Here is a 56515-nt window from a genome sequence, read left to right on the forward strand (position 1 = left end):
TTCTGACGGCGAGCCGCGAGTTCAGCTGGATCGACGTGTCTGTCTCGACGGGGGCGATGTTGCCGGTCGCGGTCGGCATGTATGCCGGACAGCACATGCGCGACAAGATCGCACCTGAGACATTCAGGAAGCTGGTGTTGATCGCCGTGATTGCCGCAGGCGCCGAGTTGCTGCGGCATGGCTTCTTCAGTTGACGGATCGGCCGCGGCGCGGCGGCTGGCTCGTCGCCAGCCGTCGCAGCGTCGTTGCTGGTACTAGCCGCGGGTTCGCGAGCGGATCATGAAGCTGTCGAACGTGTACTCGGCGACCTGCCACCACAGGTATTCGTCGGAGCGATAGGCCTGCATCGCGTCGATCGATTTCTTGAAGTCGGCATTCTTGGCGGAAATTTCCGCCCACAATTCGTTGGTCGCCTTCAGGCACGCTTCCAGCACTTCGTTGGTGAAGGGCCGAAGCTGCGTGCCGCCGGCAACCAGCCGCTTCAAGGCCGACGGGTTCTGCATGTCGTAACGCGCGGCCATCCATGTATTGGCGTTGGCGGCCGCGTTGGCGAGAATCGCCTGATAATTCTTCGGCAGCGAATTCCACTTCTCGAGATTGCAGAAGGCATGGACCATCGGACCGCCTTCCCAGAAGCCGGGATAGTAGTAATACTTGGCGACCTTCTGGAAGCCGAGCTTCTCGTCGTCATAGGGGCCAACCCATTCGGCGGCATCGATCGTGCCTTTTTCGAGCGCGGGATAAATATCGCCGCCCGCCAGTTGCTGCGGCACGACGCCGACTTTTTGCAGCACCTGTCCCGCGATGCCGCCGATGCGGAATTTCAACCCCGAAAGATCGGCAACCGTCTTGATCTCCTTGCGGAACCAGCCGCCCATCTGGGTGCCGGTGTTGCCGGCCGCGAATCCGATCACGTTAAACTTCTTGAAGAACTCGTTGCCGAGTTGCTCGCCGCCGCCCTGATACCACCATGAATTCTGCATGCGCGCATTCAGGCCGAACGGCACCGAAGCGTAGATCGCAAACGTCGGGTCCTTGCCGACATAATAATACGAGACCGTGTGGCTCAGCTCGACCGTCCCGTTCGAGGTCGCATCGAGTGCTTGCAGGCCGGGGACGACTTCACCGGCCGCAAAAACCTGGATCTGGAATTTGTTGTCGGTCATCTCGGCGACGTACTTGGCCATCTCCGTCGCGCCGTTGTAGATCGTGTCCAGCGACTTCGGGAAACTCGACGTCATGCGCCATTTGATTTCCGGGGAGGACTGCGCAATCGCCGGCGCGGCCACGGCGCTGGCGGCTGCTCCCACTGCTGAAACCTTCAAAAAATCACGGCGCTTCATTTAAGGCATCTCCTTGGGTAAGGCAGGCAGGTCCCGATTCTTCGCTCGGCTCTCACGCGGCTTTAACATGGAAGCCAGACGAGCCGAAACCGGGCAACCCCTGCAAATCACTGATTAAACGAAAGTCTGATAGGCTCATCCCGTCTGCGTCAGGCCGCCGCGATCGCCCCCTGGAGTTGCTCGCGGACCTTGGCCCCGATCGCACGGTAGATCGCCGCATGCGCGCCCGCAGGCTCGCTCTCGACGACGGGGGTCCCGGCATCCGAGGTGGTGCGGATCGAGATGTGCAGCGGAATTTCGCCGAGGAACGGTACCCCGAGACGCTCCGCCTCGTGACGCGCGCCGCCGTGACCGAAGATGTCGGATTGGGTGCCGCAATGCGGACACTGGAAGTAACTCATGTTCTCGATGATGCCGAGCACGGGCACGTTGACCTTCTTGAACATCGCAAGTCCCCGCCGCGCATCGATCAGCGACAGGTCCTGCGGCGTCGAGATGATGATGGCGCCCTTGAGCGGCACAGTCTGCGCGAGCGTGAGCTGCGCATCGCCGGTGCCCGGCGGCATGTCGACCACCAGCACGTCAAGCTGCCCCCAGGCGACGTCGCGCAGCATCTGCGTCACGGCCGACATCACCATCGGCCCGCGCCAGATCATCGCGGTCTCCTCTTCGACGAGGAAGCCGATCGACATGATCGCAAGGCCGAACTTTTGATGCGGGATCATCTTGCGCTCGTCGTTGAGCTGCGGCTTTTCGCGAATGCCGGTCAAACGCGGCACCGACGGCCCGTAAATATCGGCGTCAAGCAGGCCGACGCGCAGGCCGGAATCGCGCAGGCCGAGCGCCAGGTTGAGCGCGGTGGTGGATTTGCCGACGCCGCCCTTTCCGGAAGCGACCGCAATGATGGCGGCGACGCCGGGAATTTCCGCCTGCCGCGACATCGGCGAAGGCCCGCCCTGCGGCGGCCGGTGGCTTGCAACGTTCTGCACGCCAGCGGCATGGCGATGCGGTGCCGGAGGAGCCGCCTGGCCCGCCTTGCGTTCGGCGGTCAGCGCCACCATCGCGGTCTCGACGCCGGGAATGGCGCGCACGGCCGCCTCTGCGGCAGCGCGCACGCTTTCCCAGGCGCGCGCTTCGCTGGCTTCAACATTGATCGAGAAAAACACCTTGCCGCCAGTGGCCGAGATCGGCGACAGCACGTTCGCATTGGTCAAGGCCACGCCGCGCGGCGTGGCCACTCTTGCGAGGGCGTCCTGAACCTGTTGTTGCGTCACGCCCACGGGGCATCTCCTGAATTCTTTCGAGTGCCCCATAGAGCCTTTTTACGCGAAAGGCTACCGCTTGCCGGGGTCGTCGGTGCGCATCGTGGGCGCCGATCCGCCCTGCTCCTGGGCCGCCTCGTAGTTCAGCTCAATCATCACGCCGTTGGGGTCGTTGACGAAGATCTGCCAGAGGTCGCCGCCCGGAACCTGCCGCGCATCGAATGGCATGGCCTTCGACGAGAGCCGCGTTTTCATGGCGTCAAAGCCCCGGCTCACGAAGGCGACATGATGAACTACGCCGGAATCCGGCTTTTGTGCCTCGTCGGTCGACGAAATATCGACCAGATGAACCACCGCCTTGCCCTCGCTGTACATCCAGGCGCCGGGAAACGCGAAATTCGGCCGAGCCCCTTTTTCAAGACCCAGGACGTCCTCATAGAACCGAACGGTATCGGCGAGCCTGCGGGTCCGGATATTGAAATGATCAAGCACGCCTACGCTCATGCCCATATGATCTCTCTCCCTTTTTGTTTTGAAACTCGACTATTGCACCATGCTAGCATAAAACCCTGCCCGCCCGCCAAATGGCGCCGTTGCCGATACTTAGGGCAATGCTCTCAGGCCGCGGGTGAAGGCGGAGCCGGTTTTTCCAGCACGAAAAGCCAGTCTACCGTCCCCCTCACGATCATGCCCGGCTCATCAATGCGCCGGCAGAACCCAGGATTGCACAAATGGCTAAAGTCGCTTTTCTCGGTCTCGGCGTCATGGGCTTCCCCATGGCAGGACATCTCGTCGTCAAGGGCGGCCACGAGGTGACCGTCTACAACCGGACGCCGGCCAAGGCCAAAGCCTGGGCCGAGAAATTCAAGGGCAAGACCGCGGCCACGCCAAAGGCCGCCGCCGAAGGTCAGGATTTCGTGATGGCCTGCGTCGGCAACGACAACGACCTGCGCGCCATCACCATCGGTGCTGACGGGGCGTTCGCCGGCATGAAGAAAGGCGCGACCTTCGTCGATCACACTACGGCATCTGCCGAAGTCGCGCGCGAGCTCGACGCGGCAGCCAGCAAAGGCGGCTTCAAATTCGTCGACGCGCCGGTGTCGGGCGGACAGGCGGGCGCGGAAAACGGCGTGCTGACGGTGATGTGCGGCGGCGCGGAAGACGCCTACGCCGTCGCTGAACCGATCATCGCCGCCTATGCCCGCATGTGCAAACGGCTCGGACCTGCCGGCGCCGGACAGCTCACCAAGATGGTCAACCAGATCTGCATCGCAGGCCTCGTGCAGGGCCTCTCAGAGGGCATCCATTTTGCGAAGAAGTCGGGCCTCGACATTGCCTCCGTTATCGAAACCATCTCCAAGGGCGCGGCGCAGTCGTGGCAGATGGAGAACCGCTACAAGACCATGGCCGAGAACAAGTACGATTTCGGTTTTGCGGTGGAATGGATGCGCAAGGATCTGTCGATCTGCATCGCGGAAGCCCGCCGCAACGGCGCGCACCTGCCGGTGACGGCGCTGGTCGATCAGTTCTACTCCGAAGTGGAGAAGTTGGGCGGCAAGCGCTGGGATACGTCGAGCCTGCTCGCGCGGCTGGAGAAGTAGTATCCCGCATACAAGATCGCGTTCCCCGGATGCAATGCAGTGCGCCGCAAAGCGGCGTGATGCGTTGCTGATCCGGGGTTTATCCATCGGTCCCGGCTTGTCGCGGAGCAGCGTTACACGCCGCACCGCGTCCGGGACACGCGAGAGCGCCCTCGCAACGACGACGGCGCCTATGGAATCTGCTCACGTGGCCTCAATAACCGCCGCCACCCCCGCCGGCCCTGCGGTCGGGATCGTCCCCGTACGGGTCATTGCTGTAAGACTTGGCTGCCGGAGCGGCAAAGCCTGGGTTCTGGTGGTGCACCACCCTTACCTTCTTCTTCTTGACGTGCGCGGTGCTGGTCGTCGCCGCGCCGGCCGGCGTGATAACGGGAACCAGCAGCAACGGTGTCGTAAACATCGAAAGCATCAAAAGCCGGACCGCGAGCTTTTTCATTGGCCGCTCCTGTTCAGCGCTACCCCATTTGGCATGCCACACCGCGCCGAACCCGATATTCCGGAAGATCCAAATATGATTGCCGTCATAGCCGGCCACGGGCCGCGCGAACGCGCCGATGACAGGCGTCGCGAACCACCCGACGCCGACGAAAAAGCTGGACTACGTCGCCGCCGACGCTCCCCGCAACAACCATGCGCGACCGCCGCGAGAGGTTAATTTAACCTCTCGTTAACGAGAATTCTTAGCTTCTTAAGGCACCTCTTAAGGATTTGGCGGCACAGATAGATAATGCAAAAGCTCGCCCGCTAGTTGGGTCGCGGCGGGCAGGATTTGTGTTGTTTGATGAGTAATTCCGCTGAAAAGCCAGAAGTCGTACAGCTTCCGGCTGAACCGCCTGCCGTAGCGCCCGCCGCCACCCGGCGCGCCGCGGCGCAGCGGGTGCGTGAGGCGCGCGATCGGTTAACGTCGTCGAGTGGAACCCGCCCCGCTTTCGACAGCGAACTGCTCCGGCAATACGCCCAGACCCGCCTCTCCGCTTCATACGTCATCATGCTGCTGGTCGTGGCGAGCGGCCTGTTGTTCGGATTCTGGATGCCGCCGGTGTCGGCCGCCGCCTGGACCTGCGGCCTGCTCTGCATTCACACCGCGATCATCCGCAGCTGCGGTCAGTTCATCTCGGCACAACCTTCGCCGCCCGAGATTCGCAAGTGGCGCACCCGCTTCATCGTCCTCGACCTGCTCTATGGCTTGGGCTGGACCGCGCTGTTGATCCACCCGTCCGGCTTCGACGCCGTCTCCAACACGCTGATCATGTTTTTGATGCTGCTGGTCGTCGCGGTGTCGAGCATGCTCGCCGCCAGTCTGCCGATCGCAGCGCTTGCGGCCACCGCGCCCGTGACCGCGGCCATCGCCGTCAATTTCGCGCTCAGCGGCACCTTCGACAACTACGTGCTGGCGCTGCTGGCGCTCGCCGCCGAAGCATACTTTGCGCTGCTTGCGCACCGCCTGCATTCGGCGACGCTCGCCACACTGGAAGCGCGCGCTGAAAAGGATGCGCTGATCGGCGAACTCGAGCAAGCCAAGGCAATTTCCGACGAAGCGCGCCATCGCGCCGAGGCCGCCAACGTCGCCAAGTCGCGCTTCCTCGCTCAGATGAGTCACGAACTGCGAACGCCGCTGAATGCGATCCTGGGTTTTTCCGAAGTGATGAAGAGCGAGATTTTCGGCGCGCATGCCGTTCCCGTCTATCGGGAATACTCTTCTGACATTCACAATTCCGGCGTTCACCTGCTCAATCTCATCAACGAAATTCTCGACCTGTCGCGCATCGAGGCCGGCCGCTACGAGCTCAATGAAGAGGCGGTCTCGCTCGTGCATGTCGTCGGCGATTGCCACCATCTCTTGAAACTCCGCGCTACCAACCGCGGCATCACCATTCATGAAGTGTTCGAGCACGGCATGCCGCGCATCTGGGGCGATGAGCGCGCCGTGCGGCAGATCGTGCTGAACCTGTTGTCGAACTCGATCAAGTTCACGCCGCAAGGCGGCGAGATCTGGCTGAAGGTCGGCTGGACTGCGTCCGGCGGCCAATATCTCTCCGTCAAGGACACCGGTTCCGGCATTCCGGAAGACGAAATCCCGATCGTGCTGGCCTCGTTCGGGCAAGGCTCCAACTCGATCAAATCAGCCGAACAGGGCGCGGGCCTTGGGCTGCCGATCGCGAAAAGCCTGATCGACATGCATGGCGGCACCTTCACACTGCGATCGAAGATCCGGATCGGCACCGAAGTGATCGTCACCTTCCCGCCCGAGCGCGTGATGTCGGCGCTCGGACCGATGTCGGAGGCGGAAGATGCGCCGCCGCTGCAGCCGGAAAATGGAAATGGCAGGACGCCGGAGGTGGCGCGCGCCGGCCGCAACAAACCGATCCTGAGCGCGGGAACCGGATTGTGAGGCGCGCTTGGCAAGAAGAAGAATTCGTTTCAAAATCAAAAGATGAGCACAGAGACGCCGTGTATCGCAGTCTGCATGATCGATCCGAAAACCAGCCTTTGCTTCGGTTGCGGGCGTACGCTTGGCGAAATCGCGCGCTGGCATCGCATGGAGAGCGCAGAGCGTCTGTTGCTGATGGCGGAGCTGCCGGCGCGCATGCAAGATGCGGGCTTGCAAGCGATCGCTCCGGCCAGGCGTTCGAAAGCGGGCTGAACGATCTGTGGGGCGCACGATGAGCCGCCTCTTTTTGATCTTTGCCGTCTTGATCGCGACCGCCGGCGCCGTCGTCGCCTATGGCGATCCGAGCCAGATCGCGCGCGCCAAAAGCACGGTCTCAAACACCGTCTCGGACCTGTTGCGGCTGCGTGGGTCCGCAAGCCGCGCCGTGCAGATCGCGCGCGGCCAGGGCGGCGAGTTCGCGCTGCAAGCAAAAATCAACGGCGTAACCGCGCCGATGGTGATCGATACCGGTGCCACGTCCGTTGTGCTCACCTACGAGACCGCGAAGGCGGCCGGGCTTCCGCTCGAACTGCTCGAATACGACGTCGACCTCGAGACCGCCAGCGGTCACACCAAAGCGGCGCGGCTGACGCTCGACCGCCTCGCCATCGGCAAGCTGGTCGAACGTTCGGTGCCGGCGCTGGTGGTGCCGCACGGGCAGATGAAGACCAACCTGCTCGGCATGAGCTTTCTGGACCGGCTGGAGAGTTGGGAAGTGCGCGCCGACAGTTTGATGCTGCGCGGCTACCCTTAAGGTTACTCGACGAGGGTCAATTGCAAGAACACCAGGTCGAGCCATCGATCGAATTTGCGGCCGACTGAGTGTAGATGACCGACCTTCGCGAAACCGAGCTTCGAATGCAGTACCAGCGACGGCTCGTTCGTTGCCTCGATGCCCGCAATCATGACGTGCTTCCTCATGACGCGGGCACGCGTGATCAATTCTTTCATCAAGGCATGGCCAATGCCCCGCCTTCGTGCGGCGCCGTCGACATAGACTGAATGCTCGACCGTATTGCGGTAGCCATCCCAAGGCCTGAAGGCACCGAACGAAGCGTAACCGAGGATGTCGGAACCTTCGGCGGCAACGAGAACCGGGTAACCGGACGATTGCCTTTCAGCCAGCCAGGCGCGCCGTGAATCGATGTCCGAAAGCTGCTCGTTCCAGATCGCCGTCGTATGGGCGACTGCGTCATTGTAGATGCGCAGGATTCCGCCGGCGTCTCCCTCCCCAGCATCACGTATGTCCATGCGTGGCCTCTCCCGAGAAGCGTCGTCTAGTGCCCACTTTCCGAAGTCCGTGCTCCATTCGCAGCACCCACCTTCACGAACTTCGGAAAGTCATGGGCTACTCACAAACTTATTGATTCTAGTACCGCTTTATCGATCTGAAGTCCCTGATCGAATTCGCCGCTTGTGGTGCAGGGACTTCAGATCGGCGGTACTAGCCGCGCGGCTTTTTGATTTTGCGGAATATTTCTGATCGAGTGGGGTTGGCGGCAGGGCGCGCAAGCGTTTTTGATGTTCTGCCGTATTTCGCAGGGTTGCTTGCATTCAAGATGTAAAACGGGGGCTACGACATGGACCAGATGTTTTCGAAGTTTCAGCCGGCAGCGTTGAGCTTGTTTCGCTTCATCACCGGCCTCTTGCTGTTTCAGTACGGTGTCGCAAAGATCTTCAAATTCCCGGTCATCCCGCAATTCGCCGATCCGCCTGCGCTGATCATGACGGCCGGCGGGCTTGAACTCGTGCTTGGCGCACTTCTGATGATCGGCCTGTTCTCGCGGATCGTTGCTTTCGTCCTGGCGGGCGAAATGGCCTTTGCCTACTTCATGGGACATTTCCCGAAAGGCTTCCTGCCGCTGCTCAACGGCGGCACGGCGGCGATCCTGTTCTGCTTCGCCTGCCTCTATCTTTCGACGTCAGGACCCGGCCCCTACAGCGTCGATGCAAAGATGGGAAAGAAGAGCTGACGGCGTAGCTGTCATTCCGGAGCTCTTATCTTCTCCCTCCCCCTGAAAGGGGGAGGGTCGGGGTGGGGGTCCATCTCAATGGAGATTTACAGCATTGATCCCCTCCCGGTTGATGCCAAGGGCATCAACCGACCTCCCCTTTTCAAGGGGAGGTGAGCACCAACCTCACACCCTCGCCTTCGCTTCCAGCGGCACGGCGGCCTCATATTTCGAGTTGTGCAGCACCAGCGAGGTCCGCACGTTGCGGACATGGGGCGCTGCCGTCAGATGCGTGACGAAATCCTGAAACGTCGCCATGTCGGGCGCCACGCACTTGAGAACAAAGTCGACTTCGCCCGAGAGCATCCAGCATTCGCGCACCAGCGGCTCGGCGCGAACGAAATCCTCGAACGCGCGCAAATCTGCATCGGCCTGGCTCGACAGATGCACCGAAGCAAACACGGTGACGTCGAAACCGAGTTTGCGCGGATCGAGGAGCCCGCGATAGCCCTGGATATAGCCGGCCTCTTCCAGCGCCCGGACCCGCCGCAGGCAAGGCGGCGGGGAAATGCCGACGCGTTTGGCCAGTTCGACGTTGGTGATTCGGCCATCAGCCTGGATTTCGCTCAGGATTTTGAGGTCAATTTCGTCAAGATTCTTCGACACGCGGTCCGGTTTCCAGGGCTTAAGGGAATCGGGAGGCTGGTGGCCGAGGCCTTCAGCTTTTCAGTGGCAACACTCTTAGCCCAGCTCGCACCGATTGCGCAATTTTATTGCGCGTGCGTTGCGCCAAATTTCTTACTCACGGGAAATTTTGCTCATTTGGATTGCAATTCTTGCATAGCTCGCCAGATGCCCTAGACTTGGATCTGTCGCTTTCGGCGTCATCGCGGCGCCTTCCCAGGCGATTTCCGCTTAAGCGCTCATCAAATTCCCTTCGAAAGGGATCTGTTCATGTCTGCACCTATTCATGCCAAGGTCGTCATTATCGGTTCCGGTCCGGCCGGTTACACCGCGGCGATCTACGCGGCGCGGGCGATGCTTGAACCGGTCCTGATCCAGGGCATCCAGCCCGGCGGCCAGCTCACCATCACCACCGACGTGGAAAATTACCCGGGCTTCGCCGACGTCATCCAGGGCCCGTGGCTGATGGAGCAGATGGAGAAGCAGGCGGCGCATGTCGGCACCAAGATCGTGACCGACCTCGTCACCAAGCTCGAGCTCGCCCAGCGGCCGTTCCGCCTCACCTGCGATAGCGGCGACGTCTATCTGGCGGAGACCGTCATTCTCGCCACCGGCGCGCAGGCGCGCTGGCTGGGGCTGCCGTCGGAAGAGAAATTCAAGGGCTTTGGCGTCTCGGCCTGCGCGACCTGCGACGGATTCTTCTATCGCGGCAAGGAGGTCATCGTCGTCGGCGGCGGCAACACGGCCGTTGAGGAAGCGCTTTTCCTCACCAACTTCTCGTCGCAAGTGACCATCGTGCATCGCCGCGATCACTTCCGCGCCGAACGCATCTTGCAGGATCGCCTGTTCAAGCATCCCAAGATCAAGGTGGTGTGGGACAGCGCGATCGACGAGATCCGCGGCGATGAGAACCCGTCCAAGGTCACCCATGTGCGCTTGAAGAACGTCAAGACCGGCGCGCTCACCGAGTTACCGGCCGACGGCGTCTTCATCGCGATCGGCCATGCGCCGGCAACAGACCTCGTCGCCGGGCAAATCAAGCTGAAACCGTCGGGCTATGTCGAGGTCGCGCCGAATTCGACGGCGACGTCCGTGCCCGGCCTGTTTGCCGCGGGCGATGTCGCCGACGAAACCTACCGGCAAGCCGTGACGGCCGCCGGGCTCGGCTGCATGGCCGCGCTTGAGGCCGAGCGTTTCCTGGCGCTGCGCGCGAGTGATCGCGCCGCAGCGGAGTGATGATGAACCGAACACGTGATGGATTTATGGACATGGATTGGGACAAGCTGAAGGTGTTTCACGCGGCGGCCGAAGCGGGGAGCTTCACGCATGCCGGCGAGCAACTCGGCCTCTCGCAGTCGGCCGTATCGCGCCAGGTGAGCGCGCTGGAACAGGAACTGTCCGTTTCGCTGTTTCACCGCCATGCCCGCGGCCTGATCCTGACCGAACAGGGCGATCTGTTGTTTCGCACCGCGCATGACGTTTTCATGCAGTTGCAGGCGGCGCGCGCCAAACTGACCGATAGCCGCGAGCGGCCGAGCGGCGACCTCAAGATCACGACCACGCCCGGCGTCGGCATCAACTGGCTGATTCCGCGGCTCGGCGAGTTCACCGCGCTTTACCCGGAAATCCGCATTTCGCTGATCGTCACCGACGAGGAACTCGACCTGTCGATGCGCGAGGCGGATGTCGCGATCCGCACCCGCAAGCCGACCCAGCCCGATCTGATCCAGCGTAAGCTGTTTGCGATGGGCTTCCACGCTTATTGCTCGCCCGACTACATCAAGCGATTCGGCACGCCGCGCACGCTCGACGAACTCGACCAGCATCGAATCATCATGCTGTCCGACGGACAGGTCGCGCCTCACTTGCAAAACCGCAGCTGGCTGATCGAGGCGGGGCGCAACGGCACCGGGCCGCGCGAACCCTATTTCAAGGTCAATAACATTCTTGGCCTCGTGCGCGCCTGCCAGCAGGGATTGGGTATAGCGGCGCTGCCGGACTATCTGATCGAAGAGAACGGCCGCTTGGTGCAGCTGTTCGGCGAATCGGATTCCATCCAGCTCGACACGTATTTCGTTTATCCCGAAGAGTTGAAGACGGTCGCCCGCGTCCAGGTGTTCCGTGACTTCGTGGTGAGCAAAGCGCAGCGCTGGCCGTCCTAGAGTCCTCGTTGAAAGTAATCTCCGCGCAAACGCAGGCGTTTGCCGCGAGAGCAAACCGATGTCCACCTTTCCGGATCACGCTTTAATTATCGGTCGATAACGGATAGGCGCATGTCTGACATGCGGCGCCCCCCGTTGCTGCAAGGCACTCGCAAAGCCCATACTGTTTGCACACTGAGCTTTCGCGCTGCGCACATGTCCCCCTCCTCCAGTGGCGCGGGTGTTCGGTTATCCCTCTTGGAAGGTGATTGTGTCGGCCCAACGAGGCCAATACTTAAAGCCGGGCTCTCACGGGCCCGGCTTTTTTCTGTCCCGAGTTTTCCCGCACGCTGCGCTTTTCATCATGAGAAAGGCGATCCTCCGTTGACAGCCGAATAGGCGCACCGCATCATCTCACGCATGTTCACGAATTCGTGCGCCCGCCACGCCGTAAAAAAAGCTTCCCGTTCGGGGGCTACGGATCGGTGCGCGCGATAGATTTTTGAACTCACGCCCGACCTTAAACCCCCGCCGCGAGGTGGGGTTTTTTGTGACCCGTCTCCGGCCAAATCAGGAGATGGACCATGACTGCCCCTGTTTCTCACCCCACCGAGGCTTCCGGCCTCAGGTCGCATTTGCGCGGCCTCTGGCTGCCGCTGATCACGCCGTTCTGCGACGGCGTCGTCGACGAGGTTTCGCTGCGGCGGCTGGTCAAGCACTACACGGCGCTTCCGATCGACGGATTGATTCTTGCGGCGACGTCAGGCGAAGGCCTGACGCTGGGCATGGCTGAACTCGAATGGCTCGTCGCGGTGACGCGTGAGGTGAGCGCCGAGAGCCGCCGCTATCTGCCGATCTGCCTTGGCCTTTCCGGCAGTCATACCCGCAAGATGTGCAACACGCTCGACGAGACGGCGGCCTGGCCGATCGACGGCTATCTGATCTCGAGCCCCTATTATTCGCGCCCCTCGCAGCGCGGTCTGTTGCAGCATTTCACGGCTCTCGCCGACCACGCCTCCTGGCCAATCGCGCTTTACAACATTCCCTATCGCGCGGCGGTCACTCTCGAGACCGAAACGCTGCTCGAACTCGCCCGCCATCCCAACATCGTCGGCATGAAGGACTGCGGCGCCAACCGCGCGCAATCGGTCGAGCTGCTGCGGCGACGGCCGGCCGGCTTCCGTGTGCTCACCGGCGAGGATGCGCTCTATTTCGAGGCGCTGAGCGACGGCGCCGACGGCGCCATCCTGCTTTCGGCCCATATCGAGACCGCAACCTTTGCCGCGATCGGCAAGCTATACCGGGACGGCAAGATCGACGCCGCACGCGAACGTTGGGAAAGCGTGGCCGACCTGACGCGATTGTTGTTTGCCGAGCCCAGCCCGGCGCCTGCCAAGTACTGGCTGGCACGCGAAGGCCTGATCGACAGCGCTGAAGTGCGCCTGCCGATGGTCGAGGTGACTGGCGAGCTTGCCGCCAGACTCGATGCGGAGATCGCACGGCGCGGCGGCCATGTTCCCGATCGTCAGAGAGGTTCTCAGAGTTTAACGGTCTAAAGTCTCAACACAGAAGCTGGCGAGCAATCCGCCGAAATGCTTTGATGTCCGACGTCGAAGCATCGGAGGGACGGTGTCCGGCGAACGCGTGGAACGACGGCTGGCGGCGGTGCTGGCGGGAGCGGTCGACGACTACTCCCGCCTGATCCATGCCGACGAAGAGGCCGTTCTGACCCGGCTCAAGACGGTCAGACAAAACATCGTCGTTCCCAGCATTGCCGCTCATCGCGGACGCATCGTCAAGACGGTCGGCGACAGCATGCTGGCAGAGTTCGCAAGTACGGTCGATGCCGCGCGATGCGCCGTCGAAGTCCAGCGCGCCATGGCCGCGCAAAACACCGGCAAGTTGCCGCAGGTCAGGATCGAATTCCGCATCGGCCTTCATGTCGGCGACGTCATTGTCGACGACAACGATATCTTCGGCGACTGCGTCAACATCGCCGCGCGCTTGCAGGGTCTCGCGGAGCCTTGCGGCCTCTGCCTATCCGACGATGCCTTTCGGCAGATCCGCGGCAAGATCGAGCTCGTCTGCGACGATCTTGGGCTACAACGGCTGAAGAACATCGCCGAACCGGTGCGGGTCTGGCGGGTCGCATTCGGTGACGGCCTGCGCTTCGAGCGAAAGGGCGCAGCGATCATCGCGCCGGCGTCGCAGTTGGACGCGGAAGCCGCGCTCGAACTTCCCGCCAAGCCGTCGATTGCGGTGCTGCCGTTCGAAAACATGAGCGAGGATCGCGAGCAGGACTATTTTGCCGACGGTCTCGTCGAGGACATCATCACCGCGCTGTCGCGTTTCAAATCGCTGTTCGTGATCGCGCGAAATTCTTCGTTTGCGTACAAAGGCAAGGCCATCGACATCAAAGCGGTCGGGCGCGAGCTCGGCGTGCGCTATGTGCTCGAAGGCAGCGTGCGGAAGGCCGGTGAGCGCCTGCGGATCACAGGCCAGCTGATCGATGCCGCGACCGGCGCACAGCTTTGGGCGGAAAAATTCGACGGCCCCATGACCGATGTCTTCGAGCTGCAGGACCAGGTAGCGTCCGCGGTCGCCGGCGTGATCGATCCCCTGCTGCTCGACACCGAGATCAGGCGGGCGCTGGAGCAACCGACGTCTGATCTGACCGCCTATCATCTTTATCTTCGTTCGCTGCCACACATTCGCGCGTGGACGCGCGAGGACAATCTGCAGGCGATCGCGCTGCTCGAACAGGCGGTCGAACGCGACCCCCGCTACGGGATGGCGCTGGCCTCGCTCGCGCTCTGTCACGCCCACAACCTGCTGAACGGATGGGCCGGGGATGCCGCGACCGCAAGAGAGCTCACTATCACCTGGGCGCGGCGGGCGCTCGAGGCCGCGCCCGACGATCCCTCGACCGTGACCTCGTCCGCGGGCGCGCTGATGAACACGGGCGAAAACATCGAAACGCTCAAGCGGCTGGTCGACGGCGCGCTGGCGCGCAATCCAAGTCACGCTTTCGGCTGGATGTGGAGCGGCTGGATGCGGACTCTTTCCGGCGAGTCAGAGTTGGCGATCAGACATTTCGAGACCTCGTTGCGGCTCGACCCCCGCGCCTCACGCAAGGCTTTTCATCTGACCGGCATTAGCATGTGTCATTTCTTCGAGCAGCGTTTCGACGAGGCCTGCCGGATTCTGGAAATTTCCTTCAACGAACTCCCCAGCTATTCGCTCACGGCCTGGTTCCTGACCGCCGCTTACTCGAGAATGGGGCGGCTCGACGAGGCACGGGAATTCGCTCAGCGCCAGGGCATTGCACCGGGCGGGCCGTGGCTGGCGATTGGACGGCTGCTTGTCAACGCGGCGCATCGGGATATGGCGTTGTCGGCGCTTCGCGCGGCGATCGGCGAACACCCGGCTAGCTGAAACCTTTCAAAACCTCATGGCGGCCTTGCGCATGGCACAAAGCCGCCGCCTCGCGACTTAGTCTGTCGAGTTCATCAGGACCAGACAGCATGAGTGAAGCCAATATCGCATCCGAGGTGCAGCAGCGAAAACGGGTCCGCGTCCTCGACACCGAGATGAGCTACATCACAGTCGGCCGGGGCCAGCCGATCGTGTTCCTGCACGGAAACCCGGCCTCATCCTATCTCTGGCGCAACGTCATTCCGCATGTCAGCGGATTAGGGCATTGCCTTGCGCCTGACCTCGTCGGCATGGGCCAGTCGGCGGCTTCGCCCAGCAGCGCCTATCGCTTTCAGGATCACGCGCGCTATCTCGATGCCTGGTTCGATGCGCTGGCCTTGCGCGAAAACCTCACGCTGGTGCTGCATGATTGGGGATCGGCGCTCGGCTTTGACTGGGCGTCGCGGCATCCCGAGCGCGTGCGCGCCATCGCCTACATGGAATCGATCGTCTATCCGCGCGAGTGGGAGGATTTGCCGCAAGCACGTGCGCAGTTCTTTCGCGACCTTCGCTCCGAGAAGGGCGAGCACATGATCCTCGACGACAATTTCTTCATCGAGGAGTTGCTGCCGCGGCTCGTGATCCGTCCCTTGAGCGAGACGGAAATGAACGCGTACCGGCGTCCGTTTCAGACCCGGGCCTCGCGGCTGCCGACACTGGTATGGCCGCGGGAATTGCCGATCGGCGGCGAGCCTGCCGATGTCGTCGCCATCGTCAAACAATACGGCCAATGGCTGCTCGAAAGCCCGTTGCCGAAATTGTTCATCAACGCCGAGCCGGGCTCGCTGTTGATCGGTCGGTCCCGCGACTTCTGCCGGCGTTTTCCGAACCAGCAGGAGATCACCGTCAAGGGCCTGCATTTCATTCAGGAGGATTGTCCGGGCGAAATCGGCGAAGCGCTGGCGAGCTTTGTCAGGGCCAATGGCGTTATTCGCGACAACTGATCGAGGCGCGTGGGCTTGCCGCTAGGCGGTCGAGCGCGCCATCTGTGCCGGGAATTTCTTCCGAAGATCCAGCTCGATCCGGATCGCTTCATCGACCTTCGGTCGCGCGCGGACACGATCCAGATATTGGACAAGCGACGGCCAGGCGGCGATGTCGACGCCACCTCGCCCGAGCAGCAGCAGCGCCCAGGCGAGATAGGCATCCGCAACCGTAAATCGGTCGGCGACCAGGTATGGCTTCCTTGCAAGCTGGGCGGCGGCAACGGCTACGCTCTTGCCGATACGCTCCCGTGCACTCGCCTTCGCCGCGTCATTGGCGTACCAGAACGTTGGAAACAGGAACGCCTTGTGGATTTCGGTGCCGACGAAGCTGAGCCACTCCTGCAGGCGATAGCGATCGTTGTCGCCGTGCGGCGGCGCCAGGCCTTTGTCCGGGCGAAGGTCGGCGATGTATTGCAGAATCGCCGGATTCTCGGTCAGCTGCTCGCCGTCTTCCAGCACCAGCACGGGAACGGCGCCCTTGGGCGAAACGGCCCAGAAATCGCGGCCGTCGTCGATCACCCTTTTGTCCCAGAGATGCACCGCGTGATATTCGGCCTCGATCCCCGCTTCCATCAACGCGATCCTGCTGGCGAGCGAGCAGGCCATCGGCCAGTAATAGAGCTGCAACATGGTCGGCTCCTTTGCGATCGTGGTGGCGGTGGACGGTCCAGAGTGAGACGCGCGCTAGAGCAACTCGCCGCGATCGCGCGCGATGATCGCGAACCTGTCGGAAAGCTCCGCCAGGGCGACGTCGTGGATCAGCTGGGCCGCGACTGCTCCGCCCTTGCCGTCCGGAAGATCGCGCGTCGCGCATGCGCTTGCATCGATGGTGACGCGAAAGCCGAGCTCGGTCGCGGCACGGGCGGTCGAGCTGACGCACATGTGGGTCATCAGCCCGACCAGAATGATGTTCTTGCGGCCGGTCGCAGACAGGCGGTCGCGCAGATCCGTGCCGGCAAAGGCGTTCGGCTGCTCCTTCTCGATCACGGCCTCGGAAGCGAGCGGAGCGACACTGGCGGCGATTGCCCCGCGCTCGGCGCCTCGATCGAACAGCCCACCCGGCTTGCCCCTGTGCGCAACGTGAAAGACCGGCGAGCCGGCCTGCCGCGCGCTCGCGAGCAGATTTGCCGAATTCGCCATCGCCGCTTCGGCGCCGGGTAACGCAATTGGGCCGGCGAGGTATTCGTTCTGCAGATCGATCAGGACGAGCGAGGCCTCGCTGATCTTCGCAGGCGTGAGGTCGGCACCGGCAAGTTGAAGCAGTGTCCTGGCTGCGGTCATGGTCCTGGTTTCCCGTTGAAGTTACCGATGGATCCGGTATAGGCAACCCGGGCACCTCTTTCATGCAGGAATATTGCAGCCATTGGCTGCAGTTTCGCAGGCCAGATTTCGCAGCGCACCTTGAGCCGCAATGATGAACTGGGACGATTTGCGTATCGTCGGCGCGATCCGGGACGAAGGCACCTATGCCGGCGCCAGCGCGCGGCTGCGCATCGACGAGACGACGGTCGGACGGCGGCTGGCCCGCATCGAGCGAACACTGGGGCTGCGGCTGTTCGAAGCCGTCGACGGCGTCCGCAAGCCGACTCCGCAATGCGAGGCCGTCCTTGCCCATGTCGAGGCGATGGCGCGGCACGCTGCCGAGATCAATAAAGTCGGCGAGAGCCTACCGACGTTGGGCGGACGCTTCCGCATCGCATCGACCAACGCGGTTGCCGAAGAGATCCTGTCGCCGCGCGCCGGGCCATTTCTGGCGCGCAACCCCGGCATGACGCTGCAATTCCTGACCTCGGCGGACAACGTGAGATTCTCGCGGTGGGAGGCCGACATGGCCATTCGCCTGGGCAAGCCCGACAAAGGCGATTTCACGATATCCAAACTCGCGGAGATGCAGCTGTTCCTCGTCGAGCCTGTGACCGAGCTTGGTTCTGAACCGGTGATTTGCAGCTATCCGGAAGCGCTCGACCGGATTCCGGAGTCCCAGTATCTCAAGGCAAAGGGACTGAAGGAGCGTTCCCGCTGCGTGACGGACAACGGTCGTGTCATTCGTGCGCTGATCCAGAGCTATCAGGCTATCGGCGTCCTGCCTGAATACCTTTGCGAGGGATTGCTCGCGGATCGGCGCCTGCGCCTGACGCCCTTGCCGCGACGACGGGATGTGTGGTTGCTGCTGCAGGGTCACCTCAAGAAAGACCCTGCCGCCCGCATCGTGATCGACTGGATACGCGAATGCTTTGCGGATTTTTCGCGGGGCTGAGTTGATCTGCCGCGCGCCGACTAAAGTTTGGCGCGCGCGAGCCGCAGCGCATTGCCGATCACGCTGACCGAGGAGAGCGCCATCGCGGCCGCGCCCACCATCGGCGACAGCAGGATGCCGAACACCGGATAGAGCACGCCGGCCGCAATCGGCACGCCGGCCGCGTTGTACACAAATGCGAAGGCAAGGTTCTGGCGGATGTTGCCCATCGTCGCCGCCGACAAGCGCCGCGCCCGCACGATCCCGGAAAGATCACCGGAGAGTAACGTCACGCCCGCGCTTTCGATCGCGACGTCCGTGCCGCCGCCCATCGCAACGCCGACATCGGCGCTAGCGAGCGCCGGCGCATCGTTGATGCCGTCGCCGACCATGGCGACACGACGGCCTTGCCCTCGAAGACGCTGCACAACCTCGCTTTTGCGCTCGGGCAACACGCCGGCTTCGACCTCGGCGATGTCAAGCTGCGAGGCGACCGCGCGGGCGGTGGTCGCGTTGTCGCCGGTCAGCATCACGATGCGCAGGCCGTCCGACCGCAGCGCCGCAATGGCGGCTTTCGCCGAAGGCTTGATCGGATCGGCGATGGCGATCATGCCCGCGGCGCGGCCGTCGAGCGCGACATAAATCGCGGTCGCGCCTGACGCGCGCGAATGTTCCGCTGATGCATCGAGCTCCGACGTCGCGATGTTCAGGTCTTGCATCAACGCGGCGTTGCCAAGCGCAACCGCTTTGCCTTGCACCGTGCCGGCAGCACCCTTGCCCGGATAGGCGACGAAACCGGATACGTTTTCGGGCGACACGCCGCGCGCTCTCGCGGCCTCGATCACGGCGCGCCCGAGCGGATGTTCGCTGGACTGCTCGACGCTGGCGGCGAAGCAGAGCAGAGCATTCTCCTCGACGCCAGGCGTCGTGACGATTGACGCGACCTTCGGCTTGCCTTCGGTCAGCGTCCCGGTCTTGTCGATGACGACCGTATCGATGCGCTCGAAAGCCTCCAGCGCCTCGGCGTCGCGGATCAGGATGCCGGCGCGCGCACCGCGCCCGACGCCCACCATAATCGACATCGGCGTCGCCAAACCGAGCGCACAGGGACAGGCAATGATCAGCACCGTTACCGCCGCGATCAGCGCAAAGGTCAGCCGCGGCTCGGGGCCAAAGATCATCCAGGCGGCAAAAGCCGCAAGTGCCGCCGCGATCACGGCCGGCACGAACCATCCGGCGACACGATCGGCAAGACGCTGGATCGGCGCGCGCGAGCGCTGCGCTTTCGCGACCATGTCGACGATCCGCGCCAGCATGGTGTCGCGGCCGACCTGCTCGGCCCGCATCACCAGCGCGCCGCTCTGGTTGACGGTGCCGCCGATGACACGCGCGCCTTCACCCTTTTGCACCGGCATCGGTTCGCCCGTCACCATGGATTCGTCGACGAAAGAATTGCCGTCCGTGACGCGGCCATCGACCGGAATCTTCTCGCCGGGCCGGACGCGCAAGCGATCGCCAACGCCGATCGTATCAATCGCGGCATCCTCGTCGCCGCGATCGGTGATGCGCCGCGCCGTTTTTGGCGCAAGTCCGAGCAGCGCGCGGATAGCGCCGGACGTGCGTTCGCGCGCCTTCAACTCCAGCACCTGGCCGAGCAGCACCAGCACCGTGATGACGGCGGCGGCCTCGAAATAGACCGCGACCATGCCGTGCATGTCGCGGAAGGTGGCCGGGAAAAGCTGCGGCGCCAGCGTGCCGATCACGCTGTAGAGCCAGGCGACGCCCGTCCCCATCGCGATCAGCGTGAACATGTTGAGGTTCCAGGTCTTCACCGAACGCCAGCCGCGCACGAAAAACGGCGCGCCCGCCCACAGCACGACGGGCGTTGCCAGCACGAGCGAGATCCAGTTCGACCACACCGGCGACACCAGATCCATCAAGCCGATATGGCGGCCCATCTCGAGCGCGAACACCGGCACGGTCAAGACCAGCGCGATCCAGAAGCGCCTGACCATATCGATCAGTTCGGGATCGGGCCCCTGATCGAGCGAAACCTGTTCCGGCTCAAGCGCCATGCCGCAGATCGGACAGCTTCCCGGCCCGATTTGCCGAACTTCCGGATGCATCGGGCAGGTGTAGATCGCCCCATCGTCTGCCGGTGGCGTCGCCTGCTTCGATGTGGCCTCTTTGGGCTTGAGGAAGTTTTCTGGATCGGCCGAAAAACGCTCGCGGCAGCGCGCGGAGCAAAAGAGATATTCGTTGCCCTTATATTCGAAGCGATGCTTGGCGGTCTCGCGCTTGACCTTCATGCCACAGACCGGATCGATCGCGACCTCTGCGTCCTGATTGGTTACGCTTTCGTGCTTGCCGCCGCAGCAGGACGCGGCCGTCTTCGCCTGATCGTGGGCGGCGTGATCGTGCCCGTGATGATGGCACGCATGTTGACCCGCACCCGCGCCGGGTCCCTGTTCATCCTGCGCCATCCTGTCCACCTCGCCGGTCTTGAATTATATACCCTAGGGGGGTATATGACGTCTATGCGCAAAGAGATCAAGGCGTCCTGCCTGAAAAGACTGAAACGTATCGAGGGCCAGATCCGCGGACTTGCCGGGATGGTCGAGGACGATCGCTATTGCATCGACGTCGTCACCCAGATCGCGGCTGCGAAAGCGGCCTTGCGCCGCGTCGAGGAGGAGATCCTGCGCGATCACATCGCCCATTGCGTCGAGCACGCCATTGTGTCGGGCGACAAGGCCGACCAGCGCCGCAAGATCGCCGAGCTGATGGATGTGGTCGGCCGCGCCGATCGCTAGTGTCCTGATTCCAAAGTTCGCATCAGCTCGCGGCGCCACGTTTGCGAACCTTGGAATCGAAAGGACACTAGCCAAATATTAATCTAGTGGGGCCTTTGGTTCCGAAGTCCGCATAACGGACTTGCGGCACAAATGATGCGGACTTCTGAACCGCCCCACTGTGATTTCAGATCAATCCGGAAAAACACTGGTTCAAATGCGCGTGGTTAACGCTCGTTGAAATGCCCCGTTAAACTCTGTGTCCGAGGCAAGGCCGGTATCTTAGGACTTTGCCGGTATGGATGACCCCAATCATTAGAACATTGGGGGCAAACCATGACGACGGAAATCACTCCGAACAAGCGCTTTGCGAATTCCAAATGGGCCGAGCGGAAGCGGGACTTCCTGATCGTGTCCTCGTTCGGCTTGTGGGCGACGGTGCTCGGCCTGACGCCGGTGCTGGCGCTGAACTTCCTGGTCGGAAGCTGAAGAAGCACAATCTGGAAAATAACAACAAGAAAACGCGGGGGCGTTATGGAGACTCTGGAAAATCAGACAAGCCCTGATTCCAAATGGGGCGGCTTTTGCACGCAGGACGTGATCTGGGCGATCAGCGTCTGGTCGGTGATCCTGACGCTGTCGCCGGTCGTGGTGTTCTACGTGCTGATGGTGAATTGAGCGTATTCGCGCGGCGGCGTGGCAGGCAACATCATCCCGCGTGAGCACCGCTAGCCCACGCGGGATGATGTCGCTTTGCAAGCCCTGACCTGCGCTTCGCAACAGAACCGGGCGCCGCATCCGGTTCTCTGCTTTAAACTCTCAAGCCGCCTGCCTGTGCATGACGCCGCTCGCCGATGCGGTGCCACGGATCGCCTTCACCGAACGCTCGATCGCGGCCCACAGCCGTCCGATCTCGGCGGCCGCGCGGCCTTCGGCAAAATATTCACGGGCGCCTTCACCCTTGCCGAGCGCCATCAACAGATCGGCGCGGTTGGTGATCTGCCCGCCCCACACCGGCGCGCGGAATTTCGCCAGCTGTTCGCGCGCGATGGTGACGATACGGCTTTCCACCTCGTCGCGCCGGGCCGGCGCGCCGTTGAGCACGACCGCATAGGGCTTGCGCGCTGCACGGCACATGTGAATCGTTTCCTGCACGGCGTTGACGTCAAAGACGCCCGGCCGCGCCGGAATCACGACCATGGTGGCGTTCTTGATCGCGTCGTCGACCACGGCCGACAGATTCGGCGGCGTATCGATGAACACCCATTCGTAACCGTCGCGCTTGGCCGCTGCAACAATGCCGCTGACGGAGTTCACCGCGGTTTTGATCTGCGGTTCGTTGGTGCCGCGCAGCTTGTGCCACAGGGTTAGCGAACCCTGCGGGTCTGCATCGACAAGCAGACACGGCTTGGTTGTCTTGTGGACATGCGCAGCGAGATGAGCGGCCAGGGTACTTTTTCCCGAGCCACCCTTACGCGACGCAAAAACAATAACGTTCATATCGTTCGCCTCCATTGACCCCAGGGCAGGAAAAATGAATCAGCGCAGTGATTCGTGGAAGAAGAATTTGGGGTCAATTGTGGCGAGACCACCGAATAGTCGGCGTGGTGCTTTTCAGGTCATACCGCTCGCCCGCCGATAAACGGGCGAGTGGTAGCCGATAGCTGCCTAATTCCAATCGTCGGACGCCGTGTGCAGGCGGAGCCGATGATGCCGCGGCCTCGCCGAGCTCTCCTGCGGGTGGAAGTAGACCCGGCAACCCGGACTGAGTTCGGCCTGCCGTCTCGCCATGCAGGCCCCGGTCCGCGCAACATCAGGAATCTCAGAACCGCACAGCCGGAACGCATCACCCATGCAGGCGTTCTGCTGCTCCATGGTGTAGGACCATCCTGCCGCGGGCCATGCCCCCACCGCGATCGTTAGCGCCACACCCGCAAGTCGTCCGAATCGAATCGCACTCATGTTTCCCCCAAACCACCACCCCGCGCGAATTGTGAGCGAGCGCGAGTGAGTTGGCAAGCAAGCGTTCGCATCGACGCTGAGCTAGCAGTGGAAAGTGCGCATCGTGTGCTGAAGCGATCACAAGTTCCGTTTGTTGAACTCATCCGCGAATGACGACAACGCTTCGCGATTCCATAACATCGTAGAATCACGGAGTGCGAGACAGCGCGCCGGTTTCGCGAGTGCGAGCGGATTTGACGTTCGCTACCCGCTTGACCCGCGTACTCGCACGGCGAACGTCAAATCCTAAACTCCACTGGAAACACATATTTGCTGGTGGTCCTTTGATTCCAACATTCGCAAAAGTGACCGCTGAGAAGAGATGCGAATGTTGGAATCGGACCACTGGCGGCGAATTTTGGATCGCGTAACTCGTTCCAGCCGTGTCGTCCGGGCAACAAACGCGCTAACTTCACACATGACTTCGACTTAAAGCGAGCGCGTGGAATGACCGACCAGAGCTTGCCTCCCGATCCCAGGGAAATCCCCCCTGAACTCGATCGCTGGAATTGGGGCGCGTTCCTGCTGAACTGGATCTGGGGCATCGGCAACAACGTGTTCATCGCGTTGCTGGTGTTCGTCCCGCTTCTCGGTCTGGTCATGCCGTTCGTGCTCGGCGCCAAAGGCAGCCGCTGGGCCTGGCGCAATGGACGCTGGGACAGCGTCGACCATTTCAAGCGCGTGCAGCGCGCCTGGGCGAAATGGGCGGTCATCGTCTACCTTGGCGCAATAGTTCTGTTCGCCGCGAGCTTCAGCGGCGTCTTCTACATCCTCAAGAACTCCGAGGCTTACAAGATGGCCGTCTCCAGGATTGAGGGCAGCGCGGAGGTTGCGAATCTTCTCGGCAAACCGATCACGGCCGGCATGCCGACCGGCAAGATCTCCGTCCGCGGCGCAACAGGCGAGGCCGCACTCAGCTTTTCGGTGAGCGGCCCGAAAGGCGCCGGCACCGCCACTCTCACGGCGACCAAGAAGGATGGCGCCTGGACGCTCGACAGTCTCAAGTTCAAGATGGATGGGCGGGACGGCGTGATCGACCTGCTGCATCCGACGCGGGCCGAAGGTGTGCAGAGATTTGCGGGAGTTGAAGGCTGGTACAGTTGGGTGGGCTCGAACCACCGACCTCCTGTTCCACAGACAGGCGCTCTAACCAACTGAGCTACAACTGCATCCTGATCGGCCCCAGATGGGGGCGAGACGGGCGGGAAACTAGAGCATGATCTGCAAAAGTGGAAGCCGGTTTTCAGAAAAGATCATGCTTAAACAACAATCTAAAGCGCTGCATCCGACGCACTAAAAAACCCGGGCCCAATGGGCCCGGGCGTTTTCTGTTCAGTCGTTGCCGATCAGGCGGCGGGCTTGAACAGCTTGTTGGCGTTGGCCTTGATCGGCTCGACGGTCTCGCTCGCGACCTTCTGCGAGAGCTCGGTGAGCTCCTTGCTCCAGGCCGAGAAAGCTTCGAACTGCTTCTTGGCGTGGTTGGTCCACAGCTCGAGCGCCTCGGACGGCGTCTTCACGGCGACCAGTTCCTGCGCGAGATCGAGCGAGGCGGACGTGTTGGCCTTGATGATTTCCATCAGCTTGGCCGAGTACTCGCTGAAACCTTTGTTGGCGTTGGAAAACACCGCTTCCATCGTCGAGTTGTTGCTCTCGGCGACATCCTTGAAGCGCGCGTAGTTGTCGCGCGCCTGGGAAACGCCTTTTTCGGCGAAAGCGCGCATTTGTTCGGGAACCTCGAATGGAATGATGGAGGCAGAGAAGGGATCGTTGGCCATGGCATGAGTCCTTCGCATCTGGGGGGTGAACGCGGTGTGCCCGCTTGCGCGCCCGGCAGCCTTTTCGGGGGCGTCGATACGGATCACGGAGACGGAAATGCCCTCTTGGAGCGCTTAAGATATAAGCACATTATCATGGCAATTTTGTGCAACGCAACCAAATCGCCATGCAATGCCCTCGAAAAAATCATGACCGGTGCCGAACGCATCGGACGCCGGCCAAGATTGCACTCTAAGCCGATGTAAAGATTACATTCTCGGCTTTGTGGCATCCATGGCCGTGCGGCCCATGATCTGGCCCATTTCACTGGCCTGCTCGGTCAGCACCCGCATCTGGGCCTGCAAATATTCGCGCTGCAACCGCATGACTTCGCTGATGTCTTTGGCATGCAGCAGGGCCTCCGCATGGTCGAGCGAGGCCTGCACGTTTTTCTCGGCAAAGGTGAACGCCATCGTATTGACGTCCTTGGCGCCCGCGCCGACCGTCGCGGTTCTCGCAGAGAGCGACTCGCTGGCCGCCTGCGCCCCAGAGATGAATCTTTCGAAGGCCTGGCGCGCCTGCTCGACGCTCGCCTCCGCCATCGATCGCATGTTCTTTGGAATCTCGAAGTGATCGCGCCCGTTTTCGTTCATGGTTGGACCTCCCGATTTCTCGACTTGTCCCCCAGTCGAAGGCAACGCAAAGGGGCGCGATAAAGTTCACCTAAGTTAAGGTTATCCAGCGCTTAAAGGCCGCTTCGGTACCCTGGCCGTGGACCTGCCCCAGAGGGAAGGCGATACTAGTGGTCCAATTCTAACATTCGCATCCCTTCTCAGCAGCCGCTTTTGCGAATGTTAGAACTAGAAGGACCACTAGCAAACATAAGTTTCTAGTGGAGTTTTGGATTTGACATTCGCTTCAAGGAACCCGCGGCTAGGCACTAGCGAATGTCAAATCCACTCCACTAGCGTTTTGTTAACGCTGTCATACGGGCAGGCGGGAATCCGACTTATCGCTCTGATGCCAAATTCCGAACTCAAGTTGCACGGCCTGGAGGATCCGCGGCTGGCGGTGCATGCGACAAGCCCCCTGCCCGCCTGGCTGTGGTCGGCCGACGGCGCGCGGGTCGAGTGGGCAAATCCGGTCGGCGCACGCGTGTTCGGCGCAGCGAGCAGCGCCCGCCTCGCGAGCAAGATCTTCAGCCCGGCCGATCGGCACCGCCGCCAGGTCGCGCAACTCGCGCACCGGCTTTCGCCCACCGGCGCCGTCCGCCTGGAGCGGCTGCGCGGCTTCGGCGCCGTTCTCAACTCGCTCGTCACCTGCGCGTGCGCGCGCCTTGAATTTGCCGACGGCAGCGAACGCGTGCTGATCGCAGCGTGTGAACCGGTCGGCCGCGCGATGCCGCTGACCGAACGCTTGGCCCAACTGGTCGAGGACGTGGACGCGCCGGTCGCGGCCTTTCAGGCTGACGGCACACTTGTCGCCGCAAGCGGCAGCGCCGCCGTTTTTGATCTGCACCACCTCACCGAGGCCGGCCTCGAAGACGCGCGGCAAACCGCTTTGCAGGAAGGCCTTAGCCAGGCGCCGCTTGGCAAGGCGCACGTGACATTGCTGCGCGTTGGCAGGGACGACAATATTGGTCTCTTTGCCGCGATCACGCCCGAAGTGGTCCCGGCCGTGCCGGATGATCCGCCACAAGCGGCCATATCAGACCTTTTGGTGGACGAATTCGCAGGCGACGGCGAAATGCACACGGCGGGCGCGCCAATCGTCAGCGAGCCAGCAATCGAGGCCGCGGCGCCAGCGCCGGCGATATCGCTCTCTGATGCATCGCCGCGGGCGCCGCAGCCGCGCCGGCATGCTTTGCGATTCATGTGGCAGATGGACGCCGATGGCCGCTTCTCGCTCGGCTCCGACATGTTCACCCGTTTGATCGGCGTGAACATCGCCGCAGGCTTTGGCCGCCCGTGGCAGGAAGTCGCTGATGTTTTCGGCCTCGATCCCGAAGGGCAGGTCGTCAAGGCGATCGCCACGCGCGAGAGCTGGAGCGGCATCACGCTGAGCTGGCCCGCCGATGACGGTAGCCGCCTCCCGGTCGAACTGTCCGGCCTGCCGATCCACGATCAGAATAGGAACTTTGTCGGTTACCGGGGCTTTGGCGTCTGCCGCGATCTCGATGGCCTGACGCGGCTGGAAGGCCTGCGCAGTCAGGAATTCTTCAACGATCCGCCATCAGCCGACATGATGTCGCCCGAAATTGGCCCAGCCGTTGCGGGAACTTTGTCGGCGGCTGCGCCTGCGCCTCACGTTCCCGATACAACCATTGATTTGATCGCACCTGCCTCTTCGACTGCGCCTTTGCCCGACCGGGCCCAACCAATTGACCTGGAAACGCCGGTGGAAACGCCCCACGAAATCCCCGAGAACGTCGTTCCGTTCCCCCTCGCCGATGGGCGCACGCCGGTTCTGACGCCAGTCGAGAACAGCGCCTTCAACGAGATCGCCCGGCAACTGTCGGCCCGGCTCGAGGGCGACACCTCAACCTCTGACGCTGCTGAACCACCTGCAGCTCTGGAATCCGCCGAACCGATCATCGCGCAAGCCGAGCCGCCGACCTGGCTCGCCGAGCCGGAGCCACCGGCCCGCGCGGACAGCAAGCGCGACAGAGCTCTGCTCGACCTTCTGCCAACCGGCGTCCTGATCTACCGGCTCGATCGGCTGCTTTACGCCAACCACGCTTTCCTCGCGCGGATGGGCTACCCGACCCTGCATGCGCTGGAGCAGGCCGGCGGCGTCGACGCGCTTTATGTCGAGCCGGGCGTCTCCAGTGCCTCGAGCACGTCGGAGGCCGGCACGCCGGTGAAAATCTCCTCGCCCGAGGCGGCTTCCAAGGGCGCGATCGAGGGGCGGCTGCATACCATCGACTGGGACAACGACAGCGCGCTGGCGCTGATCCTCAGTGGCGTCGTCGCGATCGAACATCCCGCTCCCCTGCCGGCCGCCGCCGAGCTGCCGGCGGTCGAAGTACCCGTATTTCTGGTACCCGAGCCGGCGATGCCGGTTGCGACCCCGTCCGAGCCGTCCGCGGTCGGCCACGCCAATGCGGAAGAACTCGCCGCCATTCTCGACACCACCGCCGACGGCATCCTGATGTTCGACGCCGAAGGCAAAATCAACTCATGCAACCGCAGCGCGGAGGCGCTGTTCGGCTACGACGGCGAAGAGCTCGTACAGCGAAATCTTGGCCAACTGTTCGCGCCGGAGAGCGAAAGCGTCGTCAGGAATTATCTCGAAAGCATCAGTGGCGATGGCGTTGCGAGCCTTCTTGAACATGGCCGCGAGGTCCTCGGCCGTATCAACGGCGGCGGCCTGATTCCGATGTCGATGACAATGGGCCGGACGCAGGCGCAGGGGCCGAACTTCTTCGCCGTATTCCGCGATCTGTCGCAGTCCAGGAAAAGCGAAGGCGAATTGCGCGAAGCGCGGCGGCTCGCCGAGCGCACCGTCGACGCCAAGGCCGATCTTCTGGCGCGCATCAGCCACGAAATCCGCACGCCGCTGAATGCCATCATCGGCTTTGCCGAGGTGATGATCGGCGAACGGTTTGGCGCGCTCGGCAACGAACGCTATATCGAATACATGAAGGACGTGCGCGCCTCCGGCCAGCGCGTCGTCGCTGTCATCGACGATCTCACCAATCTCAGCCGCATCGAGACCGGCAAGCTCGACCTCGACTTCTCCAACCAGGATCTCAACGACATGGTCGAAAGCTGCGTCGCGGTGATGCAGCCGCAGGCCAGTCGCGAGCGCATCATCATCCGCACCTCGCTGGCGCAGATGCTGCCGCCGGTCATCGCCGACGGCCCCGCGCTGCGCCAGATCACGATGAACCTGATCGGCAATTCGATCCATCTCGCCAATGCCGGCGGCCAGGTCATCGTCTCCACGACGCTGACCGATTTCGGCGAAGTGGCGCTGCGCATTCGCGACAGCGGCCACGGGCTCAACGACAACGAGGTGGCGGCCGCGCTCGAGCCTTTCCGCGCCCAGGCTTCGCTCGATCAGTCGCCGGAGGCCGCGGTCAGCCTGTCGCTGACCAAGGCGCTGGTCGAAGCCAATCGCGCGCAGTTCAACATCAAGACCGGCACGCGTTCAGGCACACTGGTCGAAGTGGTGTTTTCGCGGGCGATGGCGAAGACGTAAGCTATTCTTATCCCTTCCCCTGAAAGGGGCGCTTAACCTCCCCTTGAAAAGGGGAGGTCGGCTGATGCGTGAGCACCAGCCGGGAGGGGATCAATATCCCGACTTCGTTTCCGAAAAGTAGACCCCCTCCCCAACCCTCCCCCTTGCAGGGGAGGGAGGAGCAAGCGACTGCGGCCCTACAAAAAATCCGCGATCGCATCGAGAAAGGCACGCGGCGCCTGCAGTTGCGGCACGTGCGCGCAGCCGGCGAGGATTTTCAGCCGCGCATTCGGTAGCAACGCTGCGAGTTCATGCGACATCGGCGGCGGCGTCGCCTCGTCGTGCTCGCCGACCAGAACCAGGACGGGCATCTTGACGGTCGACAATTCGGGACGAAGGTCGAGCGCGGCGAGTTGGGCGCAGGCCGCCTGCAAAACGTCCGGATCGGTTTTCAGGAAAGCCTCGCGGCGATCCTGCATCAGGTCGGGATGAGCGGCCTGAAAATCGGCTGCAAACAACCGGCGCATCGCGACATCGGTGATGGCCGCCAGCCCCTTGGCCTTGGCGCCCGCCGCCATGTTGCGAAAGGCCTGACGTCCGTCTTCGGAAAACGCCGCGCCGCAATCGGCGAGGATCAACTTGCTCGCGACCTGCGGATGACGAATCGCCATCTGCAGCGCGACGAAACCGCCATAGCCGTTGCCGAGCACGATGGCCGGGCCGCCGCCCGCCGCATCTTTGACCGCTTCCGCCATCCGGTCGGCAACATCAGCGAGCCCGCCGCTGGCCGCCTTCGAACCGCCAAAGCCCGGCAGCTCCGGCACGATCACGCGATGGGAGCGCGAAAGTTCCGGCGCAATCGCATCGAAACTCGCCCGGTCCGACAGCAGCGAATGAAAGAGAAAGAATGGCGTCCCCTCGCCCGTTACGGCCGCGTTCACGGTGCCGTTCGCAAATGTCAGGTCCATCAGGGGTCTCGCTTTGACTTGGGGAAGGGAGGAGAAAACGGAACCGATTGATAAAACAAAGTGAAGGCTTTTCAAGCCCTATTTGCTTGACGTGATATTTCACGAATGCCACAAGAGAGCAAAATTTCAGCGGAATTTGCCATGCTCCTGCGTGACAATGTCTATGAAAGCCTACGCTCTGATATACTGAGCTGCCGGCTCGCGCCGGGCGACGACGTGCGCGAGCAGGACCTGGCCTTGCGCTATGCGGTGAGCCGCCAGCCGGTGCGCGAAGCCTTGCTGCGGCTTGAGCGCGAGCACCTTGTCACCGTGCAGCCGCGCCAGGGCTATCGCGTCAATCCGATCTCGCTGTCGGACGCGCGCGACCTGCTCAGGTTTCGGCTGGCGCTGGAGCCTGCCTGCGTCGCCGAAGCGATCGAGCACGCGCCGGACAAGGCGCTCAAGGCGCTCGACGATTACAGGTGCTTTGCCGGCGATCATGAAAAATTCATCGCCTATAATCGCGCCTTTCACTCGGCGCTTGCGCACGCCTCCGGCAATCGCCGCATGGCGGGGGCGCTGTGCGATCTGATCGGCCAGGCCGATCGTCTCGTTCGCGTCAGCCTCGCCAATATCAGGGATCACGATCCGACCCGGCTCGTCGCCGAACATGTCGAACTGATCGAGGCGATGCAGCGGCGCGATACGCGCACTGCGCTGCGCCTGATCAAGGCTCATATCAACCAGACCGAAAAACGCGTGCTGCCGGCGCTCAAGCGCAATGCCGTGATCGTGGAGGAGAGGAACGCATGAACATTCCAGCCAGGCCAGGTTCGGCATCCATCGAAATCCACGGCAACTTCGTCGACGGCCGCGAGATCGAGGCCGGCAACGGCGCGATGCTCGACGTGCATAATCCCGCAACCGGCGAAGTGATCGCGCAAATCCCGAACTCGACCGCAGCCGATATCGACCGCGCCATGAAAAGCGCGCGCGCAGCCTTCGGGGCTAAGGAATGGGGCGGCATGGACGTGCGCGCCCGGGCACGGCTGGTCAACAGGCTTGCGGACGCGTTCGAGGCCAATCTCGGCGAGCTCTACCAGCTCGAGACGCTGAACAACGGCCGCCCGGTCAATGAGACCCGCGCGCAGCTCTCGCGCCTGCCGGACTTCTTTCGGTATTTCGCCGGGCTCGCACTGGCCCGGCGCGACTCCGTGATCCCGGTCGAGGGCCCTTACCTGAACTATACGCTGCGCACGCCGATCGGCGTCGTCGCCAATTGCACGCCGTTCAATCATCCCTTGATGATTTTGTGCAAGTCGCTCGCGGCCGTGTTGGCGTCGGGCTGTGTCACCGTCGTGAAACCTTCCGAATACACGCCGCTGACGACATTGCGGCTGGCGAAGATCTTCACCGAGGCCGGCCTGCCGCCGGGCGTATTCAACATCGTCAACGGCCTCGGCCAAAGCGCCGGCAAGATGCTCTCCGAGCATGGCGATATCGACAAGCTTGTGCTGACCGGCGGCACCGAAGCCGGCCGCATCGCTGGCAGTGCGGCGGCGAAAGTGTTCGCGCACCAGACCATGGAGCTCGGCGGAAAAACCCCCGTGATGGTGTTCGACGATTTCGACATCGACCGCGCGGTGAACTATGCCGCGTTCGGCGCTTTCATCGGCGCAGGGCAAACCTGCATCTGCGCCTCGCGCCATCTGGTGCAAGCCACGATCTATGACGAGTTCGTTGCCAAACTGAAAGCCAAGACGGAAACCATCCGGATCGGCGATCCGTCCGATCCCGCCACACAATTGGGACCCGTGATCTCGGCGCGCCAGCGCGACCGCGTACTGTCCTATTGCCGCTTTGGCAACGAAGACGGCGCGCGTCTCGTCGCCGGCGGCGTCGCGGCGAAGGTAAAAGGTTTCGAGAATGGCTACTTCGTCGAGCCAACCGTGTTTGCCGATGTGAAATCCGACATGCGCATCTTCCAGGAAGAAGTGTTCGGCCCATTCACGTCCGTGACGCCGTTCAAGGACGAAGCGGACGCGCTGCGGCTCGCCAACGATTCACCGTTTGGCCTTGCCGCCGCAATCCGCACCCGCGATGTCGCGCGCGCCCACCGGGTGGCTTCCGGCGTGAAATGCGGCATCGTCTGGATCAACGATCATCACCGGCTCGATCCGGCCTCGCCCTGGGGCGGCGTCGGCGATTCCGGCGTCGGACGCGAATGCGGCACCGAGAGTTTCGACGATCATTTCAACGTCAAGAGCGTGATGGTCTCGACCAACGACGCGCCGTTCGACTGGTATCGCGACACGGCCGGCCAGCGGCGATTGAACTGAACAATCTCTCCTCATCCTGAGGAGCTTGCGCGAGCAAGCGTCTCGAAGGATGAGACCAGCATCGGGGCCTCATGGTTCGAGACGGCGCAAGAGCGCCTCCTCACCATGAGGAGCCGGTTGGAATGCCAACAAAGCTAAAATGAAAACGAACAAGGGGGAAACTTCATGGCTCACGCAGTATACGCCGGCGCGCGTCTCGACCGGTTGCCGATCTCGCCGTTTCACTACCGCATCTTTGCCCTCGTCGGCGCCGGGATGTTCTTCGACGGCTACGACCTTTATGTCGCGGGCGGCGTGCTCGCCTCGCTGATCCAGTCGAAATTCTCGACCCTGCCGCAAAATCTTCAGTTCATCTCGCTGACCTTTGTCGGCATGACGATCGGCTCGCTGGTGACGGGCTTTGTCGGCGACAAGTTCGGCCGCCGCTTCACCTACCAGATCAATCTGTTGATCTTCGGCCTCGCCTCGCTCGCCGCGGCCTTCTCGCAGGACATGACGCAGCTGATCGCCTGCCGCTTCGTGCAGGGCCTGGGGTTGGGGGCCGAAATCGTGGTCGGCTACTCGACCATGACCGAATTCGTCCCGCCGAAGGTGCGCGGGCGCTGGCAATCGATGATGGCCTTCATCGTGGTGGCCGGCTTTCCAGCAACGTCCCTGCTCGGCTACCTCATCATCCCGAGTTTCGGCTGGCGGCCGATGTTCGTCATCGCCGGTGTCGGCTCGCTGATCGTCTGGTATCTGCGCAAGAACTTGCCGGAGTCGCCGCGCTGGCTCGAGGCGCAAGGCCGCAGCGAGGAAGCAGAAAGCCTGATGCAGTTGATCGAGAAGGAAGCGTCAGGCGGCAAGACGTTGCCGCCCGTCGTCGTGCCGGCGCCGGTTGCGCAGGTCGCCGCCAGCGATCTGATCAGGCCGCCGCTGCTCCAGCGCATGATCGTCGGCTCCTGGGTGCTGATCACGATCAACACGCTGATCTTCGGCTTCGTGATCTTCCTGCCGCAGTTTTTCCTGCGTCAGGGTCTGACGATCACCAACTCCCTCGCCTATACGCTGGTGCTGTCGGCTGCTTCGCTGGTCGGCTGCGTGCTCGGGGCCTATACGTCCGATGCGATTGGCCGGCGCTGGAGCATCATCGGCGCCTCGGTCGTCACCATCATCGCCGGCTACATCTATGCCCGGTTCGATGCATCGTCCGATGCGGCGATCGTGCTCAGCGTCGGCTTCGTGCTGGTGGTTGCGATCTATGTGCAGACCGCGATCCTCTACGGTGTCTATCCGCCGGAGCTGTTTCCGACAGAGATCAGACTTCGCGCCAACGGCATCTGCAACTTCTTCGGCCGCGGCGCGACGGTGATCTCGCCTTTCATCGTCGGCAGCCTGATCGCAACGTACAAACTGCCGGGCGTGATCTGGCTGATGATCGGGCTGGTGGTGGTGCAGATCCTGGTCGTATGGGCCTGGGGCGTCGAGCCGCGCAACCGTGGGCTCGAGGACGTGGCGAAGGCGGGGGCGTGAAGGGCTTTGTCATTCCGGGGCGCGCGAAGCGCGAACCCGGAATCTCGAGATTCCGGGTCTGGTCCTTGCGGACCATCCCGGAATGACTGACTAGTTCACGCGTTCTTAAGCGCGACGCGGAATTCGGCTTCGGTCTTCGCCTTCACCTCGTCGAGCGTGACGCCGTCGGCGAGCTCGATCAGCGCCATGCCGTCCTTGCCGTGCTTGTCGATGGTGAAGACGGCGAGATCCGTCACCACCATGTCGACCACGTGTTCGCCGGTCAGCGGAAGGGTGCACTTCTTCAGGAGCTTCGGGCCGTCCTTGGCGGAATGCTCCATCACGACAACGACGCGCTTGACGCCGGCGACGAGATCCATCGCGCCGCCCATCCCCTTCACCATCTTGCCGGGGATCATCCAGTTGGCGAGGTCGCCGTTCTGCGCGACCTGCATCGCGCCGAGGATCGACAGATCGATGTGTCCGCCGCGGACCATGCCGAAGGAATCGGCCGACGAGAAATAGCTGGTCGACGGCAATTCGCTCACCGTCTGCTTGCCGGCGTTGATCAGGTCAGGATCTTCCTCGCCTTCATAGGGGAAAGGCCCCATGCCGAGCATGCCGTTCTCGCTCTGCAGCGACACGTCGATACCGTCAGGAATGTAGTTGGAGACCAGCGTCGGAATGCCGATGCCGAGATTGACATAGAAGCCGTCGCGCAGCTCCTTGGCGGCACGGGCAGCCATCTGTTCACGAGTCCAGGCCATCAGACTTCACTCCCGGTTGCGGCAGCGGGCGCTTTTGCGGGGCGCGGCCTCGTGTTGCGGAATTCGATACGCTTCTTGGCCGTACCGACCTCGACGATACGCTTGACGAAGATGCCCGGCGTATGGATGTGGTCCGGGTTGAGCTCGCCGGCCGGCACCAGGTGCTCGACTTCGGCGACCGTGATCTTCGCCGCCGTCGCCATCATCGGATTAAAATTCCGCGCCGTCTTGCGGTAGATCAGGTTGCCGGCAGTATCGCCCTTCCAGGCGTGCACGATGGCAAGGTCGGCGAACAGGCCGCGCTCCATGATGTATTTCTCGCCGTCGAAAACCTTTTCTTCCTTGCCCTCGGCGATCAGCGTGCCGACGCCGGTCTTGGTGTAGAAGGCGGGAATGCCGGCGCCGCCGGCGCGGATGCGCTCGGCGAGCGTGCCCTGCGGATTGAATTCGAGTTCGAGTTCGCCGGCGAGATACTGCTGGGCGAACAACTTGTTCTCGCCGACATAGGACGAGATCATCTTTTTGATCTGGTGCGTCTCCAAAAGGCGCGACAGGCCGATGCCATCGACGCCGGCATTGTTGGACACGACGGTCAGATTCTTCACGCCGCTATCGCGGATCGCATCCGACAAGGTCTCGGCGATGCCGCAGAGGCCGAAACCTCCGGACATGATCATCATGCCGTCCTTGAGGATGCCGTCGAGTGCCGATTTGGCGTCGGGATAGACCTTTTTCATGCGGATAACGACCTGATGGAGAAAACGCTTTTGGGGGGTGTACAGAGACAATGATCTATTAGGCGAATTGTTCGCAGTGCGTCAATTGATACGCGCCGGCCTTGGCTCCGTGGCTCTATCCTTCGAGACACCCGCCTTGAGGCGGCCTCCTCAGGATGAGGTCTAAGGCCTTTGTCCACGATCAGGAGCGGTATCTCTCCCCTCATGGTGAGGAGGCGCTCCGCGCCGTCTCGAACCCATGAGGCCCGCGGCAACCCGCCATCGGCCTTGAAAGCGTCAAGAAAAACCATCAAGTTGCCGCGACTTGGAGGGATGACGGGCCTCGGCGGTATTGCCTGCTCCCTCGAACAGGGACCCATTCGACCTCGCCGCGGACCAGACGCTTTCGGTTCCAGCGAGGTCAACCGGACTTGGACATTTCTTGGATCTTCCATTGACGATGGCCCAAAGAACAAGGCGCCTCGTGACGCCGGTCGTAGTGTTGATCGGCCTTGCGGCATTGGCGCTGGTCGGCTCGAGCTGGCTGCTCAACCGCGACGCCCTTCGCGCGGCGGTTGAGGCGCAAATCCGCGCCGTGACCGGCCTCGACCTCGTGGTCAAGGGCAATACCGATATCTCGCTGTTCCCCGGCAGCTACGTCTCGTTCCATGATGTCGGCCTCAGGGGCAGCGGCGCCAACACCGACCCGGCGCTGTCAGTCGATGTGCTGACGGCGAATTTGCGGCTGCTGCCGCTCTTGCTGCAGCGGTTCGAGATCGCCGACGTGATGATGCTGCGGCCGCGCATCCGCGTGGTCCGCGACATCACCGGCGACAGCAACTGGACGCCGTTCATCGGCACCATCACGCGGACCATGAAGCCCGGCGCCGACAACCAGATTTCGTTCTCCGAAATCCGCATCCAGGACGGCATCCTGACCTACGAAGACCCGGTCCGCCAGATCACCGAAAAACTCGACGATATCGATCTGTCGCTGGCGTGGCCGTCGATCTCGCGCTCGTTCGGCGCAACCGGCCAGTTCGACTGGCGCGGCGAGCGTGTCGACGGAAGCATTTCGATCGGCGACTTCCTCGCAGCATTGTCCGGCGACCGCTCGGGCTTCAAGGCCCGCCTGTCCAGCGCGCCCCTGAAACTCGCCTTCGACGGCACGGTCGCCAATCGCACCAGCCTGATGATGGACGGCACGATGACGATCGACTCGCCATCGCTGCGCAACGCCATGCGATGGACCGGGCAGGCCCCGCCCGGCTCCGGCGGATTCGGCCGCTTCGCGCTGAAAGCCCGCGCCAACGTCGTCGGCGCGTCGGTCGCGCTCACTAACGTCAATGTCGAGCTCGACGGCAATATCGCCGAAGGCGTGATGACCTATGCGAATAGCGGCCGGCAATCGCTGCAGGCGACGCTCGCCGCCGACAGCCTCGACTTCACGCCCTATATCTCGACCTTCCGCCTGCTTGCCAGCGGCGCGCATGACTGGAACCGGCAGCTGTTCGATCTGAATTCGCTGTCGGCCACCGATCTCGATATCCGCCTTTCCGCGGCAAGGATGACGATCGGCCCATCGAAACTCGGGCGCACCGCGCTGGGCGCCAACCTGCGCAACGGCGCGCTTGCTCTCAGTGTCGGCGAAGCGCAGATCTATGGCGGCATCGCCAAGGGCTCGTTTGCTCTGGCGCGCGCCGACAGCTTTGCCGACGTCAAGGCGCAGTTCCAGTTCACCGATGTCGACCTGCAAGCCTGCGCCAGCGAGTTGTTCGGCTTCAGCAAGCTTTCGGGCCGCGGCAATCTCGGCGTCTCGCTCTCCGCGTCCGGTTCGAGCCCGTACGGGCTCGCGCAATCGCTCAACGGCACCGCGTCGTTGACGGGCCATGACGGCGCGATCGCGGGCTTCAACGCCGAGCAATTGCTCAGGCGCCTCGAGCGCCGGCCGTTGTCGGGCGCCGGCAATTTCCGCTCGGGCTCGACGCCCTACTCCAACCTGAATGTCGCGCTGAAATTCGCCGACGGCATTGCGACGCTCGACGATGTCCAGATCGACGGCCCGGCGCACGTCACGCTGACCGGCACCGCGTCGGTCCCGGCGCGCGAATTCGACATGAAGGGCGTGGCCAGCCTGATCTCGGCCGACGCCAAGCCGGGCTTCGAGCTGCCGTTCGTGGTGCAGGGCCCGTGGGACGATCCCCTGATCTTTCCCGATCCCGACGCGCTGCTGCGCCGCTCGCCGGCCACCGCGCCGCTTCTCAAGCTCGATGCGCTGAAGGACCCCAAGACCCGCGACGCGGTTCGCTCCGTCATCGAGCGACTGACCGGAAAGCCGGTGGACAATGCCGTGCCCGCGGATGCGCCCGCGAACAACGCGCCGGCGGACGCGGCAAACGCCAAGGCGAATTAGGCGTCGTTCACTGACAAACCAGCACGGGGGTTTGCGCCTGTGTCAGCACCTTGTTTGTCACACTGCCGATGAGAAGCGCGGAAAGTCCGCTGCGTCCGTGCGATGACATCGCGATGAGATCGCAGCCTTTGTCCTTGGCAGCCGCGACGATAGCCTGATGAGGTTGGCTGTTCTCCACATAAAACGTCTCACAGGAAACGCCGGCCTGCTTGGCCGAATTGGCCACGCGGTCCAGCGCGCTTGCAACTTGTTCCTTGCGCAGCTCGGCATATCCTGCGAGCGCTTCGCGGAAGCGCCCCGACACTTCTGCAAACGGTTCGACGACGAAGATTGCAGTGACCTTGGCGCCAAGGGATTTCGCCAGCGCCAACCCCTGCGCGACCCCATGCTCCGCCAGCTCCGACCCATCTGTCGGAATGAGGATGTGCTTGTACATGCGTCACCTCTCCGTACGTGTGCCTGCCTTCCGCAACTCGTTATCGTAGCACAATGTCCCGGATACGGCCTTGAGATAAATCAATCGATCGGCGCGAGTGCTGCAACCAGGCGCGCCACAATTGCCCCAAAGTAGGACATCGGGACATCCGAATGCGGTTTGCCCCGAGTCAATCCTGGGTTGATCGCACTTTCGCCCGGCGATAATCTGATCCTGCATGCTGGGCGGCCATGCACCTCGCAACTTGAGAGCGACGCGGCATTCGCGAAACTCTGGAGTGCGAGAGAGGAGGAGACATGAGTACTCCGACCCGTCGCGCTCCCCTTGAGTTTGCAAAAGGCGCTGTCGCCATCGCCGCCATCTGGCTGACGCCGCTGCACGCGCAGGACCGCTCTGCCGTCACCCTGATCGAGAATGTCCGGATATTTGACGGCACGCATCCCGCGCTGTCGCCCCCTTCGAACGTCCTGATCAGGGGCAATGTCATTGAGAGGATTTCGACCGATCCGATCCCGACCGATCGCCGCGCCGACACGCAAATCATAGCGGGCGGCGGCCGCGTGCTGATGCCCGGATTGATCGATGCGCATTGGCACGCGACGATGGTTCGCGCGACGCCGGCCCAGATGCTATCCAGCGACATCGGCTATACCACGCTGCAGGCAGCAGCCGAGGCAACCGCAACACTCATGCGCGGTTTTACGACCGTTCGGGACATGGGTGGACCGGCCTTCGCCCTCAAGCGGGCGATCGATGAGGGCCTGCTGCCGGGTCCCCGCATCTACCCCTCGGGCGCCGTCATCACGATCAGCGGCGGTCATGGCGATTTTCGCGAGATCAGTGAGCTGCCCAGGACCGCCGCCACGGTGAGCCGCGTCGAGCAGCTGGGAGGAAGCGCCGTTGCCGACAGTCCGGACGAGGTTCGAAAACGGGCGCGCGAACAGCTCATGCAGGGCGCGTCACAGATCAAGCTGACGGCAGGCGGTGGCGTCGCCTCGCCGTTCAGTCCGCTGGAAGTCACCACCTTTACGGAGGCCGAGCTGCGCGCCGCGGTTGAAGGGGCGACGGATTGGGGAACCTACGTTGCCACGCACGCCTACACGACCAGCGCGATCCAGCGCTCGATCGCGGCCGGGGTCAAGGTCATCGAACACGGGCACTTGATGGACGAAGCGACCGCGCGGCTGATGGCCGAGAAAGGCATCTGGCTCTCTACGCAGCCTTTCATCGACCTCGGCGGCGCAAAGATGCTGCCCGCAGCCCAGCAGCAGCAAATGATGCAGGTCATCAGCGGCACTGACGCGATCTACGGCTATGTGAAGAAATACAAGATCAAGACCGCTTTCGGCACCGACATCCTGTTTTCGCGCGAATTGGCCGCGCGCCAGGGTCAGGGAATAGTCGATCTGACACGCTGGTTCACGCCGGCCGAAGCACTCGCCATGGCGACGTCGGCAAACGGAGAACTGCTGGCCTTGTCCGGCCTGCGCAACCCTTATCCCGGCAAACTGGGCGTCGTCGAACAAGGCGCGATGGCTGACCTGTTGGTCGTCGATGGCAATCCCCTGGAGAAGATCGATCTCGTTGCCGATCCCGCCAACAAGCTTCTGGTCATCATGAAGGACGGCGTGATCTACAAAAACAGCATTCCCAAGTGATATTCCCAGGTGACATTTCCAAGTGATCGGTTATTGCTCGGCTGAACCAGCGCGGCACGCACTGCTGATGCACCGGCTGCGCCGATCAACACATGTACCCCACCCGTCTCGGGGCGGGGTACATGGCCTGTCAACTCAAACGTTCAAGACATCAGTCAGCAGGATTCAGCGACGGGTCTCTGCCGCCAATCCATGACGGGTCCGCGCGCCTGAAGTCGGCGGTGTCCGTGCTGTACAGCATCGGCGTAACGACACCGGCGTTGATCGGCCTCACTTGATTGTAGGCGCCTCGAAATTCCGCCTGCTGGCGGGCCAGGTTGGTCTTGGTCTGGTGGTGGTGTTCGGACGCCGCTGCCATTTGGACCGACATTCCAGAAATCAACAGCGCGCCGACGATCGTAAGAGCTGTTCTTTGCATGGTCGTCTCCATTTTGACATTGGAGGCAAGTGCGCCTCGCTCTGTGAGTGTTGCGTCTTGATGCGACGCCCCCTCTCTCATCAATTGCGTCCAGCATGGCCCGCACGCTTGAGAGCGCGCGTGGCCCATCTCACATTTCACGGAGACTTGACAGGCAAGGCGCGCGACGTTGTCCGCGCGATCATCGAGCGGCTGATCGGCGGCAAGGCGGCGGATGCGGCAGGCGCGAAGGCGAATTGAGAGGCTCGCCGACTTGACGCTCAGTAGACCTCTGCGATATCCGGTACGAGTTTGTGCAGGCGGCTCTCGCGCGTTCTATCGAAGAACAACCGGAAACGGGACGCCGGAGGCCATTCTCGATAAATTTCTCGCCTACTGACGCGCAGGAAACGATACTGATCTTGCGAGTGTCTTGCAGTACTGCTCCGTACGGAGTGGATTCGCCTGTGATGGTCGTCAAATCTAGCGACATGGTTTGCAAGTCAGAAACAGGAATTTTTACCTCGATCCCCCTGCTAAAGAGCGCTTCCACACCGGTTTGCGTAGGACGTCCCCTATCGAGATGCGCTCTTGCGATGCAGTATCTCGAAGAATTTCATCGATATCCTCTTCGAGGAGACGATCTTGGTCGGCGCGATAATAAATGCGACCAATCGACCATCTCGAGCGAGTCCGGATGTAGTTGATCGCATCCTGTAAATCGCAATCCGGACGCGATTCAGAAGAATCCATCTGGTCTCTAAAGACGCGCAAGATTTCGGGCGCTAGAACTGTTCCGAACAGCAGTCCCGCAAAGAACGCCGAGAGCAACGGATTCCCGGCATGCGCTGCCCACCAAGATTCGAGAGAGGCTACGAAATTTAAGGTCGCCGCCCAATCTTTCGGAAGACTCACATTGAAGAAAAAGGACAACACAAATCCGATAACAGTGAAGCAGTACCAAAGGTGTTTCGGTTTAAGGCTCATTCGAATTTCCCCTGGTAGAGAGCGCTTGGGTCGATGTTGACATAGGAACAAAAGAAGAACAATCTCAAACCTTCATCAGGTGAATAAAAATGAGCACGTTAAGCCAAACCGACTACGTTTCTATTTCGGATCGAGTAGCCGAACTCGGCTGCCGCATGCCGACAGGCTTCGCGATCGTTCCAGAAAATTTCGGTACCGCCGTGACGCGGCAAGAATTGGTCGTGCGGGGGGAAAGTTCGACTATTCGTACGCTCTTCAGAAATAACCAACTGCCGCTCGATGATTTCTTGCCAGACGGAGAACGGCCGGGTTTCATTCACAACAAGAGTCACGACTGGGCCGCATTCATCTTCGTTTCTGGAGCACTCCTCAGTAGTGATCCGTCGGCAGTATCGATCGCGCTAGGAATTGTCTCGAACTATCTTACAGAAATGTTCAGAGGAACGCCTGACAAGAAAATAAAACTTGAAATCGCTGTCGAGCGACGAGGCAGCAGAGTGTCCAAGAAGCTGACATACGAAGGGAACGCAGCGGGGTTAGCAGAAATCGCAGACACGATTTTCAGGATCGCTGATGAGTGACTATTCGAACGAAATCGAGCTATTCAACGACTCAGTAGATGAGAAAGCCAGTTTGGCTTGCATCACTAGGGACAGCGATTTGCAGCGGCATGCCATTGCTGAACTATCTACGCTTGGCCTTACCGTCGACGATTGGAAGAAGCGGGCAATCGCTGAGCAGGATGAACATCATGCGAATTTGTTTCTCGGGTGTGAGTGTATAATTGACGCCCTCAGTGCTGAGCTGAAGATGTGGCTGCAACTAAAGGAGGACAACCCCGACGCGGCTTGGAATAGCTTGGTCAGCGCACAAATGGCAACTAGAGACGCGATGCGTGCACACAAGGGGTTTTCTCATCTAGAGCATCGCGCGATCCGGCTCGTAAATATCGAACGCGTCGTTTTCCCTAAGCAAGTTTTTCTTAGTGCCGGACTCATTGTTGGACGTCAGCAATGCTCCATCTGCAATTTAGAATACGAGGACTGCTCTCATTTGGTCGGCAAGCCTTACATGGGCGAATTTTGCAGATGCATTTTGCTCGATGTGAAGGCAGACCATGTTGCCATTGTTGACGAGCCGGCGAACAAGCAATGCCGAATAGTCTCTTTCAATACTGAAGGGGGCAAACGTAACCGCATGACTTGGCGCGTTGAGCCGAACGAGGTTGATGATGCGACAGGTTCAGATCGGACGGGACTAATCACCCACGGGATACTGCTCGCTAATAGCGATATGGGAGGCCAGCGAAAGAGAGGTTGATCGGAGTTTAGCTAGCTACTTCGTTCTTGCTCGGCGTCCGACCAAACCCGATTCCATCGCCTGTCCACTCCCTCTCACAAAAATAAATGCCTTCCCGTCTCGCTAAAATCAGCGGCATAAGCCGCGCCGTCCCCGCCCTTGATGAGGGGCGTTTCGCGATCGTCACGAACGTTGGGTGCGGGATGCGGTGGATGCTTGTCGCGCGAAAGACGAACGTCGCGGGAAGCGGACGGTGAAGTCGTGTGGTCCTGAGGCCTCGACGCTGGTCTCAAGCCGGTGAGAGATACGCCGGCGACGGTGGCAAGAAAGCCCGATCACCGGGGAGAGCACGAAGCAAGCCGTTAAAACCATTCGCGTGCGGGAATGCCGGGAGAAGCCGGCGCGACCTGCGGTGGACTTACTCGTGTGGTTTTTTCTTTTGCCACGCGAGGCTGCGGGTGCGTTGGGCACCCGGCATTCCCCACGCCCTCTTTCGGGCGGCAGTGATGGAGAGCCCGGTCGCGGATGCGGCGCGGGAACGTTTGTTTGCGACTAGCGTCGTCCCGGCGAAGGCCGGGACCCATACGCCGCGGCCATTGTTTTGAAACACGCTGGTCGACAGATTTCGCTCAACAACGCAACCCCTGTGGTTGCGGGTCCCGGCGCATAGGCGAGCGGAAGCGACGCCGTTCTTCGAACGGCTATGGCCGGGACGACGGATATGGTTCGGCCGTAACTGTCGATTGGACAATGGTATGCCAGTTATCCTGCCAACTGCGTCACAAGAACCGGCTGGATCATGCCTCTGCCTTCCGCTAGTGTTTCACCCAACCGGTTAAAATGCGGCCGGCGATCGAAATTCGCCGCTACCTATGAGGGAGAGGGACGTGAGAGTTTGCTTGAGGATTGCGTTGTTTGCCGCCGCAGCGGCGTTTGTCATGGCAGGCAGCCCTGCGTTCGCGCAGAAAACCATTACGGTCTGGTGGAGCAAGGGTTTCTACAAGTCCGAAGACGACGCGCTGATCGCCGCGATCAAGAAGTTCGAGGACAAGACCGGCATCAAGGTCGAACTGTCGCAGTATGCGATCCAGGACATGATTCCGAAGACGGTGGCAGCGCTGGATTCCGGCACCGTGCCGGACGTCGCCTTCTCGGATTCCTACGACGTGCAGGCGCAGGGCAAGTGGGCCTTCGAGGGCAAGCTCGAGGATCTCTCGGACATCATGCTGCCGATCAAGGACAAGTTCGCGCCGAATACGCTGGAAACCACCTATCTCTACAACGACCAGACCAAGAAGCGCGCCTATTACGGCTTCCCGCTGAAGCAGCAGAGCATGCATGTGCAGATCTGGAAGGACCTGCTCGCGAAGGCCGGTTACAAGCCCGAGGACATCCCGACCGATTGGAACGGCTACTGGTCGTTCTGGTGCGACAAGGTGCAGCCGGCGATCCGCAAGGCGACAGGAAGCCGCATCTACGGCATCGGCGCGCCAATGGGCGTGGAATCGACCGATAGCTTCCAGTCGTTCTACACTTACATGGACGCCTATGACATCCATCTGGTCGACGACAACGGGAAGCTGCTGGTCGACAATCCCAAGGTGCGCGAGGCGCTGATCAAGGCGTTGAAGGACTACACCGACGTCTACGTCAAGGGCTGCACGCCGCCCTCCTCCACCACCTGGAAAGACCCCGACAACAACGTCGCCTTCCACAACAAGACGATCGTGATGACGCATAACTTCACGATCTCGATCGCGGCGAAATGGTTCGAGGATTCCACCAATCCGGCGCTGACCGAAGAGCAGCGCGCCGCCGGCAAGAAGGCCTATGAGGAAGACATCATCACCGCCTCGTTCCCGCACAAGCCGGATGGCGGCGTCATCAAGTACCGTTCCGACGTCAAGACCGGGCTGATCTTCGCCGCCGCCAAGAACAAGGCGGAGGGCAAGCAGTTCGTCAGCTTCCTGCTGCAGGAAGAAAACGTGCGGCCCTATATCGAGGGCGCGCTCGGCCGCTGGTTCCCGGTGACGACCGCAAGCCAGGCGAGCCCGTTCTGGCAGGCCGACCGCCATCGCAAGGCGGTGTGGACCCAGTTCACCGGCGGCACGCAGCCGTTCGATTTCACCAAGAACTGGAAGTTCACCATCCTGAACAACGAGAACGTCTGGGCGAAGGCGATGAACCGCGTCGTCAGCGAAAAGGTGCCGGTGGAGAAGGCCGTCGACGAACTGATCGCGCGCATCAAGGAGGTCGCGGGGTAAAGCACGATGTGGCGTCGTCCCGGCGAACGCCGGGACCCATACGCCGTATCGTTTGTTTTGGAAGGCGCTGCCCGACGGCTTTCGGGCAACAACTGAAGCTTGTGGCTATGGGTCCCGGCGTTCGCCGGGACGACACTGAATATCTTCCGTGTCCCGGATGCGGTGCAGCGTCCTTCGCGTTGCACCGCTAAGCCGGGACCCACAGATATTGCTGACGCGGAATGGACCCCGGATCAGCAGCGCACCGTTGCTCGCTGCGCAGCATCCGGGGAACGCAGGATAGAGTAACGCAATGGCCATCACCCTCTCAGCATCCGACGTACCAGGCGCGCCGCTGTCGGCGCGGCTGACGACGCAGCAGGTCTGGGGCATCGTGATGATCGCGCCCTACCTGCTCGTGTTTCTCGCCTTCGTGGTCTATCCCGTGGGTTACGGCTTCTGGCTGGCGCGGCAGCCATCAAGCTATGTCGCGCTCTTCAACGATCCGATCTTCGCGCGCGCGGCCGTCAATACGCTGATCTTCCTCGTCATCGGCATCAATATCAAAATGCTGATCGCGCTGTTCCTGTCGGGCTTTTTCGTGCAGCAGCGTACCTGGATCCGGTGGTTGTCGGTGATCTTCATCCTGCCCTGGGCGGTGCCGTCGATCCCGACCATCTTGTCGGTGCGCTTCATGCTCAATCCGGAATGGGGCATGGTGAACCAGTTGATCTTCAAGTTCACCGGCGATGACGGGCCGAACTGGCTGAACGATCCGGCGGTGGCGCTCGCGATGGCGATCGGCGTCCACATCTGGAAATCGCTGCCGTTCTGGACGCTGATCCTGATGACCGGGCGGCTTGCGATCTCGCAAGACCTGTTCGAGGCCGCCGATGTCGACGGCGCCAACTTCTGGCAGAAATTCCGCTTCATCACCTGGCCGTCGATGCAGACGCTCTATGTGACCTGCACGCTGCTCTCGATGATCTGGACGCTTGGCGACTTCAACAGCGTGTATCTGCTCACCGGCGGCGGACCTGCCGACCTTACTCACGTGCTCTCGACCCTCGGCATTCGCTACCTGCGGCTCGACCAGCTCAATCTCGCGATGGCCTCGATCGTCTGCGCGATGCCGCTGGTGCTGCCGCTGGTCTATTTCATGATGAAACGGTTGTCGCGATGAAGCTCCCGACGTTACGCGAAACGGCGACCGAAGCGCGGCTGGTCCTGATCGGCATCCCGGTCCTAATCTGGACCATGATTCCGATCTACCACATGTTCGTGTTTGCGATCTCGCCGAAGGAAGACGCCTTCTCCGGCAAGCTGTGGCCGGAACATCCGACGCTGCATAACTTCTCGATCGTGTTTCACCAGCAGCACTACTTCCTGCGGGATTTCTGGGTGCAGTTCGGCAACTCGGCTCTGATCGCGGCATCAGCCGGCGCGCTGACCCTGGTGATTGCGACCGCTGCCGCGTTTTCGATCTCGCGGCTGCGCGTGCCCGGCGGGCGCATCGTGCTCAACCTCGCGCTGTTCACCTATTTCATTCCGGCGGCGTTCCTCGCCGTGCCGATGTATCGCACCATGGGCAATTACGGCCTGCTCAATACGCATTGGTCGCTGATCCTGGCGATGGTGACGATCTCCTCGCCCTACGCCATCTGGGTGCTGAAACAGGCGTCCGACAAGCTGCCGGTCGAACTCGACGAGGCCGCGGTCATGGACGGCGCGACATCCTTGCAGATTTTCCGGCTGGTTTACCTGCCGCTGATGATGCCGTCGCTGGTTGCGATCGGCACCTATGCCGTGCTGCTCGCCTGGAACGAATATCTCTACGCGTTCCTGCTGCTCTCCAACGACAAGGACATCACGCTTCCCGTCGCGCTCGGCAACTTCCTGTCGGCCGACGATTCGCCGTGGGAACTCCTGATGACCACCGGCTTCATCTACGCGCTGCCGCCTGCCGCGATCTACTATGCCTTCCGCCGCTACATGGTCGGCGGCCTGACTGCGGGTGCGGTGAAGTCTTAGGCGTGTTGTCGTTCCGGGATGGTCCGAAGGACCAGACCCGGAACCTCGAGATTCCGGGTTCGCTCGCTAGACGCTCGCGCCCCGGAATGACAGCAATCACAAAGGCGCCGCTGACTTGCCGCGCGCATCGGATATTTTCGACGCGAGCGACGCGATCACAATCACCACTGCAATCAGTGCCACCACCAGCGTGCAGATCGCGTTGATTTCCGGCTTCACGCCGAGCCGCACTTCCGAATAGATCCGGATCGGCAGCGTCGCCGAGCCCGGCCCGGTGGTGAAGCTTGCGATGACCAAATCATCAAGCGAGAGCGTGAAGGCGAGCATCCACCCCGCAATGACGGAAGGGAGAATCAAGGGTAAGGTCACGGAGAGAAACGCGCACACCGGATCGCAGCCGAGATCCATCGCCGCTTCTTCCAGGTTTCTGTCGATCGCGCCAAGCCTTGCCTGCACCACCACGGAGACAAAGCACATCGTCAGCGTGGTGTGGGCGATAACAATGGTCCAGAAGCCACGCTCGGCATTGATGGCGACGAACAGCAGCAGCAGTGAAAGCCCGGTGATCACTTCCGGCATCACCAGCGGCGCATACAGCATGCCGGAAAACAGTGTCCGGCCGCGAAAGTCCGCGCCCCGCGAGAGCGCCACCGCGGCGAGCGTGCCGAGGATCGTCGCGAGCGTCGCCGCCGTTGCGCCGACGCGCAGGCTCATCCAGGCTGCATCCAGCATGGCCTGATCGCGGAAGAACTCGGCGTACCATTGCAGCGACCAGCCGCCCCATACCGTGACCAGCCGCGAGGCGTTGAACGAAAAAATGATGAGGATGACGATCGGCAGGTAGAGAAACGCGAGCCCCAGCGCCAGCGCGGTGATGTTGAAGGGCGAGAGCCTGTTCGCACCGCGCGTCATCACGGTCGCTCCAGTTGCCGACGCTGCAGGCGGTCGTACAACAGCAGTGGCGCGAGCAGCAGAATCAAAAGTATCACCGCGACCGCGGAAGCAACCGGCCAGTCCTTGTTGGTGAAAAACTCGAGCCAGAGCGTCTGGCCGATCATCAAAGCGTCCGATCCCGCCAAGAGATCCGGAATGACGAATTCGCCGACGATCGGGATGAAGCACAACAGCGCACCGGCGCCGACCCCAGGCAGCGACAGCGGGAACGTCACCCGCCAGAACGCTTGGCGTGGCGAGGCGCCGAGATCGCCGGCGGCCTCTAACAGCGCGGGATCCATTTTGGACAGCGTCGCATAAAGCGGCAGGATCATGAACGGCAGATACGAATAGACGATGCCGAGATACATCGCGCTGTCGGTCGAGAGCCACACCACGGGAGAGGAGACGACATGCAGCGCGAGCAGCACCTGATTGAGGAGGCCATCATGCTGCAGGATGTTGATCCAGGCATAGATACGGATCAGGAACGACGTCCAGAACGGAACGATCACCAGCATCATCGCGATGCCCTGCCAGCGTTGCGGCAGGCGCGCCATGCCATAGGCGATGGGATAGCCGATCAGCAGCAGGATCGCGGTCGAGATCGCGGCGACCACAAGGCTGCGCAAATAAGACAGCACATAGAGATCGTCGGACACCAGCAGCTTGAAATTATCGATCGAGAACGCGGCGAAAGCAGCCTTGATCGCCTCCCAACCCGCGCCGGGATCGAACACCGGCGTATACGGTGGCTGCGCGATCGCGGTCTGCGACAGACTGATCTTGAGCACGAACAGGAACGGCACCAGGAAGAACAGCGCCATCCAAAGATAGGGCGCGATCGCTGCGAGCCGCGCCGGGCGGGTGAAATTTGCTTCCGCGCTCATTGATCCAGCACCACGCAGTCCTCCGGCGAAAACCACGCCGCCACGCGCTGGCCGGGGCTATAGGCGTCGAAATCGAGCCGGGTGGTATTGGCCATCGCGGAGCGCAGCACCGCGCCGGTGTCGAGCCTGACTTTGTAAAAGGTCGATCCACCGAGATAGCTGACATCGGTCACCACGCCTTCGAACCGGTTGATCGCGCGCGCATCGTCGGATGTCGGGGCGCGGCGCGACAGCTTGACCTTCTCGGGACGGATCGCGACGCAGACATTGGCTTTGGTGGGCGGCGGCTGCGGCTCGGCAACATAGATCGTGCCCGCTTGCGCGGTTGCAATGGCGAGCCGTCGCGCCATCGTCAGCTGAGCGTCGCGGGCAGCATCGAGCTTTCCTTCGATCAGGTTGATGTCGCCGACGAATTCGGCAATCCAGCGCGAGCGCGGCGCCTCGTAGAGGACGCGCGGGGTCGCGACCTGCTCGAGGCGGCCGGCATCCATTACGCCGATCCGTCCCGCCATGGTCATGGCCTCGGCCTGATCGTGGGTCACGATGATGAAGGTGAGGCCGAGCTTGCGCTGCAACTCCATCAGCTCGAGTTGCGTGCTTTCGCGCAGCTTCTTGTCGAGCGCGGCAAGCGGCTCGTCGAGCAGCAAAAGCCGCGGCCGCCGCGCCAACGAGCGCGCCAGCGCCACGCGCTGCCGTTGCCCGCCGGAGAGCTGGTCGGGCTTGCGTTTTTCCATTCCCTCCAGTTTGACAAGCGCGACCATTTCCGCGACCCGCTTGCCGATCTCGGCAGCCGGCATCTGCGAGCGCCTCAATCCGAACGCGATATTGTCTCGCACGCTCAAATGCGGAAACAGCGCGTAGCTCTGAAACATCATGTTGACGGGCCGCTGATGCGGCGGGATCTGCGCGATGTCCTTGCCGTCAAGCAGGATGCGGCCTTCATCCGGCGTCTCGAAACCGGCGAGCATGCGAAGCAGCGTGGTCTTGCCGCACCCGCTTGGCCCGAGCAGCGCAAAGAACTCGCCGGCCGCGATGTCGAGCGACAGCGCGTCGACCGCGCGGAATTGGCCGAACTTCTTGACCACCGCATCGATACGCAGCAGCGGCGCCGCACGCACATCAGCTTTCGAATCCGCGACGTGTGCGGGATTCGCAGGTTCTTCAGTCATGCCATCAGCCTACCCCATAGTCACCGCAAGGCTAGCGGCGGACGGTCGCGGGCTCAACGGCTTCAGCCCCGTTATAGACGCAAATAATGGCATGGCGTTTGCCGGGCCTTTGATGTGCAATGACCGCTATGAAGATCACTATCGTTGCATTCGAAGGCTGCATGACGTCGGCCGTTTACGGTCAGGCGGACGCCTTCGCCATCGCAGCCTACATTGCGGGACGCCGGGGCGATGCGAGCTGGTCGGGACACGAAGTACGGATCGCAACATTGGACGGTGCCCCCGTTGCAGGCTACGGCGGTCATCCGATCCGCCCCGATTGCTCGCTGGCGCAGGCAAGCGACAGCGACGTCGTGCTCATCCCGCCGATCTTCAACGACATCGAGGAGACGCTCGCGGCAGAGATGCCGCTGGTGTCATGGTTGAAGAAGTCGTCCCAAAGCCGCGCCCTGCTCGCCTCAACCTGCACCGGCGCATTTCTGCTCGCGGAAGCGGGAATCCTCAATGGCCGCCGCGTCACCACCAACCCGGCCTTCAGCACCTTGTTCGCGCAACGCTATCCGGCGGTGCATCTTGCGGTTCACGAGCGCCTGATCGACGACAACCGCGTGATCTGCGCCGGCGCCACCACCGCTTATCTCAATCTGGCCGTCCATGTCATCGATCGGCTGGCCGGTCATGATCTTGCAGTCGCCACCGCCAAAGCGTTGTCGATCGATCGCCATGGCGAATCGCAACGCCCGTATTTTCTGTTCATTGCGCCAAAGGACCACGGCGACGAAAAGGTGCTCGAGCTGCAAGGCTGGATCGAGAGCAACCACACGCAGCCGATCGAGATCAACGATATGGTCAAGGTGGCCGGCATGAGCGTGCGCAATCTGAGCCGCCGTTTTCTGGCCGCCACCAACCTTTCGCCGCGACAGTATCTCCGCAGGGTTCGCATCGAGGCCGCCAAACGCCTGCTTGAGGGCCCGACCGCATCGGTCGAGCGCATCGCCGAAGCGGTCGGTTATCAGGACGCGCGCGCCTTTATCCGGGCCTTCAGCGCCGTCGCCGGGATTTCGCCCGGTGTTTATCGGCAAAAATTCAGGACGAGCTGAATGGCCGAAACGGCAAGCGCAACGGCCGGTCCGGCCATGGCCGTCGGCGAGGCGATCACAGATGGTGCGACGATCATCCCGACTGGAGAACCCGATGCCATCAGTCATTTGCGAACGTCTCGGATATCTGGCGCATATCAGGCTCAATCGCCCCGACGCCGGCAATCGCTTCTCGATGGAGATGTTTCGCGAACTCGGCGAACTCTTCACGAGCTTTGAGAGCGACCCGCAAATTCGCTGCACGCTCGTGACCGCCAATGGAGCCGACTTCTCGCTGGGTGTCGATGTTCCCGAGGTGCTACCGTGCTGGGCCGCCGGCAAAAGCCCCTTCGCCGACAACCAGATCAATCCGTTCGGCACCACCGGGCCAAAGCGCCGCAAGCCATTGGTGGTCGTGGTGCAAGGCCAGTGCTTCAACGCCGGGCTCGAACTGGTGCTGGCCGCCGATATCGCGATCGCAGCGGAAAACGCCCGCTTTGCCTTTCACGAAATCAAGTTCGGCACCTATCCATTCGGCGGCGGCCTGCTTCGCTTGATCCGCGCTGCCGGCCGAAGCGCGGCGATGCGACATTCGCTGACCGGCGATGAATTCGACGCCATCGAAGCGCTGCGCATGAATATCGCGGCGCAGGTCTGCACGGCTACCGAAGCCGAAGCGGTGGGGCGGAAGCTTGCGGAGGCCATCAGCAGCAAGGCGCCGCTCGCGGTTCAGGCCGCGATGGATCAGGCACAGAGCTGGGCGGACCATGGCGAAGCGGTAGCGCTCACGCACTCGGTGCCGGACATCATCCGTCTTCTGAACTCGCGCGATGCGCAGGAAGCAATGCGCGCGATGGCGGAAGGACGCCCGCCACAGTTTTCAGGACATTGACGCTGGAAGACGTTGGAAGGATTTCAGCCGGGCGCGGTGTTTGCCATGAAAGCGGCGAGCCGCTCGCGATCTTTGGGATCGATGCTCAACCCCAGCTTCGAGCGGCGCCACAAAATATCGTCCGGAAAGCGCGCCCACTCTTTTGTCATGAGGTAGCGCACTTCCGCTTCGGTCAGATCGGAGCCGAAACTCTCGCCGAGGTCGGCTTTCGTTTTGGCCTCGCCCAGCACTTGGTCAAGCCGCGAGCCATAGGCCGAAACCAGCCGCAGCGCCTGATCGGCACTCAAGAATTTCCAGCGCTCGCGTGCCTCTTCCACTTCCGCCTCGAACGCGGCTTGCGGAAAATCTCCGCCCGGCAACGCGGCTTTTGCGGTCCATGGCTTCGACATCGGGTAGAACGGCAACAGGCGGGAGACGGCTTGCTCGGCGCGCAGCCGCGCGGTCGTCACGTCGCCGCCGAAAATCGTCAGCAGCGGCGCCTTCCGCCGCCGCGCATCGAACGTCACCGTTCCCTCGCGCGCGAATCGCTTGCCCGGGCGCCCCGCGACGAGATTGGCGCCGGCAACCGAGCGGATCACGTCGGAAGTTCCGATCCGCTCGCGAAAATAGCGATTAGCGACATCGCAGAGGTAAGTCACCTCATCGGCGGCCATCGCTACCGCAGCCGGGTCACCGACAAAACTGTGCGACACCGTGCCGATCATGGTGAATTCGCGCTGATAAGGACTCGCAAAGATCAGCCTTCGGTCGGTGTTCTGCAGGACGTAGACGTTCTCGGTATCGAACAGGCGGCGGACGACGATCTGGCCGAGCCTGACCGCGGCAGTGCGCGGGGGCGGCGCGCGCAGCACGGTTTCGGCGACGCTCGCCGTCCAGGCGCCAGCGGCGTTGGCAAGCGACCTTGTCGTGATCACCTGACGCTGGCCGCGGTCGATGACGACAAGCCGCCAGACATTGCCGCGATCGGCACGCACGCAGCGGGCGCCGGTGCGGATGACGGCGCCGTGCTCCGCCGCATCGACGGCGGTTGTCACGACCAGCCGCGAATCGTCGACCAGGCAATCCGAATAGCCGAACGCGGTGCCGAATGGCCGCTGCAAGGCATGACCGATCGGGTGATGGGTGATGTCGATCGCAGCCGAGCGCGGCAAGCTTCCGGCCGGCGCCAGGCGGTCGTAGACGAACAAGCCCAGCCGCAGCAGCCATGGCGGGCGCTCGTCGGAATGGGCGGGTATAACGAAATGCGCCGGTCGGACCAGATGCGGCGCGATCCGCATCCAAATGTCCCGTTCGGCGAGCGCCGTCCGCGTCCGCCGGAACGCCCTGCGCTCCAGCACCGCAAGATCGCCCTGGATCAGCCGCCCCGAGGCGCCAGAGGCCGCGCCGCCGAGATCTCCCTGTTCGATCAGGATGACCCGCAAGCCCCGGCCTGCAGCGTCACGGGCCACACTGACGCCGTTCAACCCGCCGCCGATGATCGCCAAATCGTAATCCGCCATACGCCCGTCCACCGCAGCCGCACTGAATCGGCACGCTGGATTAGCTATAACGGCTTCGCTTGGCCTTCGCTTGACGGAAATGGCGCAACAGTTGGCCAGCCTCGGCTAGCCGGTCTTGCGCGCCGGTTCGCTGGCATCGCCAGTGGCCGGACGGCCAACCAATGCGGCGTACTGATCGATCGGAAGCGGTTTGCCGATGAAATAGCCCTGGATGGCATCGCATCCCTCGTCGGCGAGGAAAGAGAGCTGTTCCTCGGTTTCCACGCCTTCGGCAACGATCGACATTTCCAGACCATGACCAAGGCCGATCACCGCCCGCACGATGGCGGCCGATTGCGGGTTGCGGCCCAGATTGACGACAAAGGTGCGGTCGATCTTGATCTTGTCGAACGGAAATGCCTGCAGATAGCTCAGCGAGGAGTAGCCACTGCCGAAGTCGTCCATCGAGATGCGCACGCCGAGCCCCTTCAGCCGCCTGAGCAGCGCAAGACCACGATCGAAATCCTCGATCAGCACGCCCTCGGTGATTTCCAGTTCCAGCCGCCCCGGCGCGAGTCCCGTCTCGAGCAGGATCGAGTGCACGAGGCTGACGACGTCGCCGTGCATGAATTGAGCCGGCGACAGGTTGACCGCGATCTGCAGCGGCACCGGCCAGGAGGCAGCCTCGCGGCAGGCTTCGCGCAGAATCCACTGGCCCATCTCGAAGATCAGGCCGCTCTCTTCGGCAAGCGGAATGAAATCGGACGGCGGCACGAAGCCGCGCACGGGATGACGCCAGCGCGCCAGCGCCTCAAAGCCGATGATTTCGTTGGTGCCAGGCGTCCAACGTGACGATGCCTGCGGCTGATAGAACAGCGAGATTTCGCCGTTCTTGATCGCGGCCGAGAGATCCTGATGCAGCACGCGCCGATCGCGGATCTGCTGATCCATCTCGGGCTCGTAGATGCTGATGGTGCCGCGCGATTTTGCTTTCGCGCGCGATAGCGCCGCGCCGGCATTGGCAAGCAGCGACGCCGCGTCGGTGCCATTATGCGGGAAGATCGAAATGCCCGTCGTCAAGCCGGTGCGAACCGATTTGCCGTCGATCATGATTTCCCGCGACATCGTCTCAGCGAGCTGTTCGGCGAGCAACATGCCGGCGATCGGCTGTTTGCCGTCGATGATCAATCCGAACTCGTCGCCGGACAGCCGCGCCACCACGCCGCCGCGCGCCGAGGCTTGCATCCGCTGCGCCACCTCGATCAGCAGCTTGTCGCCGATGGCGTGACCGAACACGTCGTTGACTTCCGTCAAGCCGTCGAGATCGATCGACAGCACGGCGAATTCTTCCTCCGCTTCGCCGCAGGCCTCGATCATCTGCGTCAGCGCCTGCAGGAAGGCTGCGCGGTTCGGCAGGTCGGTCAGACCGTCGTGATAGGCCATGTGCGCCATGCGCGATTCGGTCTGACGGCGGTCGGTGACGTCTTCGTGGGTCTTGATCAGATATTGCGCCTCGCCGGCCTCGTTGAGCACGGTGACGCGGCGCGTCAGGAACAACCGCAGGCCGTCCTTGGTGCTGATCGGATGCTCTTCGGTGAGAGACTTGCGGTTCCGGATCGCCGCCTCGTCACGGGCAACGATGAGCCGGGCTTCGCGTTCATTGAAGATTTCCGCGGCCGTAAGCCCCGCCACCTCTTCGCGGCGGCGGTTGAGAATGGCTTCGGCGCTGCGGTTGGCCAGGAGATACCGGCCGTTGCTGGCATCTTCGACCGTCAGCGAGACCGGAACGTTGTCGACCACCTGTTCGAGGAACTTCTTGGTCTTTTCAAGCTCCTCGGAAAGGACCCGGCGCTTCGTGACATCGTCGAACAGCGCGACCAGAAATTGCGGTTCGTTTCGCTCGTTGCGCGCAATCACGCGGCTCGAGGCAAGAACCCGCCTCTTGGAGCCGCGTTCGACGAAGAATTCGTTGCGGAACTGGCCATCAGGCGAGTTGAGGGCGGCAATGTCGGCCGCAACGATGCTCGCCGCCGTTTCGGGCGTGAAGATCTCATCGGCGCGCTTGCCAACGATGAAGTCCCGCGAAAAGCGCGAGAAGCGTTCGAAGGCGCGGTTGGCGAAGATATAGCGACCGTCATCGATATTCTTGGCCGCCACGCAGACCGGAACGTTCTCGAGGACCGACTCCAGAAACTGCTTGGTAGAAGCGAGTTGCCGCGAGAGCTCGCGCTGCTCGCTGCAATCTTCATGCGTGGTGATCGACCCGCCATTCGACAATGGAAAGTGCTTGACGTGAACGGATTGACCGTTCGGCAGCTCGGTGATGAGCCCGTCGGGCAAGGCCGCCTGCGCATAGAATTCGTCGGCGCTGACGTCAAGCACACCGCGCTTGAGCCGCAATTCGAGCAGCTCCCGGCCGGCCATGTCCGGTGTGATATCCGAACGCGAAAGACCGTAAATCTCGAGATAGCGGTCGTTCAGGAAGACGATGCGTTGCCGCGGATTGGTGATGACGACGCCCTGCTTGAGATTATTCAAGGCAGAGCTGACGAACGCATTCCTGCGAAGCTGCGACCGCTTGACCCTGCGCAGCGTCGAATACACCCACAGCCCGACTGCGCCCAGAAAAGAACAGCCCACGAGGCCGCCGAGCAGCACGTCCGAGACGTAATCCGGATTGAGCGTACCGAGATAGCCGACGAAGCCGGCCCCCAGATCAGACGCGGTGATGGCCCAGACGGACGCAATCAGGCACACCACGACCCCTGCCGGAATCATGATCCCGCCGCCTGCCTGCCAGTCCTTGTCAGCCATCGGTCACCCGCGGATTTACGCGGCCGAGTGTCTGGCTTCACGGGTTTGGATCAGGTAAACGCGTACCCCAAGCCGGCTCATTTGCCGTGTGAAACCGCGCCAATTGCGCCGACATGATTAATGGGTCGCTAACATCTTGGGCCGCCAAAGTTCGGAAACAAATCCAAAGAGTTGCTCAAGAAAATGGCACAACCAGAACTTTGGACAGAAGCGCTGTTCGGTCCATGAATAAGATCGCTCCACGCCCGCCTCGCCCCGATTAGCCAAAACAGATCCGGATCAGAATTTTCTAAATGGAAAAGGTCGAGTGCGTCGTCATTGGTGCGGGAGTGATCGGTCTGGCCGTGGCGCGTCGGCTGGCACAAAGTGGCCGCGAAGTGATCGTGCTGGAAGCCGCCGAAGGCATTGGCACTGTCACGTCGTCCCGCAACAGCGAGGTGATCCACGCCGGCATCTATTACCGGGCGGGCAGCCTGATGGCGCAGATGTGCGTTGCCGGCAAGCAGGCGCTCTATCGCTATTGCCAGGACCAAGGGATTCCCCATCGCAATTGCGGCAAGCTGATTGTGGCGACAAGCCAAAGCGAGAGCGAAAAGCTGCAATCGATCCGGGCGCATGCCGAAGCCAATGGCGTCGCTGACTTGCAACTTCTGACCGGCGAAGCCGCGCGCGCGCTGGAGCCGGCGCTTCGATGTG

52 protein-coding genes, 1 tRNA gene and 2 pseudogenes (1 of these 55 cut by a window edge) are annotated in these 56515 nt (G+C 62.1%); 30 read left to right on the forward strand and 25 right to left on the reverse strand.

The window, feature by feature from the left end:
- Positions 1-194, forward strand: a pseudogene (locus VFB05_RS26575) (hypothetical protein); the annotation flags it as partial.
- 60 nt (positions 195-254) lie between these two features.
- Here the strand turns inward: VFB05_RS26575 and VFB05_RS26580 are convergent.
- The 3 genes from VFB05_RS26580 to VFB05_RS26590 form a co-directional block, all read right to left on the reverse strand.
- Positions 255-1343: a TRAP transporter substrate-binding protein gene (locus VFB05_RS26580; protein ID WP_325017985.1), complete on the reverse strand. Its 1089-nt coding sequence runs from the start codon at positions 1341-1343 to the stop codon at positions 255-257.
- 149 nt (positions 1344-1492) lie between these two features.
- Positions 1493-2623: an Mrp/NBP35 family ATP-binding protein gene (locus tag VFB05_RS26585; RefSeq protein WP_325017987.1), complete on the reverse strand. Its 1131-nt coding sequence runs from the start codon at positions 2621-2623 to the stop codon at positions 1493-1495.
- A gap of 54 nt (positions 2624-2677) precedes the next feature.
- Complete coding sequence (locus VFB05_RS26590) at positions 2678-3115, reverse strand: VOC family protein (protein ID WP_325017989.1); 438 nt, start codon at positions 3113-3115, stop codon at positions 2678-2680.
- Positions 3116-3336: 221 nt separating this feature from the next.
- Between VFB05_RS26590 and VFB05_RS26595 the strand changes: the two genes are divergently transcribed.
- The gene (locus tag VFB05_RS26595; protein WP_325017991.1) at positions 3337-4206 is read left to right on the forward strand and encodes an NAD(P)-dependent oxidoreductase; all 870 of its coding nucleotides are present in this window, start codon (positions 3337-3339) and stop codon (positions 4204-4206) included.
- A gap of 193 nt (positions 4207-4399) precedes the next feature.
- Here the strand turns inward: VFB05_RS26595 and VFB05_RS26600 are convergent, their stop codons facing one another.
- Positions 4400-4741 carry a hypothetical protein gene (locus VFB05_RS26600; protein WP_325017993.1) on the reverse strand — a complete coding sequence of 114 codons (342 nt, stop codon included), beginning with the start codon at positions 4739-4741 and terminating at the stop codon, positions 4400-4402.
- 246 nt (positions 4742-4987) lie between these two features.
- Here VFB05_RS26600 and VFB05_RS26605 point away from each other — a divergent pair, with 246 nt between their 5' ends.
- The 3 genes from VFB05_RS26605 to VFB05_RS26615 are packed head-to-tail and all read left to right on the forward strand — an operon-like array spanning position 4988 to position 7391.
- A complete protein-coding gene (locus VFB05_RS26605) occupies positions 4988-6598 on the forward strand; it encodes a HAMP domain-containing sensor histidine kinase (RefSeq protein ID WP_325017995.1) in 1611 nt (536 codons plus the stop codon).
- 42 nt (positions 6599-6640) lie between these two features.
- Entirely contained in the window at positions 6641-6850 is a 210-nt protein-coding gene (locus VFB05_RS26610; protein WP_325017997.1) for a DUF1289 domain-containing protein, read from the forward strand.
- Positions 6851-6869: 19 nt separating this feature from the next.
- Complete coding sequence (locus tag VFB05_RS26615) at positions 6870-7391, forward strand: TIGR02281 family clan AA aspartic protease (protein WP_325018000.1); 522 nt, start codon at positions 6870-6872, stop codon at positions 7389-7391.
- Positions 7392-7393: 2 nt separating this feature from the next.
- Here VFB05_RS26615 and VFB05_RS26620 read toward each other — a convergent pair whose 3' ends face one another.
- The gene (locus VFB05_RS26620) at positions 7394-7888 is read right to left on the reverse strand and encodes a GNAT family N-acetyltransferase (RefSeq protein ID WP_325018002.1); all 495 of its coding nucleotides are present in this window, start codon (positions 7886-7888) and stop codon (positions 7394-7396) included.
- A gap of 329 nt (positions 7889-8217) precedes the next feature.
- On the opposite strand from VFB05_RS26620, the gene VFB05_RS26625 reads away from it, so the two are divergent.
- The gene (locus VFB05_RS26625; RefSeq protein WP_325018004.1) at positions 8218-8610 is read left to right on the forward strand and encodes a DoxX family protein; all 393 of its coding nucleotides are present in this window, start codon (positions 8218-8220) and stop codon (positions 8608-8610) included.
- A 165-nt stretch (positions 8611-8775) separates the two neighbouring features.
- Here the strand turns inward: VFB05_RS26625 and VFB05_RS26630 are convergent, their stop codons facing one another.
- A complete protein-coding gene (locus tag VFB05_RS26630; protein WP_325018006.1) occupies positions 8776-9255 on the reverse strand; it encodes an Lrp/AsnC family transcriptional regulator in 480 nt (159 codons plus the stop codon).
- A gap of 288 nt (positions 9256-9543) precedes the next feature.
- Between VFB05_RS26630 and trxB the strand changes: the two genes are divergently transcribed.
- The 5 genes from trxB (at position 9544) to VFB05_RS26655 (ending at position 15832) form a co-directional block, all read left to right on the forward strand.
- On the forward strand, positions 9544-10509 hold the full coding sequence (gene trxB, locus VFB05_RS26635) for a thioredoxin-disulfide reductase (protein ID WP_325018008.1): 966 nt from the start codon (positions 9544-9546) through the stop codon (positions 10507-10509).
- A gap of 2 nt (positions 10510-10511) precedes the next feature.
- Entirely contained in the window at positions 10512-11435 is a 924-nt protein-coding gene (locus tag VFB05_RS26640; RefSeq protein ID WP_325018010.1) for a LysR family transcriptional regulator, read from the forward strand.
- 563 nt (positions 11436-11998) lie between these two features.
- Entirely contained in the window at positions 11999-12970 is a 972-nt protein-coding gene (gene dapA / locus VFB05_RS26645; RefSeq protein ID WP_325018012.1) for a 4-hydroxy-tetrahydrodipicolinate synthase, read from the forward strand.
- 73 nt (positions 12971-13043) lie between these two features.
- Positions 13044-14849: an adenylate/guanylate cyclase domain-containing protein gene (locus tag VFB05_RS26650; RefSeq protein WP_325018014.1), complete on the forward strand. Its 1806-nt coding sequence runs from the start codon at positions 13044-13046 to the stop codon at positions 14847-14849.
- Between the two features lie 89 nt (positions 14850-14938).
- The gene (locus tag VFB05_RS26655; RefSeq protein WP_325018016.1) at positions 14939-15832 is read left to right on the forward strand and encodes a haloalkane dehalogenase; all 894 of its coding nucleotides are present in this window, start codon (positions 14939-14941) and stop codon (positions 15830-15832) included.
- 21 nt (positions 15833-15853) lie between these two features.
- Here the strand turns inward: VFB05_RS26655 and VFB05_RS26660 are convergent, their stop codons facing one another.
- Positions 15854-16504 (reverse strand): glutathione binding-like protein, encoded by a 651-nt coding sequence (locus VFB05_RS26660; RefSeq protein WP_325018018.1) that lies wholly within the window; start codon positions 16502-16504, stop codon positions 15854-15856.
- Between the two features lie 54 nt (positions 16505-16558).
- Entirely contained in the window at positions 16559-17155 is a 597-nt protein-coding gene (locus tag VFB05_RS26665) for a cysteine hydrolase family protein (protein WP_325018021.1), read from the reverse strand.
- Between the two features lie 133 nt (positions 17156-17288).
- Here VFB05_RS26665 and VFB05_RS26670 point away from each other — a divergent pair, with 133 nt between their 5' ends.
- Positions 17289-18131, forward strand: coding sequence for a LysR family transcriptional regulator (locus VFB05_RS26670; protein WP_325018023.1), 843 nt, complete (start codon positions 17289-17291; stop codon positions 18129-18131).
- Between the two features lie 20 nt (positions 18132-18151).
- Here VFB05_RS26670 and VFB05_RS26675 read toward each other — a convergent pair whose 3' ends face one another.
- On the reverse strand, positions 18152-20593 hold the full coding sequence (locus tag VFB05_RS26675) for a heavy metal translocating P-type ATPase (RefSeq protein ID WP_325018025.1): 2442 nt from the start codon (positions 20591-20593) through the stop codon (positions 18152-18154).
- Between the two features lie 54 nt (positions 20594-20647).
- Between VFB05_RS26675 and VFB05_RS26680 the strand changes: the two genes are divergently transcribed.
- The 3 genes from VFB05_RS26680 (at position 20648) to VFB05_RS26690 (ending at position 21580) form a co-directional block, all read left to right on the forward strand.
- On the forward strand, positions 20648-20923 hold the full coding sequence (locus VFB05_RS26680) for a metal-sensitive transcriptional regulator (RefSeq protein WP_325018371.1): 276 nt from the start codon (positions 20648-20650) through the stop codon (positions 20921-20923).
- 315 nt (positions 20924-21238) lie between these two features.
- Entirely contained in the window at positions 21239-21391 is a 153-nt protein-coding gene (locus VFB05_RS26685) for a hypothetical protein (protein ID WP_325018027.1), read from the forward strand.
- Positions 21392-21436: 45 nt separating this feature from the next.
- Complete coding sequence (locus VFB05_RS26690) at positions 21437-21580, forward strand: hypothetical protein (protein WP_325018029.1); 144 nt, start codon at positions 21437-21439, stop codon at positions 21578-21580.
- A 141-nt stretch (positions 21581-21721) separates the two neighbouring features.
- Here the strand turns inward: VFB05_RS26690 and VFB05_RS26695 are convergent, their stop codons facing one another.
- On the reverse strand, positions 21722-22402 hold the full coding sequence (locus VFB05_RS26695) for a ParA family protein (RefSeq protein ID WP_325018031.1): 681 nt from the start codon (positions 22400-22402) through the stop codon (positions 21722-21724).
- A 168-nt stretch (positions 22403-22570) separates the two neighbouring features.
- Positions 22571-22864, reverse strand: coding sequence for a hypothetical protein (locus tag VFB05_RS26700; protein ID WP_325018033.1), 294 nt, complete (start codon positions 22862-22864; stop codon positions 22571-22573).
- Between the two features lie 639 nt (positions 22865-23503).
- On the opposite strand from VFB05_RS26700, the pseudogene VFB05_RS32270 reads away from it, so the two are divergent.
- Positions 23504-23935: pseudogene (locus VFB05_RS32270) on the forward strand (cytochrome c oxidase assembly factor Coa1 family protein); the annotation flags it as partial.
- Between the two features lie 60 nt (positions 23936-23995).
- On the opposite strand, the gene VFB05_RS26705 reads toward VFB05_RS32270, so the two are convergent.
- The 3 genes from VFB05_RS26705 to VFB05_RS26715 form a co-directional block, all read right to left on the reverse strand.
- A tRNA-His gene (locus tag VFB05_RS26705) sits at positions 23996-24072 on the reverse strand.
- A gap of 177 nt (positions 24073-24249) precedes the next feature.
- Positions 24250-24678: a phasin gene (locus VFB05_RS26710; protein WP_325018035.1), complete on the reverse strand. Its 429-nt coding sequence runs from the start codon at positions 24676-24678 to the stop codon at positions 24250-24252.
- 249 nt (positions 24679-24927) lie between these two features.
- A complete protein-coding gene (locus tag VFB05_RS26715; RefSeq protein WP_325018037.1) occupies positions 24928-25311 on the reverse strand; it encodes a phasin family protein in 384 nt (127 codons plus the stop codon).
- A gap of 367 nt (positions 25312-25678) precedes the next feature.
- Here VFB05_RS26715 and VFB05_RS26720 point away from each other — a divergent pair, with 367 nt between their 5' ends.
- On the forward strand, positions 25679-28861 hold the full coding sequence (locus VFB05_RS26720; RefSeq protein WP_325018039.1) for a PAS domain S-box protein: 3183 nt from the start codon (positions 25679-25681) through the stop codon (positions 28859-28861).
- Positions 28862-29037: 176 nt separating this feature from the next.
- Here VFB05_RS26720 and VFB05_RS26725 read toward each other — a convergent pair whose 3' ends face one another.
- Positions 29038-29808 carry an alpha/beta fold hydrolase gene (locus VFB05_RS26725; RefSeq protein WP_325018041.1) on the reverse strand — a complete coding sequence of 257 codons (771 nt, stop codon included), beginning with the start codon at positions 29806-29808 and terminating at the stop codon, positions 29038-29040.
- Between the two features lie 141 nt (positions 29809-29949).
- Between VFB05_RS26725 and VFB05_RS26730 the strand changes: the two genes are divergently transcribed.
- The 3 genes from VFB05_RS26730 to VFB05_RS26740 all read left to right on the forward strand — a co-directional run bounded on the left by VFB05_RS26730 (position 29950) and on the right by VFB05_RS26740 (position 33638).
- Positions 29950-30600, forward strand: a complete 651-nt coding sequence (locus tag VFB05_RS26730) for a GntR family transcriptional regulator (RefSeq protein WP_325018043.1) — start codon at positions 29950-29952, stop codon at positions 30598-30600.
- Entirely contained in the window at positions 30597-32126 is a 1530-nt protein-coding gene (locus tag VFB05_RS26735; protein ID WP_325018045.1) for an aldehyde dehydrogenase, read from the forward strand. Before VFB05_RS26730 ends, VFB05_RS26735 begins: the two co-directional genes overlap by 4 nt.
- A gap of 165 nt (positions 32127-32291) precedes the next feature.
- Entirely contained in the window at positions 32292-33638 is a 1347-nt protein-coding gene (locus VFB05_RS26740) for an MFS transporter (RefSeq protein WP_325018047.1), read from the forward strand.
- Between the two features lie 95 nt (positions 33639-33733).
- Here the strand turns inward: VFB05_RS26740 and VFB05_RS26745 are convergent, their stop codons facing one another.
- Complete coding sequence (locus VFB05_RS26745; RefSeq protein ID WP_325018049.1) at positions 33734-34384, reverse strand: CoA transferase subunit B; 651 nt, start codon at positions 34382-34384, stop codon at positions 33734-33736.
- Entirely contained in the window at positions 34384-35121 is a 738-nt protein-coding gene (locus tag VFB05_RS26750) for a CoA transferase subunit A (protein ID WP_325018051.1), read from the reverse strand. Before VFB05_RS26750 ends, VFB05_RS26745 begins: the two co-directional genes overlap by 1 nt.
- A gap of 439 nt (positions 35122-35560) precedes the next feature.
- On the opposite strand from VFB05_RS26750, the gene VFB05_RS26755 reads away from it, so the two are divergent.
- Positions 35561-37513, forward strand: coding sequence for an AsmA family protein (locus tag VFB05_RS26755; RefSeq protein WP_325018053.1), 1953 nt, complete (start codon positions 35561-35563; stop codon positions 37511-37513).
- A gap of 7 nt (positions 37514-37520) precedes the next feature.
- Here VFB05_RS26755 and VFB05_RS26760 read toward each other — a convergent pair whose 3' ends face one another.
- Positions 37521-37949, reverse strand: a complete 429-nt coding sequence (locus VFB05_RS26760; protein WP_325018055.1) for a universal stress protein — start codon at positions 37947-37949, stop codon at positions 37521-37523.
- A gap of 296 nt (positions 37950-38245) precedes the next feature.
- Between VFB05_RS26760 and VFB05_RS26765 the strand changes: the two genes are divergently transcribed.
- Entirely contained in the window at positions 38246-39607 is a 1362-nt protein-coding gene (locus VFB05_RS26765; protein ID WP_325018057.1) for an amidohydrolase family protein, read from the forward strand.
- Positions 39608-39758: 151 nt separating this feature from the next.
- On the opposite strand, the gene VFB05_RS26770 is transcribed toward VFB05_RS26765, so the two are convergent.
- Complete coding sequence (locus tag VFB05_RS26770; protein ID WP_325018059.1) at positions 39759-40025, reverse strand: hypothetical protein; 267 nt, start codon at positions 40023-40025, stop codon at positions 39759-39761.
- A 498-nt stretch (positions 40026-40523) separates the two neighbouring features.
- Positions 40524-40991, reverse strand: a complete 468-nt coding sequence (locus VFB05_RS26775) for a hypothetical protein (protein ID WP_325018061.1) — start codon at positions 40989-40991, stop codon at positions 40524-40526.
- An 89-nt stretch (positions 40992-41080) separates the two neighbouring features.
- Between VFB05_RS26775 and VFB05_RS26780 the strand changes: the two genes are divergently transcribed.
- From VFB05_RS26780 to VFB05_RS26800, 5 genes are all read left to right on the forward strand, one after another.
- Complete coding sequence (locus VFB05_RS26780) at positions 41081-41572, forward strand: hypothetical protein (protein ID WP_325018063.1); 492 nt, start codon at positions 41081-41083, stop codon at positions 41570-41572.
- On the forward strand, positions 41565-42311 hold the full coding sequence (locus VFB05_RS26785; protein WP_325018065.1) for a hypothetical protein: 747 nt from the start codon (positions 41565-41567) through the stop codon (positions 42309-42311). The genes VFB05_RS26780 and VFB05_RS26785 overlap by 8 nt, the downstream gene beginning before the upstream one ends.
- Positions 42312-43228: 917 nt before the next feature.
- A complete protein-coding gene (locus VFB05_RS26790) occupies positions 43229-44554 on the forward strand; it encodes an ABC transporter substrate-binding protein (protein WP_325018067.1) in 1326 nt (441 codons plus the stop codon).
- Positions 44555-44846: 292 nt separating this feature from the next.
- Positions 44847-45716, forward strand: a complete 870-nt coding sequence (locus VFB05_RS26795; RefSeq protein WP_325018069.1) for a sugar ABC transporter permease — start codon at positions 44847-44849, stop codon at positions 45714-45716.
- Positions 45713-46564, forward strand: coding sequence for a carbohydrate ABC transporter permease (locus VFB05_RS26800; protein ID WP_325018071.1), 852 nt, complete (start codon positions 45713-45715; stop codon positions 46562-46564). The genes VFB05_RS26795 and VFB05_RS26800 overlap by 4 nt, the downstream gene beginning before the upstream one ends.
- A gap of 96 nt (positions 46565-46660) precedes the next feature.
- Here the strand turns inward: VFB05_RS26800 and VFB05_RS26805 are convergent, their stop codons facing one another.
- Genes VFB05_RS26805 through VFB05_RS26815 form a run of 3 tightly spaced genes read right to left on the reverse strand, consistent with a single transcriptional unit; the run spans position 46661 to position 49556 of the window.
- On the reverse strand, positions 46661-47476 hold the full coding sequence (locus tag VFB05_RS26805) for an ABC transporter permease (RefSeq protein WP_325018073.1): 816 nt from the start codon (positions 47474-47476) through the stop codon (positions 46661-46663).
- The gene (locus VFB05_RS26810; RefSeq protein WP_325018075.1) at positions 47476-48387 is read right to left on the reverse strand and encodes an ABC transporter permease; all 912 of its coding nucleotides are present in this window, start codon (positions 48385-48387) and stop codon (positions 47476-47478) included. Before VFB05_RS26810 ends, VFB05_RS26805 begins: the two co-directional genes overlap by 1 nt.
- Positions 48384-49556: an ABC transporter ATP-binding protein gene (locus tag VFB05_RS26815; RefSeq protein WP_325018077.1), complete on the reverse strand. Its 1173-nt coding sequence runs from the start codon at positions 49554-49556 to the stop codon at positions 48384-48386. The genes VFB05_RS26810 and VFB05_RS26815 overlap by 4 nt, the downstream gene beginning before the upstream one ends.
- 161 nt (positions 49557-49717) lie before the next feature.
- Here VFB05_RS26815 and VFB05_RS26820 point away from each other — a divergent pair, with 161 nt between their 5' ends.
- Together VFB05_RS26820 and VFB05_RS26825 are read left to right on the forward strand one after the other, a co-directional pair.
- The gene (locus VFB05_RS26820) at positions 49718-50656 is read left to right on the forward strand and encodes a GlxA family transcriptional regulator (RefSeq protein ID WP_325018079.1); all 939 of its coding nucleotides are present in this window, start codon (positions 49718-49720) and stop codon (positions 50654-50656) included.
- Positions 50657-50750: 94 nt separating this feature from the next.
- Positions 50751-51527 carry an enoyl-CoA hydratase-related protein gene (locus VFB05_RS26825; protein ID WP_325018081.1) on the forward strand — a complete coding sequence of 259 codons (777 nt, stop codon included), beginning with the start codon at positions 50751-50753 and terminating at the stop codon, positions 51525-51527.
- A gap of 23 nt (positions 51528-51550) precedes the next feature.
- On the opposite strand, the gene VFB05_RS26830 is transcribed toward VFB05_RS26825, so the two are convergent.
- Positions 51551-53026 carry a glycerol-3-phosphate dehydrogenase gene (locus VFB05_RS26830; RefSeq protein WP_325018083.1) on the reverse strand — a complete coding sequence of 492 codons (1476 nt, stop codon included), beginning with the start codon at positions 53024-53026 and terminating at the stop codon, positions 51551-51553.
- A 105-nt stretch (positions 53027-53131) separates the two neighbouring features.
- A complete protein-coding gene (locus tag VFB05_RS26835) occupies positions 53132-55819 on the reverse strand; it encodes a sensor domain-containing protein (RefSeq protein ID WP_325018085.1) in 2688 nt (895 codons plus the stop codon).
- A 293-nt stretch (positions 55820-56112) separates the two neighbouring features.
- Between VFB05_RS26835 and VFB05_RS26840 the strand changes: the two genes are divergently transcribed.
- Positions 56113-56515, forward strand: partial view of an NAD(P)/FAD-dependent oxidoreductase gene (locus VFB05_RS26840; RefSeq protein WP_325018087.1) — the beginning only. The gene runs 701 nt beyond the window's last position; 403 of the gene's 1104 nt are visible here — the first part of the coding sequence; it begins with the start codon at positions 56113-56115; its stop codon lies off the right edge, out of view.

Source organism: Bradyrhizobium sp. (assembly GCF_035652035.1).
Lineage (GTDB): Bacteria > Pseudomonadota > Alphaproteobacteria > Rhizobiales > Xanthobacteraceae > Bradyrhizobium.

Excerpts from the sequence above, each read along its gene's own strand:
- VFB05_RS26725 (WP_325018041.1), bottom strand. The coding sequence starts at position 29,808 with ATGGACCTGACATTTGCGAACGGCACCGTGAACGCGGCCGTAACGGGC.
- dapA (WP_325018012.1), top strand. The coding sequence starts at position 11,999 with ATGACTGCCCCTGTTTCTCACCCCACCGAGGCTTCCGGCCTCAGGTCG.
- VFB05_RS26710 (WP_325018035.1), bottom strand. The coding sequence starts at position 24,678 with ATGGCCAACGATCCCTTCTCTGCCTCCATCATTCCATTCGAGGTTCCC.
- VFB05_RS26610 (WP_325017997.1), top strand. The coding sequence starts at position 6,641 with ATGAGCACAGAGACGCCGTGTATCGCAGTCTGCATGATCGATCCGAAA.
- VFB05_RS26580 (WP_325017985.1), bottom strand. The coding sequence starts at position 1,343 with ATGAAGCGCCGTGATTTTTTGAAGGTTTCAGCAGTGGGAGCAGCCGCC.
- VFB05_RS26805 (WP_325018073.1), bottom strand. The coding sequence starts at position 47,476 with ATGACGCGCGGTGCGAACAGGCTCTCGCCCTTCAACATCACCGCGCTG.
- VFB05_RS26695 (WP_325018031.1), bottom strand. The coding sequence starts at position 22,402 with ATGAACGTTATTGTTTTTGCGTCGCGTAAGGGTGGCTCGGGAAAAAGT.
- VFB05_RS26790 (WP_325018067.1), top strand. The coding sequence starts at position 43,229 with ATGGCAGGCAGCCCTGCGTTCGCGCAGAAAACCATTACGGTCTGGTGG.
- VFB05_RS26755 (WP_325018053.1), top strand. The coding sequence starts at position 35,561 with ATGGCCCAAAGAACAAGGCGCCTCGTGACGCCGGTCGTAGTGTTGATC.
- VFB05_RS26825 (WP_325018081.1), top strand. The coding sequence starts at position 50,751 with ATGCCATCAGTCATTTGCGAACGTCTCGGATATCTGGCGCATATCAGG.
- VFB05_RS26715 (WP_325018037.1), bottom strand. The coding sequence starts at position 25,311 with ATGAACGAAAACGGGCGCGATCACTTCGAGATTCCAAAGAACATGCGA.
- VFB05_RS26670 (WP_325018023.1), top strand. The coding sequence starts at position 17,289 with ATGAACTGGGACGATTTGCGTATCGTCGGCGCGATCCGGGACGAAGGC.
- VFB05_RS26680 (WP_325018371.1), top strand. The coding sequence starts at position 20,648 with ATGCGCAAAGAGATCAAGGCGTCCTGCCTGAAAAGACTGAAACGTATC.
- VFB05_RS26830 (WP_325018083.1), bottom strand. The coding sequence starts at position 53,026 with ATGGCGGATTACGATTTGGCGATCATCGGCGGCGGGTTGAACGGCGTC.
- VFB05_RS26660 (WP_325018018.1), bottom strand. The coding sequence starts at position 16,504 with ATGTTGCAGCTCTATTACTGGCCGATGGCCTGCTCGCTCGCCAGCAGG.
- VFB05_RS26750 (WP_325018051.1), bottom strand. The coding sequence starts at position 35,121 with ATGAAAAAGGTCTATCCCGACGCCAAATCGGCACTCGACGGCATCCTC.
- VFB05_RS26665 (WP_325018021.1), bottom strand. The coding sequence starts at position 17,155 with ATGACCGCAGCCAGGACACTGCTTCAACTTGCCGGTGCCGACCTCACG.
- trxB (WP_325018008.1), top strand. The coding sequence starts at position 9,544 with ATGTCTGCACCTATTCATGCCAAGGTCGTCATTATCGGTTCCGGTCCG.
- VFB05_RS26810 (WP_325018075.1), bottom strand. The coding sequence starts at position 48,387 with ATGAGCGCGGAAGCAAATTTCACCCGCCCGGCGCGGCTCGCAGCGATC.
- VFB05_RS26625 (WP_325018004.1), top strand. The coding sequence starts at position 8,218 with ATGGACCAGATGTTTTCGAAGTTTCAGCCGGCAGCGTTGAGCTTGTTT.
- VFB05_RS26590 (WP_325017989.1), bottom strand. The coding sequence starts at position 3,115 with ATGGGCATGAGCGTAGGCGTGCTTGATCATTTCAATATCCGGACCCGC.
- VFB05_RS26780 (WP_325018063.1), top strand. The coding sequence starts at position 41,081 with ATGAGCACGTTAAGCCAAACCGACTACGTTTCTATTTCGGATCGAGTA.
- VFB05_RS26795 (WP_325018069.1), top strand. The coding sequence starts at position 44,847 with ATGGCCATCACCCTCTCAGCATCCGACGTACCAGGCGCGCCGCTGTCG.
- VFB05_RS26740 (WP_325018047.1), top strand. The coding sequence starts at position 32,292 with ATGGCTCACGCAGTATACGCCGGCGCGCGTCTCGACCGGTTGCCGATC.
- VFB05_RS26765 (WP_325018057.1), top strand. The coding sequence starts at position 38,246 with ATGAGTACTCCGACCCGTCGCGCTCCCCTTGAGTTTGCAAAAGGCGCT.
- VFB05_RS26760 (WP_325018055.1), bottom strand. The coding sequence starts at position 37,949 with ATGTACAAGCACATCCTCATTCCGACAGATGGGTCGGAGCTGGCGGAG.
- VFB05_RS26605 (WP_325017995.1), top strand. The coding sequence starts at position 4,988 with ATGAGTAATTCCGCTGAAAAGCCAGAAGTCGTACAGCTTCCGGCTGAA.
- VFB05_RS26730 (WP_325018043.1), top strand. The coding sequence starts at position 29,950 with ATGCTCCTGCGTGACAATGTCTATGAAAGCCTACGCTCTGATATACTG.
- VFB05_RS26785 (WP_325018065.1), top strand. The coding sequence starts at position 41,565 with ATGAGTGACTATTCGAACGAAATCGAGCTATTCAACGACTCAGTAGAT.
- VFB05_RS26770 (WP_325018059.1), bottom strand. The coding sequence starts at position 40,025 with ATGCAAAGAACAGCTCTTACGATCGTCGGCGCGCTGTTGATTTCTGGA.
- VFB05_RS26620 (WP_325018002.1), bottom strand. The coding sequence starts at position 7,888 with ATGGACATACGTGATGCTGGGGAGGGAGACGCCGGCGGAATCCTGCGC.
- VFB05_RS26655 (WP_325018016.1), top strand. The coding sequence starts at position 14,939 with ATGAGTGAAGCCAATATCGCATCCGAGGTGCAGCAGCGAAAACGGGTC.
- VFB05_RS26685 (WP_325018027.1), top strand. The coding sequence starts at position 21,239 with ATGACGACGGAAATCACTCCGAACAAGCGCTTTGCGAATTCCAAATGG.
- VFB05_RS26800 (WP_325018071.1), top strand. The coding sequence starts at position 45,713 with ATGAAGCTCCCGACGTTACGCGAAACGGCGACCGAAGCGCGGCTGGTC.
- VFB05_RS26720 (WP_325018039.1), top strand. The coding sequence starts at position 25,679 with ATGCCAAATTCCGAACTCAAGTTGCACGGCCTGGAGGATCCGCGGCTG.
- VFB05_RS26735 (WP_325018045.1), top strand. The coding sequence starts at position 30,597 with ATGAACATTCCAGCCAGGCCAGGTTCGGCATCCATCGAAATCCACGGC.
- VFB05_RS26690 (WP_325018029.1), top strand. The coding sequence starts at position 21,437 with ATGGAGACTCTGGAAAATCAGACAAGCCCTGATTCCAAATGGGGCGGC.
- VFB05_RS26675 (WP_325018025.1), bottom strand. The coding sequence starts at position 20,593 with ATGGCGCAGGATGAACAGGGACCCGGCGCGGGTGCGGGTCAACATGCG.
- VFB05_RS26775 (WP_325018061.1), bottom strand. The coding sequence starts at position 40,991 with ATGAGCCTTAAACCGAAACACCTTTGGTACTGCTTCACTGTTATCGGA.
- VFB05_RS26615 (WP_325018000.1), top strand. The coding sequence starts at position 6,870 with ATGAGCCGCCTCTTTTTGATCTTTGCCGTCTTGATCGCGACCGCCGGC.
- VFB05_RS26640 (WP_325018010.1), top strand. The coding sequence starts at position 10,512 with ATGAACCGAACACGTGATGGATTTATGGACATGGATTGGGACAAGCTG.
- VFB05_RS26835 (WP_325018085.1), bottom strand. The coding sequence starts at position 55,819 with ATGGCTGACAAGGACTGGCAGGCAGGCGGCGGGATCATGATTCCGGCA.
- VFB05_RS26820 (WP_325018079.1), top strand. The coding sequence starts at position 49,718 with ATGACGTCGGCCGTTTACGGTCAGGCGGACGCCTTCGCCATCGCAGCC.
- VFB05_RS26700 (WP_325018033.1), bottom strand. The coding sequence starts at position 22,864 with ATGAGTGCGATTCGATTCGGACGACTTGCGGGTGTGGCGCTAACGATC.
- VFB05_RS26745 (WP_325018049.1), bottom strand. The coding sequence starts at position 34,384 with ATGGCCTGGACTCGTGAACAGATGGCTGCCCGTGCCGCCAAGGAGCTG.
- VFB05_RS26595 (WP_325017991.1), top strand. The coding sequence starts at position 3,337 with ATGGCTAAAGTCGCTTTTCTCGGTCTCGGCGTCATGGGCTTCCCCATG.
- VFB05_RS26815 (WP_325018077.1), bottom strand. The coding sequence starts at position 49,556 with ATGACTGAAGAACCTGCGAATCCCGCACACGTCGCGGATTCGAAAGCT.